Origin of the sequence: Azospirillum doebereinerae, assembly GCF_003989665.1 — a bacterium.
GTDB classification, from domain to species: Bacteria; Pseudomonadota; Alphaproteobacteria; order Azospirillales; family Azospirillaceae; genus Azospirillum; species Azospirillum doebereinerae.
This window is the reverse complement of the sequence record NZ_RZIJ01000005.1, coordinates 1-56,262: the sequence shown is the minus strand read 5'-3', so window position 1 is coordinate 56,262 and position 56,262 is coordinate 1. Positions and strand designations below refer to the sequence as shown.

The 56,262-nt window shown below is 69.7% G+C and carries 50 protein-coding genes and 1 tRNA gene (1 of these 51 only partly in view); 27 read left to right on the top strand and 24 right to left on the bottom strand.

The features are described from left to right. The 3 genes from accD to trpB form a co-directional block, all read right to left on the bottom strand. Positions 1 to 163: the start of an acetyl-CoA carboxylase, carboxyltransferase subunit beta gene (gene accD / locus EJ913_RS08265; protein WP_126996657.1), read on the bottom strand. The gene continues 773 nt to the left of window position 1, outside the view; 163 of the gene's 936 nt are visible here — the first part of the coding sequence; its start codon is at positions 161 to 163; the stop codon falls past the left edge of the window. Between the two features lie 187 nt (positions 164 to 350). Then, positions 351 to 1,220 carry a tryptophan synthase subunit alpha gene (trpA, locus tag EJ913_RS08260; RefSeq protein WP_211098912.1) on the bottom strand — a complete coding sequence of 290 codons (870 nt, stop codon included), beginning with the start codon at positions 1,218 to 1,220 and terminating at the stop codon, positions 351 to 353. After that, a complete protein-coding gene (gene trpB, locus EJ913_RS08255; RefSeq protein WP_126996655.1) occupies positions 1,217 to 2,434 on the bottom strand; it encodes a tryptophan synthase subunit beta in 1,218 nt (405 codons plus the stop codon). Before trpB ends, trpA begins: the two co-directional genes overlap by 4 nt. Positions 2,435 to 2,615: 181 nt before the next feature. Between trpB and EJ913_RS08250 the strand changes: the two genes are divergently transcribed. Then, positions 2,616 to 3,443 carry a response regulator gene (locus tag EJ913_RS08250; protein WP_126996653.1) on the top strand — a complete coding sequence of 276 codons (828 nt, stop codon included), beginning with the start codon at positions 2,616 to 2,618 and terminating at the stop codon, positions 3,441 to 3,443. A 27-nt stretch (positions 3,444 to 3,470) separates the two neighbouring features. Here the strand turns inward: EJ913_RS08250 and EJ913_RS08245 are convergent, their stop codons facing one another. Then, positions 3,471 to 3,680 carry a cold-shock protein gene (locus EJ913_RS08245; RefSeq protein WP_126996651.1) on the bottom strand — a complete coding sequence of 70 codons (210 nt, stop codon included), beginning with the start codon at positions 3,678 to 3,680 and terminating at the stop codon, positions 3,471 to 3,473. 239 nt (positions 3,681 to 3,919) lie between these two features. Beyond that, complete coding sequence (locus EJ913_RS08240) at positions 3,920 to 5,350, bottom strand: sigma-54-dependent transcriptional regulator (protein WP_126996650.1); 1,431 nt, start codon at positions 5,348 to 5,350, stop codon at positions 3,920 to 3,922. 256 nt (positions 5,351 to 5,606) lie between these two features. Here EJ913_RS08240 and coaBC point away from each other — a divergent pair, with 256 nt between their 5' ends. From coaBC to EJ913_RS08220, 4 genes are all read left to right on the top strand, one after another. After that, entirely contained in the window at positions 5,607 to 6,830 is a 1,224-nt protein-coding gene (coaBC, locus tag EJ913_RS08235; protein WP_126997092.1) for a bifunctional phosphopantothenoylcysteine decarboxylase/phosphopantothenate--cysteine ligase CoaBC, read from the top strand. 160 nt (positions 6,831 to 6,990) lie between these two features. Continuing rightward, entirely contained in the window at positions 6,991 to 7,443 is a 453-nt protein-coding gene (dut, locus tag EJ913_RS08230) for a dUTP diphosphatase (RefSeq protein WP_126996648.1), read from the top strand. Positions 7,444 to 7,528: 85 nt separating this feature from the next. Continuing rightward, positions 7,529 to 7,915 (top strand): Hpt domain-containing protein, encoded by a 387-nt coding sequence (locus EJ913_RS08225; RefSeq protein WP_244939288.1) that lies wholly within the window; start codon positions 7,529 to 7,531, stop codon positions 7,913 to 7,915. A gap of 229 nt (positions 7,916 to 8,144) precedes the next feature. Then, entirely contained in the window at positions 8,145 to 10,412 is a 2,268-nt protein-coding gene (locus EJ913_RS08220) for a PAS domain-containing sensor histidine kinase (protein WP_238521854.1), read from the top strand. An 80-nt stretch (positions 10,413 to 10,492) separates the two neighbouring features. On the opposite strand, the gene cysK is transcribed toward EJ913_RS08220, so the two are convergent. Together cysK and EJ913_RS08210 are read right to left on the bottom strand one after the other, a co-directional pair. After that, positions 10,493 to 11,452 carry a cysteine synthase A gene (cysK, locus tag EJ913_RS08215; protein WP_126996642.1) on the bottom strand — a complete coding sequence of 320 codons (960 nt, stop codon included), beginning with the start codon at positions 11,450 to 11,452 and terminating at the stop codon, positions 10,493 to 10,495. Positions 11,453 to 11,527: 75 nt separating this feature from the next. Further along, positions 11,528 to 11,983, bottom strand: coding sequence for an RrF2 family transcriptional regulator (locus EJ913_RS08210; RefSeq protein ID WP_126996640.1), 456 nt, complete (start codon positions 11,981 to 11,983; stop codon positions 11,528 to 11,530). A 267-nt stretch (positions 11,984 to 12,250) separates the two neighbouring features. Here EJ913_RS08210 and EJ913_RS08205 point away from each other — a divergent pair, with 267 nt between their 5' ends. Next, entirely contained in the window at positions 12,251 to 12,979 is a 729-nt protein-coding gene (locus tag EJ913_RS08205; RefSeq protein ID WP_126996638.1) for an SAM hydrolase/SAM-dependent halogenase family protein, read from the top strand. 12 nt (positions 12,980 to 12,991) lie between these two features. Here the strand turns inward: EJ913_RS08205 and EJ913_RS08200 are convergent, their stop codons facing one another. Then, positions 12,992 to 14,218: an adenylate/guanylate cyclase domain-containing protein gene (locus tag EJ913_RS08200; RefSeq protein WP_126996636.1), complete on the bottom strand. Its 1,227-nt coding sequence runs from the start codon at positions 14,216 to 14,218 to the stop codon at positions 12,992 to 12,994. 117 nt (positions 14,219 to 14,335) lie between these two features. Between EJ913_RS08200 and EJ913_RS08195 the strand changes: the two genes are divergently transcribed. Continuing rightward, on the top strand, positions 14,336 to 14,893 hold the full coding sequence (locus EJ913_RS08195; protein ID WP_126996634.1) for a NifU family protein: 558 nt from the start codon (positions 14,336 to 14,338) through the stop codon (positions 14,891 to 14,893). 164 nt (positions 14,894 to 15,057) lie between these two features. Here EJ913_RS08195 and EJ913_RS08190 read toward each other — a convergent pair whose 3' ends face one another. The 5 genes from EJ913_RS08190 to EJ913_RS08170 form a co-directional block, all read right to left on the bottom strand. Continuing rightward, positions 15,058 to 15,747, bottom strand: a complete 690-nt coding sequence (locus tag EJ913_RS08190) for an ABC transporter permease (RefSeq protein WP_126996632.1) — start codon at positions 15,745 to 15,747, stop codon at positions 15,058 to 15,060. Between the two features lie 4 nt (positions 15,748 to 15,751). After that, complete coding sequence (locus EJ913_RS08185) at positions 15,752 to 16,456, bottom strand: ABC transporter permease (protein ID WP_126996630.1); 705 nt, start codon at positions 16,454 to 16,456, stop codon at positions 15,752 to 15,754. Between the two features lie 268 nt (positions 16,457 to 16,724). After that, entirely contained in the window at positions 16,725 to 17,561 is an 837-nt protein-coding gene (locus EJ913_RS08180) for a transporter substrate-binding domain-containing protein (RefSeq protein WP_126996628.1), read from the bottom strand. Between the two features lie 93 nt (positions 17,562 to 17,654). Beyond that, the gene (locus EJ913_RS08175) at positions 17,655 to 18,464 is read right to left on the bottom strand and encodes an ABC transporter ATP-binding protein (RefSeq protein ID WP_126996626.1); all 810 of its coding nucleotides are present in this window, start codon (positions 18,462 to 18,464) and stop codon (positions 17,655 to 17,657) included. Positions 18,465 to 18,575: 111 nt separating this feature from the next. Next, the gene (locus EJ913_RS08170; RefSeq protein WP_211098911.1) at positions 18,576 to 20,258 is read right to left on the bottom strand and encodes a putative transporter; all 1,683 of its coding nucleotides are present in this window, start codon (positions 20,256 to 20,258) and stop codon (positions 18,576 to 18,578) included. Between the two features lie 458 nt (positions 20,259 to 20,716). Between EJ913_RS08170 and ccmA the strand changes: the two genes are divergently transcribed. Continuing rightward, positions 20,717 to 21,397, top strand: coding sequence for a heme ABC exporter ATP-binding protein CcmA (gene ccmA, locus EJ913_RS08165; protein WP_126996624.1), 681 nt, complete (start codon positions 20,717 to 20,719; stop codon positions 21,395 to 21,397). After that, the gene (gene ccmB / locus EJ913_RS08160) at positions 21,394 to 22,059 is read left to right on the top strand and encodes a heme exporter protein CcmB (protein WP_126996622.1); all 666 of its coding nucleotides are present in this window, start codon (positions 21,394 to 21,396) and stop codon (positions 22,057 to 22,059) included. The genes ccmA and ccmB overlap by 4 nt, the downstream gene beginning before the upstream one ends. 18 nt (positions 22,060 to 22,077) lie before the next feature. On the opposite strand, the gene EJ913_RS08155 is transcribed toward ccmB, so the two are convergent. Together EJ913_RS08155 and EJ913_RS08150 are read right to left on the bottom strand one after the other, a co-directional pair. Next, entirely contained in the window at positions 22,078 to 22,656 is a 579-nt protein-coding gene (locus EJ913_RS08155; RefSeq protein ID WP_404322605.1) for a glutathione peroxidase, read from the bottom strand. Positions 22,657 to 22,840: 184 nt separating this feature from the next. Further along, positions 22,841 to 22,916, bottom strand: a tRNA-Ala gene (locus EJ913_RS08150). Between the two features lie 235 nt (positions 22,917 to 23,151). Here EJ913_RS08150 and EJ913_RS08145 point away from each other — a divergent pair. From EJ913_RS08145 to modD, 5 genes are read left to right on the top strand one after another with little or no spacing between them, the layout of a single operon-like run. Further along, positions 23,152 to 23,436, top strand: a complete 285-nt coding sequence (locus EJ913_RS08145; RefSeq protein ID WP_126996620.1) for a YggT family protein — start codon at positions 23,152 to 23,154, stop codon at positions 23,434 to 23,436. Continuing rightward, a complete protein-coding gene (locus tag EJ913_RS08140) occupies positions 23,436 to 23,771 on the top strand; it encodes a DUF167 domain-containing protein (protein ID WP_126996618.1) in 336 nt (111 codons plus the stop codon). The genes EJ913_RS08145 and EJ913_RS08140 overlap by 1 nt, the downstream gene beginning before the upstream one ends. A 2-nt stretch (positions 23,772 to 23,773) precedes the next feature. Further along, entirely contained in the window at positions 23,774 to 24,679 is a 906-nt protein-coding gene (gene folD / locus EJ913_RS08135) for a bifunctional methylenetetrahydrofolate dehydrogenase/methenyltetrahydrofolate cyclohydrolase FolD (protein WP_126996616.1), read from the top strand. Continuing rightward, positions 24,676 to 25,668 (top strand): magnesium transporter CorA family protein, encoded by a 993-nt coding sequence (locus tag EJ913_RS08130; RefSeq protein WP_126996614.1) that lies wholly within the window; start codon positions 24,676 to 24,678, stop codon positions 25,666 to 25,668. The genes folD and EJ913_RS08130 overlap by 4 nt, the downstream gene beginning before the upstream one ends. A gap of 31 nt (positions 25,669 to 25,699) precedes the next feature. Next, a complete protein-coding gene (gene modD, locus EJ913_RS08125) occupies positions 25,700 to 26,527 on the top strand; it encodes a ModD protein (RefSeq protein WP_126996612.1) in 828 nt (275 codons plus the stop codon). A 356-nt stretch (positions 26,528 to 26,883) separates the two neighbouring features. Here modD and EJ913_RS08120 read toward each other — a convergent pair whose 3' ends face one another. The 4 genes from EJ913_RS08120 to EJ913_RS08105 form a co-directional block, all read right to left on the bottom strand. After that, positions 26,884 to 28,044 (bottom strand): cyclic nucleotide-binding domain-containing protein, encoded by a 1,161-nt coding sequence (locus EJ913_RS08120; protein WP_238521863.1) that lies wholly within the window; start codon positions 28,042 to 28,044, stop codon positions 26,884 to 26,886. A gap of 111 nt (positions 28,045 to 28,155) precedes the next feature. Beyond that, positions 28,156 to 28,965, bottom strand: coding sequence for an SGNH/GDSL hydrolase family protein (locus tag EJ913_RS08115; RefSeq protein ID WP_244939287.1), 810 nt, complete (start codon positions 28,963 to 28,965; stop codon positions 28,156 to 28,158). An 8-nt stretch (positions 28,966 to 28,973) separates the two neighbouring features. Continuing rightward, positions 28,974 to 29,741, bottom strand: coding sequence for an SGNH/GDSL hydrolase family protein (locus EJ913_RS08110; protein ID WP_126996608.1), 768 nt, complete (start codon positions 29,739 to 29,741; stop codon positions 28,974 to 28,976). After that, positions 29,738 to 30,928: an OpgC family protein gene (locus EJ913_RS08105; RefSeq protein WP_238521865.1), complete on the bottom strand. Its 1,191-nt coding sequence runs from the start codon at positions 30,926 to 30,928 to the stop codon at positions 29,738 to 29,740. The genes EJ913_RS08110 and EJ913_RS08105 overlap by 4 nt, the downstream gene beginning before the upstream one ends. A gap of 240 nt (positions 30,929 to 31,168) precedes the next feature. Here EJ913_RS08105 and EJ913_RS08100 point away from each other — a divergent pair, with 240 nt between their 5' ends. The 8 genes from EJ913_RS08100 (at position 31,169) to gyrB (ending at position 40,940) form a co-directional block, all read left to right on the top strand. Continuing rightward, positions 31,169 to 31,471 carry a hypothetical protein gene (locus EJ913_RS08100; RefSeq protein WP_126996606.1) on the top strand — a complete coding sequence of 101 codons (303 nt, stop codon included), beginning with the start codon at positions 31,169 to 31,171 and terminating at the stop codon, positions 31,469 to 31,471. Between the two features lie 168 nt (positions 31,472 to 31,639). Then, entirely contained in the window at positions 31,640 to 32,428 is a 789-nt protein-coding gene (locus tag EJ913_RS08095) for an AEC family transporter (RefSeq protein WP_126996604.1), read from the top strand. A 106-nt stretch (positions 32,429 to 32,534) separates the two neighbouring features. Next, positions 32,535 to 33,749 carry a LysR family transcriptional regulator gene (locus tag EJ913_RS08090; RefSeq protein WP_126996602.1) on the top strand — a complete coding sequence of 405 codons (1,215 nt, stop codon included), beginning with the start codon at positions 32,535 to 32,537 and terminating at the stop codon, positions 33,747 to 33,749. 162 nt (positions 33,750 to 33,911) lie between these two features. After that, on the top strand, positions 33,912 to 34,859 hold the full coding sequence (locus tag EJ913_RS08085) for a Gfo/Idh/MocA family oxidoreductase (RefSeq protein WP_126996600.1): 948 nt from the start codon (positions 33,912 to 33,914) through the stop codon (positions 34,857 to 34,859). Between the two features lie 77 nt (positions 34,860 to 34,936). Further along, complete coding sequence (locus EJ913_RS08080) at positions 34,937 to 35,626, top strand: HAD family hydrolase (RefSeq protein WP_126996598.1); 690 nt, start codon at positions 34,937 to 34,939, stop codon at positions 35,624 to 35,626. 201 nt (positions 35,627 to 35,827) lie between these two features. Beyond that, entirely contained in the window at positions 35,828 to 36,958 is a 1,131-nt protein-coding gene (dnaN, locus tag EJ913_RS08075) for a DNA polymerase III subunit beta (protein ID WP_126996596.1), read from the top strand. A 239-nt stretch (positions 36,959 to 37,197) separates the two neighbouring features. After that, entirely contained in the window at positions 37,198 to 38,361 is a 1,164-nt protein-coding gene (gene recF / locus EJ913_RS08070; RefSeq protein WP_126996594.1) for a DNA replication/repair protein RecF, read from the top strand. Between the two features lie 104 nt (positions 38,362 to 38,465). Further along, positions 38,466 to 40,940, top strand: coding sequence for a DNA topoisomerase (ATP-hydrolyzing) subunit B (gyrB, locus tag EJ913_RS08065; RefSeq protein WP_126996592.1), 2,475 nt, complete (start codon positions 38,466 to 38,468; stop codon positions 40,938 to 40,940). A 104-nt stretch (positions 40,941 to 41,044) separates the two neighbouring features. On the opposite strand, the gene EJ913_RS08060 is transcribed toward gyrB, so the two are convergent. Then, positions 41,045 to 41,872: a tetratricopeptide repeat protein gene (locus EJ913_RS08060; protein WP_238521136.1), complete on the bottom strand. Its 828-nt coding sequence runs from the start codon at positions 41,870 to 41,872 to the stop codon at positions 41,045 to 41,047. Positions 41,873 to 41,961: 89 nt separating this feature from the next. On the opposite strand from EJ913_RS08060, the gene EJ913_RS08055 reads away from it, so the two are divergent. Beyond that, the gene (locus EJ913_RS08055; RefSeq protein ID WP_126996588.1) at positions 41,962 to 42,843 is read left to right on the top strand and encodes an SDR family oxidoreductase; all 882 of its coding nucleotides are present in this window, start codon (positions 41,962 to 41,964) and stop codon (positions 42,841 to 42,843) included. A 159-nt stretch (positions 42,844 to 43,002) separates the two neighbouring features. Continuing rightward, complete coding sequence (locus tag EJ913_RS08050; RefSeq protein WP_126996586.1) at positions 43,003 to 44,700, top strand: hypothetical protein; 1,698 nt, start codon at positions 43,003 to 43,005, stop codon at positions 44,698 to 44,700. A 24-nt stretch (positions 44,701 to 44,724) separates the two neighbouring features. Here EJ913_RS08050 and EJ913_RS31570 read toward each other — a convergent pair whose 3' ends face one another. Then, the gene (locus EJ913_RS31570; protein WP_211098910.1) at positions 44,725 to 44,913 is read right to left on the bottom strand and encodes a hypothetical protein; all 189 of its coding nucleotides are present in this window, start codon (positions 44,911 to 44,913) and stop codon (positions 44,725 to 44,727) included. 174 nt (positions 44,914 to 45,087) lie between these two features. Between EJ913_RS31570 and EJ913_RS08045 the strand changes: the two genes are divergently transcribed. Both EJ913_RS08045 and EJ913_RS08040 read left to right on the top strand, forming a co-directional pair. Then, complete coding sequence (locus EJ913_RS08045; protein WP_126996584.1) at positions 45,088 to 45,354, top strand: hypothetical protein; 267 nt, start codon at positions 45,088 to 45,090, stop codon at positions 45,352 to 45,354. 684 nt (positions 45,355 to 46,038) lie between these two features. Further along, on the top strand, positions 46,039 to 46,620 hold the full coding sequence (locus EJ913_RS08040) for a YgjV family protein (protein WP_185909714.1): 582 nt from the start codon (positions 46,039 to 46,041) through the stop codon (positions 46,618 to 46,620). A 93-nt stretch (positions 46,621 to 46,713) separates the two neighbouring features. Here EJ913_RS08040 and EJ913_RS08035 read toward each other — a convergent pair whose 3' ends face one another. From EJ913_RS08035 to EJ913_RS08025, 3 genes are all read right to left on the bottom strand, one after another. Next, on the bottom strand, positions 46,714 to 47,457 hold the full coding sequence (locus EJ913_RS08035) for a TerC family protein (RefSeq protein WP_126996580.1): 744 nt from the start codon (positions 47,455 to 47,457) through the stop codon (positions 46,714 to 46,716). A 148-nt stretch (positions 47,458 to 47,605) separates the two neighbouring features. Further along, entirely contained in the window at positions 47,606 to 48,001 is a 396-nt protein-coding gene (locus tag EJ913_RS08030; RefSeq protein WP_126996578.1) for an RNA-binding S4 domain-containing protein, read from the bottom strand. 3 nt (positions 48,002 to 48,004) lie between these two features. Further along, positions 48,005 to 50,530, bottom strand: coding sequence for a helicase-related protein (locus EJ913_RS08025; RefSeq protein ID WP_126996576.1), 2,526 nt, complete (start codon positions 50,528 to 50,530; stop codon positions 48,005 to 48,007). Positions 50,531 to 51,049: 519 nt separating this feature from the next. On the opposite strand from EJ913_RS08025, the gene EJ913_RS08020 reads away from it, so the two are divergent. Next, a complete protein-coding gene (locus EJ913_RS08020) occupies positions 51,050 to 55,657 on the top strand; it encodes a chemotaxis protein CheB (protein WP_244939286.1) in 4,608 nt (1,535 codons plus the stop codon). Positions 55,658 to 56,262: the final 605 nt, after the last annotated feature.

Sequence of the window (56,262 nt, the reverse complement as noted above, 5' to 3'; positions counted from 1 at the left end):
TGTGGAAGCCGCAGTGCTGGCAGACGTGCAGGTTCTCTTCCAGCTCGCGGTGGAACAGCATCGCCTCGCAGCTCGGGCATTTGTGCCAGAGGTTGTCGGGGACTTCCTTGCGGGCGTAGAGCGCGCGGATCTTCGGACGGACGTAGTTGGTGAGCCAGTTCATGGAACGCCTTTCAACGGCACGGCGATGCGCGGAAGCGCGTTGGCAAGCCCCGCCGCATCCAGCATTCGGTCGGATCGGGTCGCCGTGAGCGATCGTGTTTGCGGGTGTCGTAATGCTCTTTGAGGCGCTTGTAAACCGTCCGGCCCGAATCGGCGCGCGGTTGGGGCCGGACGGTTCGCGTGTTTGCCTAGGCCCGCGCCCCGCGCACGCCCTCGGCCAGCGTGCGGACGAAGCCCAGCACGTCCTCGACCGCGCCGGGCCGCGCCTTGCCGCCTTCGTCCAGCCCATCGGCCAGACGGGTCACGATGGCCGAGCCGACCACCGCCGCGTCGGCGACGCGGGCGACGTCGGCCGCCTGTTCGGGCGTGCGGATGCCGAAGCCGACCGCGACCGGCAGGGCGGTGTGGCGCTTCAGCCGCTCCACCGCCGCGTCGATGGCGGTGTTGGCGGCGCTGGCGGTGCCGGTGATGCCGGCGATCGACACGTAGTAGATGAAGCCGGACGTGTTGGTCAGCACCGCCGGCAGGCGCCGGTCGTCGGTGGTCGGCGTCGTCAGGCGAACGAAGCTGACCCCGGCCTTCAGCGCCGGAATGCACAGCTCGTCATCCTCCTCGGGCGGCAGGTCGACGATGATCAGGCCGTCCACCCCGGCCTCCTTGCCGTCGGCCAGGAAGCGGTCCACCCCGTAGCTGTCGATGGGGTTGAAATAGCCCATCAGGATGATCGGGGTGTCGGAGTCCTTGGCGCGGAAGGTCCGCACCAGCTCCAGCGTCTTGCGCACCGTCATGCCGCCGGCCAGCGCCCGCAGGGAGGAGGCCTGGATCGCCGGGCCGTCGGCCATCGGGTCGGTGAAGGGCACGCCCAGCTCGATCAGGTCGGCGCCCGCCCCCGGCAGCCCGTCGAGCAGGGCCTGGCAGGTCGTGGCGTCGGGGTCACCGGCCGTGACGAAGGCGATCAGGCCGGCGCGGCCCTCCGCCTTCAGCGCGGCGAAGCGGCGGGCGATGCGGCCGTCGGCGATGGGATCGACCGTGCGATCGGCGATGAGGTCGGCACTCACAGGGAAACTCCCAAATGCTGGGCGACGGAGAAGATGTCCTTGTCGCCGCGGCCCGACAGGCACAGCACCATCAGGTGGTCCTTGGGCAGGGTCGGCGCGCGCTTGATGACCTCGGCCAGCCCATGCGCCGATTCCAGCGCCGGGATGATGCCCTCGGTGCGGGCGCAGAGCTGGAAGGCGTCGAGCGCCTCCTGGTCGGTGGCGGCGGAATACTCGACCCGGCCGACGTCGTGCAGCCAGCTGTGCTCCGGACCGACGCCGGGGTAGTCGAGCCCGGCGGAGATCGAGTGGCCCTCCAGGATCTGGCCGTCCTCGTCCTGCAACAGGTAGGTGCGGTTGCCGTGCAGCACGCCGGGGCGCCCGCCGTTGATCGAGGCGGCGTGGTCGAGCGGCCCCTTCTCGATGCCGCGTCCGGCGGCCTCGACCGCGACCATGCCGACGGTCGGCTCGTCGAGGAAGTCGTGGAACAGGCCGATGGCGTTCGACCCGCCGCCGACGCAGGCGACCAGCGAGTCGGGCAGCCGGCCTTCCAGCTCCTGCATCTGCGCGCGGACCTCCTTGCCGATGACCGACTGGAAGTCGCGGACCATGGCGGGGTAGGGGTGCGGGCCGGCGGCGGTGCCGATGATGTAGAAGGTGTCGGCGACGTTGGTGACCCAGTCGCGCAGCGCCTCGTTCATCGCGTCCTTCAGCGTCTTCGCGCCCGAGGTGACGGCGCGCACCTCCGCCCCCAGCAGCTTCATGCGGAAGACGTTGGGCGCCTGCCGGGCGATGTCGGTCTCGCCCATGTAGATGACGCAGGGCATGTTGTAGAGCGCGCAGACGGTCGCGGTCGCCACGCCGTGCTGGCCGGCGCCGGTCTCGGCGATGATGCGGGTCTTGCCCATGCGCCGGGCCAGCAGGATCTGGCCGACGCAGTTGTTGATCTTGTGCGCGCCGGTGTGGTTCAGCTCCTCGCGCTTGAAGTAGATCTTGGCGCCGCCGAGCAGCTCCGTCAGGCGTTCCGCGTGATAGAGCGGGTTCGGGCGGCCGACATACTGCTTGAGCTGCTGGCGCATCTCGCCCTCGAAGGCGGGATCGGCGCGGGCCTCGCGGTAGGCCTTTTCCACGTCGAGGATCAGCGGCATCAGCGTCTCGGCGACGAAGCGCCCGCCATAGATGCCGAAATGCCCGCGTTCGTCGGGACCGGAACGGTAGGTGTTGGGTCTGCTCATCGTCTGCGAACCGCCTGAAGCGAGGGTGACGCGCCGTCAAAGGCGCCACCATAACGGTGGAACGCGGCGATTTGAAGCGTCCGACCGTACGGGTCCTGGAAATGGCCCGCCGCCATTGCCGCCTTGCCCCGGCCTGCCTAGAGTGGTGCGGTCCTCGCACGTCCTCCGGGAAACCCGCCCCATGTCTTCGCCCGACCGCCCCGTGGCCCCGGAGCCGGCCCCCGAGTCGCCCCCCGAGCCGCCCGAGTCCCGCCTTGTCCTGGTGGTGGAGGACAGCCCGTTGAACCAGATGATCGTTGCCGCCGTGCTGGCCCAGGCCGGCTACCGCACCGAGACGGCGAACAACGGGCTGGAGGCGGTGATGGCGGCCCAGGCCGGCGGCTTCGACCTGATCCTGATGGACGTGTCGATGCCGGAGATGGACGGGCTGACCGCCACCCGGCTGCTGCGCGGCCTGCCGGGCGCGGCGGGGCTCGTGCCGGTGGTGGCGATGACCGCCGACACCGGCGACGACGACCGCGCCCGCTGCCTGGAGGCCGGGATGAACGACCACGTCGCCAAGCCGATCGACCGCGCCCAGCTGCTCGACACGGTGGCGCGCTGGCTGCGGCCGGCGGACGGGCCGGCGGGGGTGTCGGCCGCGTCCAGCGCGCCGGACGCGGCCGTGGTGGAGGACGGCGTCCTGGACCGCGAGGTCCTGCCCCAGTTGGAGCGGGATCTGGGCGCCGACCTGCTGGCGGAGGTGCTGCGCCAGTTCGTCGACGAAACGCTGGAGCGGGTGGCGCGGATCGCCGGTCAGGCCGACCTCGCCGCCCTGACGCGCGAGGCGCACACGCTGAAGAGCACGGCCGGCACCTTCGGCGCCCAGGCGCTGTGCGTCGCCGCCCGTGCCCTGGAAATGGCCTGCCGGGACGGCGCGGCGGCCGAGGTGGAGGCGCTGCGCGGCGACATTCCCCGCTTGGCGGGCGAGGCCATCGCCGCCTACCGCGCCGCCGGCCGCCTCGGCTGAGGGCGGGCCGGCAAAAGAACGCTTACCTCACTCGACGACGCTGATGTTGACCGCCGAATCCTTGCCGTTGTCGCCGCGCGCCACCTCGAACTCGACCCGCTGGCCTTCCGCCAGGGCGTGCAGGCCGGACCGCTGGACGGCGGTGATGTGGACGAAGATGTCCTTCGCCCCCGCCTCCGGGGCGATGAATCCGTAGCCCTTGGTGGTGTTGAACCATTTGACGGTGCCGCTGGTCATGGGCTTCTCCCCTGGATGATCGATCGCTGACCGCCGGCAAACCACGCGTCGGGCAGGCGGAACCAAGACGATGTGCGGGGAAGCTAGCCGCAGGCTGCGGTTGCGGGCAATTCCATCTCACGGCATAGGACGATCGACGACGCTTTCGTCTTAGGAAATACCCCGATCGCGACGGCGGTTCATTCGGCGGTGTTTCCGGTGATCTTCGCGCGTTTTTGCCGAAGCGCCGCGAACTCCAGTCAGAGCTTGCCTTCCGCTTGCCAGGCCAGACGCTTGCGGTAGATGGTCGAGGCGCTGATCTGCAACAGGGCGGCGGCGCGCGGGATGTTGCCGTCGCAGGCGGCGATGGCGTCCTCGATGGCGTCCTTCTCGACCTCCCACAGCGGCTTGATGGTTTCCGGGGTCAGCGGCGCCGGAAGGCGGGGCGCCGGGGCGGCCGGGACGGGGGACGGAAGCGCCGCCACCGCCGTCGGCGGCACCGGAACGGCGCCCGGCAGGCCCAGCGGCGCCGGCAGCATGTCCAGCCGGACGGTGTCGCCGTCGTGCAGCACCGCGACGATGCGCACGACGTTCTGCAACTGCCGCACGTTGCCCGGCCAATGGTAGTGGCGCAACGTCTGCTCGGCCTCGGGCGAGAACTGGGTGAAGCCCTTGTGCTCCTCCGCCGCGAACTCCGCGAGGTAGTGGCGGGCGATGTCGAGCACGTCGTCCTCGCGCTCGCGCAAGGGCGGCAGGTGGATCGGGATGACGTGCAGACGGTAATAGAGATCCTCGCGGAACCGTCCCTCCTCCACCTCGCGGAGCGGATCGCGGTTGGTGGCGCAGACGATGCGCAGGTCGACCTTCTCCAGCTTCGACCCGCCGACCGGCGTGTAGGTGCCGGTCTGGATGAAGCGCAGCAGCTTGGTCTGGAGGTCGGGTGCCAGCTCGCAGATCTCGTCCAGGAACAGGGTGCCGCCGTCGGCCCGCGCGGCGGCGCCCTCGCGGTCGGCGACGGCGCCGGTGAAGGAGCCCTTCATGTGCCCGAAGATCTCGCTCTCCATGAGATCCTTGGGGATCGCGCCGCAGTTGATCGCGACGAAGGGCTTGGCCGCGCGCTGGCTTTGCCGGTGGATGGCCTCGGCGCAGACCTCCTTGCCGGTGCCGGACTCGCCGGTGATGAAGACGGTGGCGCGCGAGGAGGCGGCGCTGTCGACGATCCGGTACACCGCCTGCATCGTCAGCGACGAGCCGATGAAGCCGTGATACCGCCCGCGTCCCAGCTCCTTGCCGAAGGTGTCGACGATCTGGGCGAGCCGCAGCCGCTCCACCGCGTTGCGCACGGTGATGACCAGCCGGTCGGCGGAGAAGGGCTTGACCAGGAAATCATAGGCGCCGTAGCGCATCGCCTCGACCGCCGCGTTCACCGACCCGTGGGCGGTGATGACGATGACCGCGCAGGGCAGCGCCTGGGCGGCGATGCGACGCAGCACCTCCATCCCGTTCATGTCGGGAAGCTGGAGGTCGAGCAGCACCACCTTGGGCGCGCCGTCCTTGAGCTGTTCCATCGCTTCGGCGCCGGTCTCCACCGCGATGACGGTGTGGGAGTCCTTCTTCAGGAACTCCGCGTAGACGCGGGCCAGCGAGGGGGTGTCTTCGATGAGAAGAACGGGGATGGAACCGACGGGCATGCTGGGTGGGGCACGCAAGAGGAAGGTGGCGGGAGCGGTGGCTGTCCCATGTCTACCAGATCCGCCCCGGAATCCCACCCCGTACAAACAGCAGTATGTCTTGAAACAGACAAAAACCCTTCGCGAAGCAAAATTGCGCGAAGGGTGCCCCCGGAACCCGCGCTTGTCGCGGCCGACGCGATGGACTATCAGCAGCCGGGCGGGTTTTCCGCTGTCCTAACCGCGCGCGAGGGAGGCGGCCTTGACCGATCACGCCATGACCGATCACGCCATTCTGTCCGGCAAGCGGGTGCTGCTCGTGATCGCGGGCGGCATCGCGGCCTACAAGAGCCTGGACCTGATCCGCCGCCTGCGCGAGCGCGGCGTGACGGTGCGCGCGGTGCTGACCAACGCTGGCGGGCGCTTCGTCACGCCGCTGTCGGTGCAGGCGCTGACCGAGCACACCGTCTACCAGGATCTGTGGTCGCTGACCGACGAATCGGAGATGGGGCACATCCAGCTGTCCCGCGCGGCGGATCTCGTCGTCGTGGCGCCGGCGACCGCCGACCTGCTGGCGCGGATGGCGGCGGGCATGGCCGACGATCTGGCCGCCACCGTGCTGCTGGCGACCGACAAGCCGGTGCTGGTGGCGCCCGCGATGAACGTGCGGATGTGGCAGCACCCGGCGACGCAGGCGAACATGGCTCTCCTGGAGCGGCGCGGCGTGCGGCGCGTCGGTCCCAACGAGGGCGTCATGGCCTGCAACGAGTACGGTCCCGGCCGGATGTCCGAGCCCATGGAGATCGTCGACGCCATCGCCGCGCATTTCGCGGACGCCGCGCACAAGCCGCTGGCCGGCCGCCGCGCGCTCGTCACCAGCGGCCCGACCCACGAGCCGATCGACCCGGTGCGCTACATCGCCAACCGCTCCTCGGGAAAACAGGGCCACGCCATCGCCGGGGCGCTGGCCCGGCTCGGCGCCGCCGTGACGCTGGTCAGCGGTCCGACCCGCCTGCCCGACCCGCCCGGCTGCGCCGTGGTGCCCATCGAGACGGCGCGCGAGATGCTGGCGGCCTGCGAGGCGGCGCTGCCCGCCGACGTGGCGGTCTGCGCGGCGGCGGTCGCCGACTGGCGCGTCGCCGGGGCGTCGGACCGCAAGCTGAAGAAGGACGGCGGCGGCCCGCCGGCCCTGGCGCTGGCCGAGAACCCGGACATCCTCGCCACCCTGTCCAAGGCCGGCGAACGCCGCCCGGCGCTGGTCGTCGGCTTCGCGGCGGAGACCGGCGACGTGGTGGCCACCGCCACCGCCAAGCGCGCCCGCAAGGGCTGCGACTGGATCGTCGCCAACGACGTGTCGCTCGGCACCACCACCTTCGGCGGCGCCGACAACACCGTCCACCTCATCCGCGAAAGCGGCGTCGAGTCCTGGCCGACCATGGGCAAGGACGCCGTCGCCGCCCGGCTGGCCGAGGCGGTCGCCGCGCATTTCCAGACGGTGTAGTCCGCGCCCGTGCCCCCTCCCCATCCCTCCCCCGCTTGTCAGCGGGAGAGGGGGCCGGACCTTTGCCGGCGTTCGGCGGAGTTCCCTCTCCCGCGCAGGCGGGGGAGGGTTAGGGAGGGGGCCATCGCACCCACAAAGACACCCACCCCAGGAGTTCCCCATGCCCACCGTCAAATTCCTGCGCCTGCCCGGCAACGACGACTTGGCCCTGCCGTCCTACGCCACCGCCGGGGCCGCCGGCTTCGACCTGCGCGCCGCCGTTCCGGCCGGCGAGACGCTGGTGCTGGCGCCGGGCAAGCGGGCGCTGGTGCCGACCGGCTTCGCCGTCGGCCTGCCGGAAGGCTGGGAGATGCAGGTCCGCCCGCGCTCCGGCCTCGCGGTGAAGAACGGGGTCACCGTGTTGAACACCCCGGGCACCGTCGATTGCGATTACCGTGGCCCGGTCGCCGTCTGCCTGGTCAACCTCGGCGAGGAGCCCTTCGCCATCGCGCGCGGCGACCGCATCGCCCAGGCGGTGATCGCCCAGGCCCCCCAGGCCGAACTGGTCGAGGTCGCGGATCTCGACGAGACCGCGCGCGGGGCCGGCGGCTTCGGATCCACCGGCGTCGCCTGAACGGCCGGCTCTGGACGCCCGTCCCACCATGCCGCTACCCTCGACGCAACCGGCCCGCCCCACGCCCACCCGCCGAGGTTCCGCCATGCCGCCGCCCGATCCGTCCTTCCCCGCTCCAGCGCCGGTGCTCGACCTCGACCACCTGCGCCTGACCTTCGGGGCGCTCGACGCCGACACCGTCGCCATGATGGATTTCTTCCTGGAGACCACCGCGCCCGCGCTGGCGCAGGCGCGGGCGGCGCTGACGGCCGGCGATGCGGACACGGCGCGGGCCGCCGCCCATTCCGCCGCCGGGGCCGCGCGCACGGCGGGGGCGCGGGCGCTGGCCGTCCATTGCGCCGCGCTGGAGACCGCGCTGGTCGCCCGCCGCCCGGCGGAAGCGGAACACCACGCCCAAGCGCTGGAACCGGCCTTCCAGGCTGTCAAAGACGCCATCGGGGACCTGAGGCGGGCAGTGGAGGCGGCGTCTTGACGCAACTTGACCGCCGGCTTCCACTCTTTGGAGGGGTAGGCCTTGGAAAACCCGCAACGGATGCGCGGCTTGCTTGTCGGTCGGGGATGCCTGGACTACTCTCCCTCGCGTGGATGCGTGTCCCAAGCCACCCCCTCCGATTCCGGCTGCGCTTGGGCGGGGGGTGTGTCTTGACCCTTTCGGCGATGGGTGATCGCCGGCATCGCTGGCGTTGGCGGGGGTGGTGAGCGTGGCCGGCTTTGGCGGATTTTTCTGGAACAAGGAAAGCCGGCGCCAAGCGGAGCGCGCGGCGGCCGACCGCGACCGGCTGGAGGCCATGCTGGCGGCCGCCCCGCATCCCTGGTGCGCCTGGGACCGGACGGGGACCGGCACCCTGTCGGCCGAGGCCCGCGCCCTGCTGGGCATCGTCACCCCCGACGAGTTCGTCGGCGCGCTGGACTCCCCCGGCCTCGCGGAATCGCTCGACCGTCTGCGCCGCGTCGGCGAGGCCTTCCGCTGCAACGCCGGGACCCGCGACGGCCGCCGCCTGATCCTGACCGGACGGCGCGGCAGCGGCCGCAGCGCCGAGCGCTGCGACGTGGTGTGGATCGAGGACGTCACCGCCACCCAGGCCGAAACCCGCGACCGCGAGGCCGCCTGCGACGCCGCCCAGGCCGGGCTCGCCGAGCTGCGCGCCGCCGCCGATGCCCTGCCGATCCCGGTCTGGCTGCGCGACCGCGACCTCGGCCTGTCCTGGTGCAACCGCGCCTACGCCCGCGCGGTGGACGCCGAGCCCGCCGCCGTGGTGTCTGGCCAGAAGGAGCTGGCGGCGGGCGTCGCCGGCCGCGCGCTGGCCGAACGGGCGCGCAGCGGCGGCTTCGCCCAGTCCGAGCGCGTTCCGGTCGTCATCGGCACCGAACGCCGCCTGCTGGAGGTGACCGAGGCCCCGGTTCCCTTCGGCGCCGAGGTCGGCACGCTGGTGGTCGGCTACGCCCTGGACCTCACCCCGCTGGACGAACTGCGCGGCGAACTGAACCGCCACCTCGCCGCCCACGCCGAGGTTCTGGAGCGGCTGGGCACCGCCATCGCCATCTTCGGGGCGGACACGCGGCTGAAATTCTTCAACCAAGCCTACGCCCGGCTGTGGGATCTCGACGAATCCTGGCTGCGCAACGAGCCGACCAACGCCGAACTGCTGGAGGAGCTGCGCGCCCGCCGCCGCCTGCCGGAATACGCCGACTACCAGACCTTCAAGCGCGAGCGGCTGACCCGCTACACCCATCTGGTGGAGCCGATGGAGGAGCTTCTGCACCTCCCCGACGGCGCCACCCTGCGCCATCTGGCGGCGCCCCACCCGCTGGGCGGGCTGATCACCATCCTGGAGGACGTGACCAACACGCTGGCGCTGGAATCCTCCTACAACACGCTGATCGCCGTGCAGCAGGAGACGCTGGACAATCTGGCGGAGGGCATCGCCGTCTTCGGCGGCGACGGTCGGCTGAAGCTGTCCAACCCGGCCTTCGCCCGCGTCTGGGATCTGGCCGACGAGGATCTCCAGGGCGAACCCCACATCGCCGACGTGATCGAGCGCATGCGCCCGCTGCTGGTCAGCGCCCCCCCCGCCGGGACGGAGACCGACGGCGCGGACGGCGTCTGGGACGCGCTGAAGGAGGAGCTGATCGGCGCCACCCTGGAACGCACCGTGCGGTCGGGCCGGGTGGAGCGCAGCGACGGCTCGGTGGTGGAGTTCTCCACCCTGCCGCTGCCCGACGGGGCGGTGCTGAACAGCTACCTCGACGTCACCGACGGCGCCCGGCTGGAGCACGCGCTGCGCGCCTCCAACGCCGCGTTGGAGGCCGCCGACCAGTTGAAGAGCGAGTTCATCGCCAACGTCTCGCACCACCTGCGCACGCCGCTGAACGGCATCATCGGCTTCGCCGAGGTGCTGGCGAACCAGTATTTCGGCGAGTTGAACGCGCGCCAAATGGAATACGTGAAGGGCACGCTGCACGCCGGCGAGCGGCTGCTGGAGCTGATCGACGACGTGGTCGACCTGACCAGCCTGGGCGCCGGGGTGACGACGCTGGAGCGCGGACCGGTCGACGTTCCGGACCTGCTCGACTCGGTCGCCGGGCTGACCCGCGAATGGGCGCGGCGCGAGGGGCTGAAGCTGGAGGTCGTGGCGCCGTCGGCGCTGGGCGAGATGGAAGGGGACGGCAAGCGGCTTAAACAGGCGCTGTTCACGCTGGTGGTCGGCGCCATCCGCAACCCGCCGGCCGACCGCCGCATCCGCCTCTACGGCGAGCGGCTGAACGGCACGGTGACCCTGTCGGTCAGCGGCGCCGCCGCGCCCGGCGACAAGGATCCGCAAGGCGCCGCCGCGCTCGGCCTGTCGCTCGCCCGCAACGTCGTGGAGCTGCACGGCGGCCGGCTGGAAATGGACGAGACCACCGGGCGCGGCGCCCACATCCGCTGCGTCATGCCGGTGCGGGCGCCGGTGAACGGCATCCAGGCCTGACGCAAAAACGCCCGGCGCAAGGCCGGGCGTTCGCGACGGGAAGGGCGCCGTGGACCGCGACGCCCCACCGGAAGTGCCGGTTACTCCAGCCCTTCGAACAGGGCGGTGGACAGGTAGCGCTCGGCGAAGGACGGCAGGATCACGACGATCTGCTTGCCCTCGTTCTCCGGGCGGGCGCCCAGCTCCAGCGCGGCGGCGAGCGCCGCGCCCGACGAGATGCCGACCGGAACGCCTTCCAGGCGGGCGACCTTGCGGGCGGTCTCGAAGGCGCGCTGGTTGGAGATGCGGATCACCTCGTCGATCAGATCCTTGCGCAGGATGTCCGGGACGAAGCCGGCGCCGATGCCCTGGATCTTGTGCGGGCCGGGCATGCCGCCCGACAGGACCGGGCTGTCCTCCGGCTCCACCGCGACGACCTTGAAGCCGGGCTTGCGCTGCTTGAGCACCTCACCGACGCCGGTCAGCGTGCCGCCGGTGCCGACACCCGAGATCAGGATGTCGGCCTGACCGGCGGTGTCGTTCCAGATTTCCTCGGCGGTGGTGACGCGGTGGACCGCCGGGTTGGCGGTGTTCTTGAACTGCTGGAGCAGATAGGCGTTCGGGTCGGCCGCCAGGATTTCCTCGGCCTTGCGGATCGCGCCCTTCATGCCCTCCGAGGCCGGGGTCAGCACCAACTCGGCGCCCAGCAGCTTCAGCATCTTGCGGCGCTCGACCGACATGCTCTCCGGCATGGTCAGGATCAGCTTGTAGCCCTTGGCGGCGGCGACGAAGGCCAGCGCGATGCCGGTGTTGCCCGAGGTCGGCTCGACCAGGGTGGTGCGGCCGGGCGCGATGGTGCCCGCCGCTTCCGCCGCCTCGATCATGGCGTTGCCGATGCGGTCCTTGACGCTGGCGAGCGGGTTGAAGAACTCCAGCTTGCCGAGGATCTGCGCCTTGACCCCGGCCTCGTCCGCCAGACGGCTCAGACGCACCAGCGGCGTGGCGCCGATGGTGTCGAGGATGCTGTCGTAGACCTTGCCGCGGAACTCGGGAGCAGCCATGATTCCACCTCTTTCCTTTGTCTTTCAGACGATTTCAACACCCTGGAGCGAATTTACCCACTCCGACAGGGGGAATCAAATCGTAAAGTCGATGCGGTCTTCCGTTTCGCTCTCCACCCCGGCGGCCCTGGCCCGCATGCACAAATCCTCGATGGTGACGGTGTCGAGCTGCTTCATGGTCTCTTCCTGAAGCTCGCCCCACAGCGGGCGCACCACCTTGTGGCCCAGGATGGAGCCGGCGGGTTCCTCGATGGGATCGGTCGCGGTTTCCATCGAGCGGACGACCTTGACGATCTCACCCAGCGTGATCCGCCGCCGCTCGCGCGCCAGCCGGTAGCCGCCGCGCGGACCGCGCACGCCGGCCAGCACGCCGTCGCGGACGAGCTGCTGGAGCACCTGTTCCAGGTAACGCTTGGGAATGCCCTGACGGCGGGTGATCTCTCCGGACTGCACCGGCTCGGTGCCCGCGTTGTAGGCGATGTCGAGAACCGCCTCGATGGCGAACATCAGCTTCTTGGAGATGCGGAGCATCACGGCCACTCCTGAGGTTCCGTTGGGTTTTCCAGGCGCGGGAGGCCCGGCTGCGGTCCGAGGGCCGGAGGATCGTTCGAGCCTCCCCCAACTCGGACTGTTGGTTGGAAAATGTTTTACATCGGCAAAGCGGTAATTCACAAGATGATTTGTCGCGCTCTGCGTAACGCGTGGGGGGGAGGCCGTGTCGTGGGATGGGGAATTGTGGGAGGGGCACCACGCTTCCGTCCCTCCCCCTCCCGGTCGCCCCGCGCTACACTCCCGCCCATGATCGTCCTCTTCACGGATTTCGGCCTGTCCGGCCCCTACACCGGACAGGTCAAGGCGGTGCTGGCGCAACAGGCGCCGGGCGTGCCGGTGATCGACCTGTTCGCCGACGCGCCGGCCTTCGATCCACAACTTTCCGCCTATCTGCTGGCCGCCTACGCGCCCGCCTTTCCGGCGGGGAGCGTGTTCGTTTGCGTGGTCGATCCCGGCGTCGGCACCGACCGCCGGCCGCTGGTCGTCGAGGCGGACGGGCGGCTGTTCATCGGCCCGGACAACGGCCTGTTCGAGATCGTCGGCCGCCGTGCCGCCGCCGCCCGCGCCTGGACCATCGAGTGGCAGCCGGAACGGCTGTCGGCCAGCTTCCACGGACGCGACCTGTTCGCCCCGGTCGCGGCGCGGCTGGCGACCGGGCAGACCGTGGTGCGTAAGGAGATTCCCGTGTCGGTCATCGCGCGTCCGGACTGGCCGGACGATCTGGCGCGGATCGTCTACGTGGACGTCTACGGCAACGCGATGACCGGCCTGCGGGCGTCGCAACTTCCGCCAGATGCGGTCCTATCCGTTGGGAATCAACAGCTTGAGCGCGGCCGGACCTTCGCGGACGCCGGGCCGGGCGGGGCGCTGTGGTACGGGAATTCGAACGGTCTGGCGGAGATCGCCGTCAACCGGGGCCGCGCCGACACCCGGCTCGGCCTGCGGGTCGGGTCGGCGGTGACGGTCGGGTCGTAAGCCTATCCTTACCTACAGACGCAGCTCGTAGACCGCGACGGTGCCGGAAAGCCCCTTGACCGGATGGTCGCCGATCGAGTCCAGCCAGTGGCGGCCCCCCGGCGCGACCAGCGTGGCGAAGTCGGCGGAGGTCAGCACCGTGCGCTCCAGCCGGCCGCACAACCCCTCGATCCGGCTGACCAGATTGACCGCCGGCCCGATGACGGTGAAGTCCAGCCGCTCGGTCGAGCCGATGTTGCCGTACATGACCTCGCCGACGTGCAGCGCGATTCCGCAGCGCAGGGTCGGCTGGCCCCAGGCGGCGCGCTCCGCGTTCTGGACCGCCATGGTCGCCAGCGCGTCGGCGGCGGCGTCCAGCGCCCGGAGCGCGGTGGCGGTTTCGTCACCCTCCTCGCCGAAGGGGAAGATCGCCAGCATGGCGTCGCCGATGAATTTCAGGATCTCGCCGCCGTGGCGCTCCACCGCGTCGCCCATCGACTCGAAATAGCCGTTCAGCAGGGCGATCAGCTCCTCGCGCGGCAGGCGGTCGGCCAGCGCGGTGAAGCCGCGCAGGTCGCAGTACCACAGCACGGCGCGGACGTTGGCCCCGGTCCCACGCCGGATGTCGCCGGACAGGATCAGCGCGCCGGTCTTGCGCCCGACATAGGTGTCCAGCACCGTCGCCGCCAGCCGGCGCAGCGCCAGCGTCTCCAGCACGGCGCCCAGCGCCGGCAGCAGGGCGTCGAGCAGCGCCAGATCCTCGGTGGAGAAGCCGCCCGCCCGCTCGGTGACGAAGCTGATGGCGTTGCGCCGCCCGCCCGCGAACAGCACGGCCATCGCGGCGTAGTCGGTGGCGCCCTCGGCGCGCAACTCGCCCAGCACCGGGTAGGGCCAGGGCGCGGCCATCCGCTCCAGCGGGTAGCGCATGCCGACCGCCCCCTCCTCGATCAGGGCGGCGAAGGGGCTGGAGAGGTAGGCGTCCGAATGCTCGGAGCCGTGGGGAGCGGTGATGGTCTCCAGCGCCTCGCCGTTCCGGCGCCAGCGGTAGACCATCGAGCGGATCTGCGGGTGCAGCAGTTGCAGCACCAGCACGCAACGCGCCAGCGGCACGCCCATCGCGTTCAGCCGGCGGCAGAAATCCTCCACCAGCGACTCGGCGTCGGGCGCGTGGCGTCCCTCGGCCAGAAGCCAGACGGAGACCGACGCGGCGTCGTGCGGCTCCGGGGTGGGCGGGGACGGGTCGTTCGGTGGCGTTGTCACGACGGAAATAGCCCCAAAGGCGTAACAGGACCGATCCGGTGCTTGATCCGGCCGGGGATTCTGCCCAAATTTCAGAAGCGCCGCCAGTCCAGTTCGGCGCCGATGGAGGATAGCACCATGTTCATTCAAACCGAGCAGACGCCCAACCCGGCGACTCTCAAGTTCCTGCCGGGGCGAGACGTGCTCGGACGCGGCGCCGCCGACTTCACCAGCCGCGAGGACGCCGTCCGCTCGCCGCTCGCCCAGCGCCTGTTCGAGATCGACGGCATCGCGGGCGTGTTCCTGGGCGGCGATTTCGTGACGATCACCAAGACCGACGCCAAGGACTGGTTCCTGCTGAAGCCGTCGATCCTGGGCGTCATCATGGAGCATTTCACGGCCGACCGCCCGGTCCTGCTGAGCGACGCCGGCGACGGCCACGCCGCTGCGGCCAGCGAGGACGACGACGAGATCGTCGAGCAGATCAAGGAGCTGCTGGACACCCGCGTCCGCCCCTCGGTGGCGCAGGACGGCGGCGACATCACCTTCCAGGGCTTCGAGAAGGGCGTGGTCTATCTGGCGATGAAGGGGGCGTGCTCGGGCTGTCCCAGCTCGACCGCGACGCTCAAGCACGGCATCGAGAACATGCTGCGCCACTACATCCCCGAAGTGGTCGAAGTCCGCGCCGTGCAGTGAGGGGATTGAGCCCTTCTCCCCTTGCGGGAGAAGGGTTGGGATGAGGGGTATTCCGCCGGAGGCGGAAAGTTTCCGCCCCCTCACCCCAACCCCTCTCCCACGAGGGGAGAGGGGCTTTCGCGAATGTTGCCTTTGGAGTTGAAAGCTTTAAGGCGGGCTTTTCTCTACGCCCGCGCCCGCAGATAGGGCGTCAGCCGCCATTCCGCGTATTTGATCAGCCGCGAGGCGACGAAGTTCAGGATCAGGTAGATCGCGCCCGCCACGATGAACAGCTCGAACACCGCGAAGGTCTGCGCGATCATCCGCCGCGCGATGCCGGTGATCTCCATCAGCGTGATGGTGCTGGCGAGCGAGCTGGCCTTGACCATCAGGATCACTTCGTTGCCGTAGGCCGGCAGCATCTGGCGGACCGCCACCGGCAGCACGATGCGGCGGAAGGCCAGCGCCCGCGACATGCCGCAGGCCCGCGCCGCCTCGATCTGCCCCTGCGGCACCGACAGGATGGCGCCGCGCAGCACCTCGCTGGTGTAGGCCCCGGTGTTCAGCGTCAGCGCCAGGATCGCGCACCACATCGGCTCGCGCAGGACAGGCCACAGGATGCTGTCGCGCACGAACTCGAACTGGCCCAGCCCGTAGTAGATCAGGAAGATCTGCACCAGCAGCGGCGTGCCGCGGAAGACGAAGACGTAGGCCCCGGCGATCCACTCCACCGGCCGGTTGCCCGACAGGCGCAGCAGCGCGACCGCGAAGGCGACCACCGCCCCCAGCGCCAGCGAGCCGCCGATCAGCTGCAGCGTCAGCCCCATGCCGCCCAGCATCCGGGGCAGGCTGTCCCACATCAATTGCCAGTTCATGGCCTCATGCCCTCCGGACGCCGCGGTTGGCGGTCTGCTCGGCGCGGTCGAACAGGATGGTCGAGACGGTGGTCAGCGCCAGATACAGCACCGCCGCCGCGCTGTAGAACAGGAAGGGCTCGCGCGTCGCGCCGGCCGCCAGATGGGTGGCGCGCATCAACTCGGCCAGCGCCGTCACCGACACCAGCGCCGTGTCCTTCAGCGTGAGCTGCCAGACGTTGCCGAGGCCGGGCAGGGCGAAGCGCATGGTCTGCGGCACCAGCACCCGGCGCAGGATCAGCCAGCGCCCCATGCCGCAGGCGCGCGCCGCCTCGATCTGGCCGAAGGGCACCGAGCGCACGGCGCCCCGGATGACCTCGGTCGAATAGGCGCCGGAGATCAGCCCGACCGCGACGACGCCGATGGTGAAGGCGTTCAGCTCCACCCGCCCGTCGTAGCCGAAGGCCGAGGCGATGGCGCTGACCACCCCGTTGCCGCCGAAGAACAGCAGGTAGATGACCAGCAGTTCGGGAATGCCGCGCACCACCGTGGTGTAGACATCGGCCAGCGCGTTGAGAATCAGGCTGTGGCTCAGCTTCGCCGAGGCGCCCAGCGATCCCATGACGATGCCGAAGGCGAAGGCCGACACGGCGACCGCGACCGTCATCGCGGTGCCCGTCAGAAGCTGCCCGCCCCAGCCGTTGGGACCGAACGAAAGAAGTTCCAGCATGGCGCCCCGGAATTGCCCAGCCCAATCGGCTTGGCTTGAATCATGCCAGCGGCTGTGAAGCCCGGCCTCCGCGTCCGTCATCCCCGCGCAGACGCATGGGCGTTCACGCAAGCCCTTCTCCCCTTGCGGGAGAAGGGTTGGGATGAGGGGTATTCCGCCGCAGGCGGAAAGCTTGCGCCCCCTCACCCCAACCCCTCTCCCGCGAGGGGAGAGGGGCTCAATGAGCGCTTGCGAAGGCTGCGCGGGGACCGGACTCTGTTCCAGCCGATCAATTCGGGGTGATGTCGTACCCGAAATGCTGGGTGCTCAACTTCTTGACGGTGCCGTCCTTCAGGGCCTCGCCGATGGCCGTGTCGAACAGTTTCTTCAGGTCCGCGTCGGCCTTGCGCAGGCCGACGCCCATGCCCTCGCCGATCACGCCGCCGATGATGTTCGGGCCGACGACGACCATCTTGCCGGGCTCGGCCTTGACGATGGCCTCGACCACCGAGCGGTCGCCCAGGATGGCGTCGACGCGGCCCGAGGCGAGGTCGATGCCGGCGTTGTCCATCTTGTCGTAGGACCGCATGGACACCTTCGACAGGTGCTTCTCCATGAAGTCGATGTGGATGGTCGAGACCTGCACGCCGACCGACTTGCCCTTCAGGGCCTCGGCCAGCTTGTCGATGACCGGCTTGGCGGCGGCCTCGTTGTTCAGGTCGCTGCGGTCAACGCCGATGTTCAGGCTCTTGGCCAGCGGCGAGGCGGCGGCCACCGCGAAGACCGACGGCTCGGTGCCGTAGGGGACCGAGAAGTCGATGACGTTCTTGCGCTCGCCCGTGATGGTCATGCCCGACATGATGGCGTCGTACTTGCCCTGCTGGAGCGCCGGGATGATGCCATCCCAGTCCTGCGCCACGAACTCGCAGGTGACCTTCATGCGCTTGCACAGGTCGTTGCCGAGGTCGACCTCGAAGCCGATCAGCTTGCCCGAGGGGTCGGTCGCGTTCCACGGGGGATAGGCGCCCTCGCTGGCGATGCGGACGGTCTTCCATTCCTTGGCCCCGGCGGTGCCGGTGACCGCGAGCAGGGCGCCCAGCGCCAGAGTCGCGACGATCGTCTTCACGGACTGCACTCCTTTGTTCGGATTTGCCCTTGTTTGAATCGGGCTGGTTCGAAGCGTCACGATTTCACACAAACTTTCAAGCGAAAGCGTATCTCAGGCGGCACCCGACAGGTGGCGCGAGAGGAATTGCCGCACCCGGTCCGAGTCGGGGTTGGTCAGCACCTTGTCCGGCGCCCCCTCCTCCTCGATGCGGCCCTGGTGCAGGAAGACGACCTTGGACGCCACCTCGCGGGCGAAGCCCATCTCGTGGGTCACCAGGATCATGGTGTTGCCCTCGTCGGCCAGTTGGCGGATGACGCGCAGCACCTCGCCGACCAGCTCGGGGTCGAGCGCGGAGGTCGGCTCGTCGAACAGCATCACCTTGGGCTGCATCGCCAGCGCCCGCGCGATGGCGGCGCGCTGCTGCTGCCCGCCGGACAGCTGGACCGGGTAGGAATCGGCCTTGGCCAGGATGCCGACTTTGTCGAGCAGCATGCGGGCGCGCTCGACCGCTTCCAGCCGGGGCACGCCCAGCACGTGGATCGGCGCCTCGATGACGTTCTGGAGGATCGTCATGTGGGTCCACAGGTTGAAGCTCTGGAACACCATGCCGAGCTTGGTGCGGATGCGCTCGACCTGCCGGGTGTCGGCGGGAACGGTGACGCGGCCGCCGCGCGCCTTCTTCAGCCCGATCGCCTCGCCGCCGATGACGATGCGGCCCTCGTCGGGGATCTCCAGCATGTTGATGCAGCGGAGCAGCGTGCTCTTGCCCGATCCCGACGAGCCGATCAGCGTGATGACGTCGCCTTCCCGCGCGGTCAGCGACACCCCCTTCAACACCTCCAGCTCGCCGAACCGCTTGTGAAGGTCCTCCACGACGACGGCGGCGGACGCGGTGTCGCTGACGGGCGGGTGTCGATGCATGCGGGGGAACCGGCTCGGTTGTGGACTTGGCGGGTGGCGACTTGACCAATGCGGCACAGGCTAGACCGGGCCGACCGGGTTCCGCAACGCGGATTTCACAATTTCAAGGGGTCACACCCACAGAAGCAGGACGATCACCTGCGGCGCCAGGATGCGCAGGCACATCGACAGCGGGTAGACGGTGGCGTAGGCCAGCGCCGGAGCCTCCGACGCGACCAGCGCGTTGGCGTAGGCCAGACCCGGCGGGTTGGTCTGCGCGCCGGCCAGCACGCCGCAGATGGTCAGGAAGTTCAGCTTCATCACGCCGCGCGCCACCAGCCCGGTGACCAGCAGCGGGACGATCGTCACCAGCACGCCCCACAGCATCCAGGGCCAGCCGGCCCCGCTCGCCAGCGTGTCGACGAAGCGGTCGCCCGACATCACCCCCAGCACCGCCAGGAACAGCACGATGCCGATCTCGCGCAGCGCGAGGTTGGCGGCCGGCGGCATGAACCAGACCAGCGGGCCGATGTGGCCGATTCGCGCCAGGATCAGCGCGACGATCAGCGGTCCGCCCGCCAGTCCCAGGCGCAGCGGCGCCGGCATGCCGGGCAGGAAGATCGGGATGGCGCCCAGCGCCGCGCCCAGCGCGATGCCGAGGAAGACCGGGATCATCTCGACCTGCTGCAACCGGCGTTCGGAGTTGCCGAAGACGCGGCCGACCGCGCGCAGGCTGTCGGGCTTGCCGATCACCGTCAGGATGTCGCCGAACTGGAGTTTGAGCGCGGCGGTCGGCACCAGCTCGATGCCGGCGCGGTTGACCCGGCTGACCACCACGTCGTGCGCGTCCTGAAGGTTCAGCGCGGCGATGGACTTGCCCAGCACGCCGTTGGCGGTCACCACGATGCGCTCCCATCGCAGGTCGGTGCCCTTGGTGGTCAGGGGGATGTCGGACACCTGGCCCAGCAGCAGGCGCGCCTGTTCCAGCTTGGGGCGCGGGCCGACGACGTGCAGCACGTCGCCCAGCCTGAGCCGCGTGTCGCCGTGCGGCACCTGGAGGCAGCCGTCGCGCAGCAGCCGCGAGGCGACCAGCCCGTGGGAATTCAGGATCTCGACCGACCCCAGCGCCACCCCGTCCAGCGCCGGGTTGCGCACCGCCAGATCGAGGGTTTCCAGCGCCGAGACCTCCGACTTGCGGCACTCCTCGAAGGCTCTGGCCTCGGCGTCGGGATCGATGCGGAACAGGATGCGGACGCTGGCCATCGCCAGCAGGTTGCCGGCGATGCCGAAGGGGTAGGTGACGGCGAAGGCCAGACCCGGCAGCGCCATGATCGCGGCGTCGGCCCCGACCTCCTTCAGCACCTGCTGGGTGGCGGCCAGCGCCGGGGCGTTGGTGACGGCGCCGGTGAAGACGCCCAGCGCCGAGCCCAGCGACAGGACGCCGCTCATCGCCAGCAGCGCGGTCAGCGCGACGCTGAGCGTCACCATCAGCAGCGCCAGGAGGTTGAGCGCCAATCCGCTGCGCCGCAGGGCGGCGAAGAAGCCGGGGCCGACCTGGATGCCGATGGTGTAGACGAACAGGATCAGGCCGAAGTCGCGGATGAAGTCCATCATCTCCGCGTTGAAGGCGACGCCGGCCTGCTTGGCGAAATGCCCGCCCGCGATGCCGGCGAACAGCACGCCGCCGATGCCCAGCCCCACGCCCCGGAACTTGATGTGGCCCAAGGCCAGCCCGGCGGCCGAGACCAGCCCCAGCATGAAGACCGCCCGCGCGATGGGGGGCATGGCGAGAAAGATGTCCGCGAGGATCGGCATGGCCTGTCTCTGTCGTCTTCATTTAAGGACCGCAGGGGCGGCGCATCGTCGGCGTCCCCCGCGCCCGTCGAGGTGCCGGGCGGGCGGGATCATGTCCCCATCGGGGGCGGCGGCCATTGATTCAAAACAACTGTTTCACGCGCGGGCGCGGCGGTCACAGGATTTGCCCATCGGGCGCGACGGCGACGGCCCTGGGGCACGATCCATCCAAATTTTGCCACTTTCTTGCTTTACCCATGGGGGCAAGCAATCGGCAGCCGCAAGTGTGCACCGGCGTTCCCCCCTGACGCCCCTGCATCGACAGGCCGCCGTTCGACCGAGCTGACACCAGCCAGACCCCGGCTGGACGCGCGGCCATCGCGGGAACCCCCTCGCGATGGCCGTTTCTTTTTTCCGGTCTTCGCGGGGGGCGCGTGTTATAGCAGCGCCTCCGCCAACACCATGTCCGATCCCTTCCCATGCCAGTCTTCGCCGGATCCGAGCTGACCTGCCTGCGCGGCGACCGGCTGGTCTTCACCGATCTGGACTTCAGCCTCGCCCCCGGCGGCGCGCTGGTCCTGCTCGGTCCCAACGGCAGCGGCAAGTCCAGCCTGCTGCGGGTGATGGCCGGGCTGTTGAAGCCGGTGCGCGGGCGGCTGAGCTGGGACGGCGCGACCGTCGCCGACGATCCCGACGCGCACCGGGCCAAGATTCAATACGTCGGGCATCTCGACGCGGTGAAGCCGGTGCTGACGGCGGCGGAGAACCTCGCCTTCTGGGCCGCGCTGGGCGGGGCCGCCGATCCGGCCGCCAACGCCGCCCGCGCGCTCGACCGGCTGGGCGTGCCGCACATCGCCGGGGTGCCGGGGCGTTATTTGTCGGCCGGACAGAAGCGGCGGCTCAACCTGGCGCGGCTGCTGGCGGCGCCGGCGGTGCTGTGGCTGCTCGACGAGCCGACCGTGGCGCTCGACCGCGCCGCCATCGCGCTGTTCGAGGGGCTGATCGCCGAGCACCGCGCCCAGGGCGGCATGGTGGTGCTGTCCACCCACACCGACATCGCGACGCCGGGCGGCGCGGAGCTGCATCTGGACGACTTCACGCCCTACGCGGACGATGAGCATCCAGACGATCATCACCACGAGGGGGAGGACGCGCCGTGAACCGTTTCCTGCGGATGGTCGGGCGCGACCTGCGGCTGGCGCTGCGCCAGGGGGGGGACGCCACCATCGCGGTGATGTTCTTCGTGCTCTGCGTCGTGCTGTTCCCCTTCGGCGTCGGGCCGGAGCCGAACATCCTCGCCCGCATCGCGGCCGGGGTGATCTGGGTCGCCGCGCTGCTGGCTTCGCTGCTGTCGCTGGAGCGGTTGTTCCAGACCGATTACGAGGACGGCTCGCTGGAGCTTCTGTCGCTCTCCTCGCTGCCGCTGGAGGCGGTGGTGGTGGCGAAGACGCTGGCCCATTGGCTGGTCACCGGGGTGCCGCTCATCGTCGCCGCGCCGCTGCTGGCGGTGCTGCTGAACATGGACGCGGCCGGCTTCGGGACGCTGGTGCTGACGCTGCTGGTCGGCACGCCGATCCTCAGCCTGATCGGCTCCATCGGGGCGGCGCTGACGCTGGGCGCGCGGCGCGGGGGCGTGCTGCTGTCGCTGCTGATCCTGCCGCTCTACATCCCGGTGCTGATCTTCGGGGCGGGCGCCATCGACGCCGCCATCCACGGGCTGACGCCGCGCCCGCATCTGCTGCTGCTGGCGGGCATCCTGGCCGGCACGCTGCCGCTCGCCCCCTGGGCCGGGGCGGCGGCGCTGCGGCAGGCGGTGGAGTAGGCGTTCAGGAACAACGGGTCAGGATTTGGGAAGCAGCGCCTCGATGGCGTCGCGGACCTTGTCCGACTCCGGGTCGGTCATGGTCGAGAACCACGACACCAGCTTGCCGTCCGGCCCGACCAGATATTTGTGGAAGTTCCAGCGCGGCTTGGCGACGAAGCCCAGCTCGTTCGCGGCCCAGCGGTAGAAGGGATGGGCGTCGTCGCCCGACACCACCGTCTTGTCGGCCAACGGGAAGTCGATTCGGTAATTGACCTCGCAGAAGTCCTTGATGACCGCCGCGTTGCCCGGCTCCTGCCCGCCGAAATCGTCGGACGGCACGCCGACCACCACCAGCCCCCGGTCGCGGTAGCGCTCCCACAGCGCCTCCAGCCCCTTGTATTGCGGGGTGAAGCCGCATTGCGAGGCGGTGTTGACCACCAGGATCGCCTTGCCGGTGAACTGCGCCAGCGGCAGCGGCTGGCCGTCGATGCCCTTGAAGGTGAAGTCGTAGGCGCTGGCGGCGAGGGCCGACAGCGGCCCCATCACGACGAGCGAGGCGGCGAGCGCGGCGGAGCGGAGGGCGTTGCGGGTCATCGGCATCATCATGGGCGTCATCGCGGGCGATCCATTCGCGACAGGGTCATCTCTGCGCATCGATACGCGGGAAACACCCGGCCGGATCAACCGGCGCGCCGGAAAGGAGTCTTTTGATGCGGATCGTTCGGGGCGGCCCGAAGCGCGGGCATGAAAAAAGCGGCCGAAGGCCGCTTCATCATCGCTTCCCCCTCGAAGGGGAAAATGGTGGAGCCGAGGAGGATCGAACTCCCGACCTACGCATTGCGAACGCGTCGCTCTCCCAGCTGAGCTACGGCCCCACACCATGCCGCCGTGCGGCGTACCGCCCGGCGTGGCGCGGATATTGTCCATGAGAGGGGTGCCTGTCAAGCGCTTGATTCAGGAAAATGCACGGATTGCAGAACGCGCCGGACACGACCATCTCCAAGGACCCGCAGCACTGGACAGCCTTCGCCGCTTGTGCTTAGGGTGCCCGGAAAAGCTGGCGCCCGGCAGGGGCAGCCGCCAAAAAACCGACTATGGAGCAGGCCCGGAATGATCGCGCTGTACATGCTCATCAACACCATACTGGACCTGTTCTTTTGGGTCCTGATCATCTCGGCGGTGCTGAGCTGGCTGGTCGCCTTCAACGTGGTCAACACGCGCAACCGCGCGGTCTACGTCATCGGCGACTTCCTGTACCGGATCACCGAGCCCGTGCTGGCTCCGATCCGCCGGGTGCTGCCCAGCATGGGCGGGCTGGACCTGTCGCCCATCGTCGTTCTGCTGCTGATCTCCTTCGTCCAGAACCTGATGGCGCAGTACTGGCCGCGCTTCTGATGGTTTCCGGCCCGCTGGAGCTGGCGGACGGCGGCCTGCGGCTGACGTTGCGGGTGACGCCCAAGGCGTCGCGCAACGCCATCGCCGGGCTGGCCGACACCGCCACGGGCGGGCGGGCGCTCAAGGTGACGGTCACGGCCGTGCCGGAAAACGGCAAGGCGAACGAGGCCGTCATCAAACTGTTGTCGAAGGCGTGGAAACTGCCCAAGACCAGCCTGACGGTCGTGGCCGGCGCCACCGACCGCAACAAGATTCTGCATGTGGCCGGCGATCCGGCGGCGCTGATGCCCCGGCTGACGGCCCTGATCGACGGCCTTGACGAGGGTGGAGAGTGAGCATGGCGGACGCAAGGATCATCGACGGCAAGGCCTACGCCGCCGGGTTGCGCGCGCGGGTGGCCGACGGCGTGGCGGCGTTGAAGGCCAGCCACGGCGTCACCCCCGGTCTGGCCGTGGTGATGGTGGGCGAGGATCCGGCGAGTCAGGTCTACGTCCGCTCCAAGGAGCGGGCGCTGGTCGAGCTGGGGATGAACAGCTTCGACCACCACGAGGCCGCCGACCTGCCCGAATCCTCCCTGCTGGCGCTGATCGACCGGCTGAACGCCGACCCGGCGGTCCACGGCATCCTCGTGCAGCTGCCGCTGCCCCGGCACATCGACACCCAGAAGGTTCTGGCCCGCATCGTCCCGGAAAAGGACGCCGACGGCTTTCACGTCGTCAACGCCGGCCTGCTCGCCACCGGCCAGCCGGGCGCCATCGTGCCCTGCACGCCGCTGGGCAGCCTGCTGCTGATCCGCGACACGCTGGGCCGCGACCTGAAGGGCAAGCGGGCGCTGGTGCTCGGCCGTTCCAACATCGTCGGCAAGCCGATGGCGCATCTGCTGCTCCAGGCCGACTGCACGGTGACCGTCGCCCATTCGCGCACCGCCGATCTGCCGGAGGAATGCCGCCGCGCCGACATCCTGGTCGCCGCCGTGGGCCGGCCGGAGATGGTGCGCGGCGACTGGATCAAGCCGGGCGCCACCGTCATCGACGTCGGCATCAACCGCGTGCCCGGTCTGGAAGCCGGCAAGACCCGGCTGGTCGGCGACGTCGCCTTCGACGAGGCGGTCAAGGTCGCGGGCGCCATCACCCCGGTGCCGGGCGGCGTCGGGCCGATGACCATCGCCTGCCTGATGCTGAACACGCTGGCGGCGGCCTGCCGCGCGGCGGGCGCCCCGGTGCCGGAAGAGGCCGGCCTTTGATCACCGTCCACGCGCGCGTCGACGGCCGCGTGGTGCGCCAGCCCCTGGGGCTGGGCGAGCCGCTGCCGGCCGACGCGGTGTGGATCGACCTGCTGCGCCCGGACGAGGCGGAGCGCGCCCATGTCGGCGCGCTGACCGGCTGCGACCTGCCGACGCGCGCGGAGATGAAGGAGATCGAGGCCTCCAGCCAGCTCTACACCGAGGGGGAGGGGATCTACATGACCTCCCCCGTCATCTCGCGCGCCACCTCGCCGCACCCGGAGCAGGGCGAGCTGACCTTCGTTCTGACGCCGCGCCACCTGATCACCCTGCGCTACACCGAGCCGCTGCCGGTCATCACCTTCGCCGCGCGCAGCGTCCGCCAGCCTGAACTGCTGGCTTCGGCCGAGGGGGCGCTGTTCGGGCTGCTCGACGCGGTGATCGATCGGGTCGCCGACGTGCTGGAACTGGTCGGCGGGCGCATCGACGAATTGTCGGCCCGCATCTTCGACGACTCGCTGGACGAAGGCGGCTTCGGCAAGGCGGCCAAGAAGCCCGACGAGTTGCAGGATGTGCTGCGCGGCATCGGCCGGGCGGGCGACCTGACCCACAAGGTGCGCGACAGCCTCGCCGGTCTCGACCGGCTGGTGGTGTTCCTCACCTCGGTCAGCGGCGGGCGGCTGAACAAGGAACAGAAATCCGCGCTGAAGACGATGACGCGCGATCTGCGCTCCCTGAACGAGCACGCCGGCTTCCTGGCACACGAGGCGAACTTCCTGCTCGACGCCACGCTGGGGCTGATCAACATCGAGCAGAACGCCATCATCAAGATCTTCTCGGTGGTGTCCGTCGCCCTGATGCCGCCGACGCTGATCGCGTCGGCCTACGGCATGAACTTCAAGCACATGCCGGAACTCGACTGGGAGTTCGGCTATCCGATGGCGATCGCGTTGATGGTGCTGTCGGCGGTGCTGCCGCTCTGGTACTTCCGCCGGCGCGGCTGGCTGTAAGAAGACCCCGTTCGCAGAAGGAAAGACGCCGATGATCGTCCTGCCCGACTCCGCCCTCGACGCGCTGCTGGCCCAGGACGTTCCCTACGGCGACCTGACCACCGACTCGCTGGGGCTCGCCGGGCGGCCCGCCACGATGCGTTTCGCCGCGCGCGCCGCCATGGTGCTGGCCGGGACCGAGGAGGCCGTTCGCCTGATCGAGAAGGCCGGGGGCCGGTTGACGCAAGTCCTCCCCAGCGGCACGGCGGTCGAGGCCGGGGCGGTGTTCCTGGAGTCGGACGGACCGGCGGACGCGCTGCACCGCGCCTGGAAGGTGGCGCAGACGCTGACCGAATACGCCTCAGGCATCGCCACCCGCGCGCGGCGCATCGTCGACGCCGTCCCCGGCGTGACGGTGGCCTGCACCCGCAAGAACTTTCCCGGCGCCAAGGATCTCAGCGTCAAGGCGGTGATGGCCGGGGGCGCGGTGATGCACCGCATGGGCCTGTCGGAAACGCTGCTGGTCTTCCCCGAGCACCGCGCCTTCCTGTCCGGCCCGCCCGAGGCGTGGATCGCCGAACTGCGGCGCAAGGCTCCGGAAAAGAAGATCGTGGTCGAGGCGGGATCCGTCGAGGAGGCCATCGCGCTGGCCGAAGCCGGGGCCGATGTGATCCAGTTGGAAAAGCTGCCCCCCGAGGCCGCCCGCGCGGTGATCGAGGCGACCCGCCATTTGACGCCCGCCCCGGTGGTCGCGCCGGCCGGCGGGGTGACCGAGGCCAACGCCGCCGCCTATGCCGCCGCCGGCTGCCGCCTGCTGGTGACCTCGGCGCCCTTCTTCGGCCAACCCGCCGACGTCAAGGTGACGCTGCAGCCGGCGTGACCGCCAAATGGCGACGCCATGGCCGCAGCCGTAAGCCGCAACATCCAATTTCTCGAATTCGACGAAAAAATAAACTTCTGAACAGCTTCCGCGCGCGGCACAGTCCAGGTGCGGACGGGATGACGGACTGGCCGTCATCCCCGCCGCTGACTGAGGAGTGGAGAGGATGAAGGAAATCCTCCAGCTCCTGATTCTAATTCTGGAAATCATCAAGCGTGTGCTTGATCTCCTGAATTAGCATCGGGCCGGCGGGCAGGGGGTGATAGCCCCTGCCCGCCTAGCCTCATATTGCTCCATTCCCGTCCGCCGTCAACCCGTGGCCGCGTGTTTTCCGGATAGGTCCACAACCCGGACGGTCAAAGCTCCTGCGGCATGATGACCGTCACGGTCGTGCCTTCGCCGGGCGTGCTGTCGATCGACAGGCGGCCGGCGAGCGGGCCGGTCACGGTGTTGAACACCACGGCCAAGCCCAGCCCCTTGTGGCCACGCCCGCGCGCGGTGGTGAAGAAGGCGTCGGTCAGCGTCGGCAGATGGTCGGGCTGGATGCCGGCGCCCTGGTCTCGGACGGTCAGGCACCAGGCGGGCTTGCCGTCGAGCGTCGCCTCCTCCACCGCCACCTCCACCGCTCCGGTCGTGCCGGGGTAGGCGTGGGCGCCGGCGTTGGCGAACAGTTGGTGCAGCACGCGCTCCAGATGCACGATGTGGCCGATCCAGGGGCAGGGCGCGCCGGGCGCCACCCGGACCGTCAGCGGAGTCGTCGGGTGCAGGATGGCGAAGAGCGCGGCGGCGTTCTCGACCGTCTCGCGCAGTTCCATCGCCTCCAGCGGCTCGGCGTGCTGGCTGGCGGCGATGGCGGTGAAGGCTTCCACCAGATCGACCGCGCGGGTCAGGTTGGATTCCAGCATCGCCGCCGGCTCGCGCAGATCCTCGGCCCCCATGGAGGCCATGTCCTGGATGTGGCTGGCCGCCGTCACGCAGATGCCGAGCGGGGTGTTCAGCTCATGCGCCAGCCCGGTCACCGCGCGGGTGATGGCGCGGTGGCGGGCCAACTCGGATTCGGCGATGCGGGTGCGGCGCTCCAGGTCCTCCTGCACCACCCGCTCCGACACCTCGCGGATCATCCGGCTCAGGTGCCGCAGCAGCTTGGCCAGCAGGTCGGGGGAGGGGGAGATCAGCGCCAGGAAGAGGTCGCGTTCCAGCTCGAACACGATCACCGGGGTGGCGGCGACGACCGAGGCCGAGCGGGTGCCGCCGTCGACCAGGGCCATCTCGCCGAAGCATTCGCCGGCCCGCCGGAAGCCGACCTCGACCTGGGTGCCGTCCGGATCGCCGCGGAAGACGCGGACGGTGCCGTCGATCAGGACGTAGAGCGACTTGGCCTCTTCCCCCTCGTGCATCAGGATCGTGCCGGGCGGAGCCTTGAACACCCGGCCACGTTTTTCCACCGCCGCGCGTTCCTCCGGCGTGAAGGACTCGAACAAGGCGATCCCGTTGAGGATACCGGTCAAGGTGGGCATGGCGGTCAGGGACTCCGGGGGCTTATACCCTTCGAGCATAAACCATCGGTGCCCCCCACGGCGAGACGCGATTGATCCCGCACGGGGTTCGGATCGGACTCGAAGGCCCGGTCAACGGGCCGGCGCCGCTCCCCGCGCGTCGGCGTTGGCGGGGCGGAGCGCGTCCTCGATGCCGCCCGCCAGCGTACGCGCGACGCAGTCGTAGCCGGCGTCGGTCTGATGGACCCCGTCGGGTCCGATCAGGTCGGCGACCCCCATGCGCTGGGTCTGCACCAGATCGCGCATCACGGCGAAGCGGCGGAACAACCCGACATGCTCCTCGTTGGCGAGGTGGGAGATCTGCGTGAGCATGTCGCCCGCGCGGGTCTTCTCCAGCATCTTCGGCGCGTATTGCAGGTCCATCAGCACCACGTCGAGCCCGGCCGCGCGCGCCTGCTCCACGCCCCGGCGGACGGACGCCTCGCTGACCGCGAAGTCACCCTCGCGGAGCACGGTGTTGGCGCCGACCTGCCAGATGAGGAGGTCGGCCTTCTGGGCCAGCACGTCGGTGCCGATGCGCTCCACCGTCTGGTCGTCGGTCTCGCCGTTGATTCCCTTGTTCAGAACGGTGAGGGCGACGCCGGGCATCCGCTGGCCCAGGTAATGGGCGAGGCGGGCCGGGTAGGCGCGGTCCGGCGCGCTGGCCCCGGCCCCGGCGGTGGAGGACGAGCCGAGCGCGACGATCCGCAGCGGCAGGCCGGCCGCGATGCGCTCCGCCACGCGCGGCAGCGTGGAGGACAGGCTGGTGATGGTGCGCGGAACCAGGCATTCGGGGGCGGGGGCGGGGGCGGGGACAGGGACAGGTTCCGCCGCCGGGGACGGGACGGGGCCGGACACCGTCAACAGCAGGGTCAGGGCCGAAAGAAAAGCGCGAGGGATCAAGCCAGAGATCAAGGGGGTGCTCCGTGCATCGTGTCGATCATGGCCGCGATGCTCTCGGCCAGAAGCTGCCCGATGCAGCGGTGGACGAACTCGTAGGCGTCCTGCTTGGCCTGCGGGGACTCGTCTGCGAAATCGACGCGACCCTCCTCCACCCAGTGGCGCATGATCGCGTAGCGCGGGAAATGGAAGACCCCGTCGTTCCGCGACATCCAGGCGACGTAATTGACGTAGGGGGCGAAATCGATCACCTGCGCCGTGTGCGGGCTGTACTGCATGTCCATCACCACGAGGTCGGCGCCCATCCGCTGGACGGCGGCGATCCCGTTCTCCAGCGCGGTGCCGAAACTCTCCGGATCGAGGCTGCGCATGGCGTCCACGGTCCCGGTCTGCCAGACGACCAGCGCCGTCTGCTGCTGGCTGACGGCGTCGAGCAGGGGCGCGACCATGCCCGGTGCCATTTCGCCCGGAAGGCTCAGCACCAGGACATCGACTTGGCGGCCGGGCAGCCGGGCCTTCAACTCCTTGGCCAGCCGCACCGGGTAGCCGACGGTCGCCGGACGGGGGGCCGGCTTGACCGAATTGACGACCAGGATCGACAGCGGGAGTCCCGCGTTCAGCCTCTCGGCCACGCGGGGCAGGGCGGTGTCGACCGTCAGCACCGAGTCGGGCACGGCGCAGGCCGCGTCGACCGGCGGGCCGCTCCACGCCTCGGCGGAGAGCCCCATCAGGAGGGCAGCGGTGACGGTCGCCAGCAGGCGACGCGCGGCTGTCCTCATGCGCCCGAGTTCCGGGTGGTCGCGGTCTGCAGGCGCCGCGCCCGTTCGGCCGACTGGTACCAGATCAGAAGGCGTGCGAGCAGCACCATCGCGGCTATCCCAAGAACGGTGACGAGGAATTGCGCCGAAAGCGAGCCACTGATGTGCACCAGAACGGTCTGCGCGGCAAAGGACAAAAGTACGCCCAGGCAGAAGACGTGCAGCGACTGGCGTCCGCAGGCCACGACCGGCGCCGCCAGCGGGCTCCGCAGCCACGCGGCGCCGGGCGGGACCACCTGCACGACGATGTAGGACAGCGCGAAGAAATGCGCGAGGCGCAACGGGTCGAGGTCGGTCTTGCTGACCGGGTAGAGGATCTCGGTCAGCCAGGGCGGCAGCAGGGCGTGCAGGAAGGCGAACTGCCAGGACAGCACCAGGAACAGGCTCAGCGCCAGGAACACCACGGCCGCCACGGCCACCGGCCGGCGGAAGCGGAGCAGGCCGGCGCGCAGATCCGGCAGATGCTGGAGCGTCGCGCCGACGACGAACAGGAACTGCCAGGCGAAGGGGTTGAAGTACCAGACGCCGCCGTCCGGGTGGGTCGGCAGGTTCCAGCCGAACAGGCGGGCCGCGAGGTACAGCGCGCCGGACCCGGCCAGCACCGCCAGCGGCCGGCGGCGCAGGGCGGGAAGCACGAGCGGAAAGGCCAGCAGAAGCACGATGTAGAGCGGCAGCACGTCGAGGTTGGCCGGCCGGAACTTCAGCAGCAGGGCCTGGGTCAGCGCTGTCACCGGGTCCTGGAAATAGCTGGCGATGCCCATTTCCTCGGTGAACAGCGGGCTGTCGAACACCCGCGCCAGATAGGCGATCTGCGCGGTGAAGGCGAAGAACAGGATGATGTAGGTGGCGTAGAGCGTCCAGCAGCGGTGCAGCACCTGGGCCGCCGCCATGGGCAGGCCGGATTGCCGCAGCGTCTGCCCGTAGACCATGGCCGCCGTGTAGCCGGAGATGAAGACGAAGATCTCCGTCGCGTCGCTCAGCCCGAAATTCCGGGGCGTCAGCCAGGAAATCTGGTTGGCCGGGATATGGTTGACGAAGATGAACCACAACGCCAGACCGCGAAAGAAATCGAGCCGCAGGTCACGGTCGCCGGAGACCCGCGTCCGGCTCTCCCGCATCCCGCTCTCGCCCGCCTGTCGGTTGTTCATGATCGTCCCGCCCGCTGAGTGCCTGCCATCGCCCGAGTCAACAGGTGACGCCCGGCAATGGCCAACCACCTCCCGCGTTTAAAACCACGCTTTCCGCGCGGCCGGACATTAGCGCATCGGTCCATCTCCCGAGAACCCGTCCAATGGGAATGCTGCGTTTCCATGCCCTGCATTGCTTCTCCCCGATTCCGCCGGCTAGGGGGACTTGCAACGCCACAGCTTCAGGCTCATATTTTATGGATGCAGGTCAACCCCGCCATCCCGTCGCTTCCGACGCTCAAGCCACCCTCGGCGATCACGCCGGCGGTGCAGATGGCGTTGTCCCCGGCGGTCCAGGCGGCCCAGCAGACCACCCCGACGGTGCGGACGCAGACGGTGGCGGCCCCGCAGGCGACCGGCAAGGCCGAGCAGCCGCGCGCCACCCAGTCGAGCACCCAGGGCGGGCCGACGCTCGACACCAACGCGGCGGTGCTGTCGGCGCAGGTCAACGGGCAGGGCTACCGGGCGATGCCGCGCGGTTCGTTGCTCGACGTTTCGGTCTGACCGGAAACCTTCGGCAACGCTCGCTTGGGCTGAACCTTGCGGGTGTGTCCAGTTTTGCCTCCACGCTCCGGCACAGCGTGACCCACGCGCATTCCACAGGGCCGCGTCTCGCCGCCGCGCGCGCCCGAACGGTTCTCCCGTCGCCGGAACTTTCCTATAAGCCCCGGCATGCAGGACATCCTTCCGGTCACCGCCCCCATCTTCCTCACCATCGCCATCGGCTACCTGACCGTCCGCCTCGGAGGACTGACAAAGGCCGACGTCGCCGGGCTGGGGAAGTTCGTCATCAATCTGTCCCTGCCTGCTCTGCTGTTCCGAGCGCTGTCGCAGAACCCGTTGGCCGAGATCCTGAACGGTGCTTATTTGGCGGCCTACGCGCTGGGCTCGCTGACGATGCTGCTGCTCGGCACCGCCTTCGCCCGTTTCGTCCGCAAGCAGAGCCTCCAGGCCAGCGCCCTCACCGGCATGGGGATGTCCAGTTCCAACAGCGGCTTCATCGGCTACCCCATCGTGCTTCAGGTGTTGGGGCCGACGGCCGGGATCGGGCTCGCTTTGGCGATGGTGGTCGAGAACCTGCTGGTTCTGCCGGTGTTCCTCGTCCTGGCCGAGAGTAGGGCGGCAGGCGGCGGATCGGTCCGTCACGCGCTGGTGGGCTTGCGGATTCGCGGCCTGCTGGCCGACGTGACGCGGATCGTCGGCGCCAAGCTGCTGCTGCACCCGCTGGCGGTCTTCGCCGCGCTGTCGCTGCTGTCGCCCATCGACCCGAAGCTGCGCATCGCCGCCGTCCTGTTCGCGTCGTCGCCGATGCTGACCGTCTACCCAATCTTCGGCCAGAAATACGGCCGCGAGGACGTCTGCGCGGCGGCCCTGATGACCGCGACCGCGCTGTCCTTCGCCAGCGTCAGCGCCGTGCTTTGGCTGATGGACCGGGGCGGCTGGCTGGCCGTGCTGCGCTGATACAAAAGGACGCAGGGGACTCCCAGCCTCTCCGCCGGGGAGCCGCCGGGGGTATAAGCTCCGGCTATAGCCGCATGCGGAGCGGCTAAAGCCCCGTGGCGGATCGATGAGCGACATCCCCAACATCCGCCACCTGCGCGCCTTCCGGGAGGTCGCGCGGCGGCGCAGCATCAGTCAGGCGGCCGAACAGGTCCACCTGTCGCAACCGGCCATCACCCAGGCCATCGCCAAGCTGGAGGGCCAGCTTGGCACCCCCCTGTTCGAGCGCCGTTTCGACGGCATGCCGACCACCGCCGCCGGCGCCCTGTTCCTCGACCGGGTGGAGCGCATGCTGGAGGGCCTGCGCGTCGGCGCGCGCGAGGCCGCGCGGCTCGGCGACCGCAAGGCGGCGCGCGGCTTCCCCGACTTCGACCAGCTTCTGACCGCCGCCCAGCTTCGCGCGCTGGTCGCCATCGCCAACGCCGGGAACTTCAGCCTCGCCGCCCGCGCGGTGAACATCGCCCAGCCCTCCATCCACCGCGCCGCGCGCGACTTGGAACGGCTGGCGGGGCTGACTCTGTTCACCCGCTCGGCCACCGGCATCGTCCTGACCGGCGCCGCCCGGGTGCTGGTGCAGCACGTGAAGCTGGCGCTGGCCGAGCTGGACCAGGGCTTCGCCGAGCTGGCGGTGCATCTGGGCGTCGACCAGAGCCGCATCGTCGTCGGCAGCATGCCGCTGGCCCGCACGTACATCCTGCCGGCCGCCATCAACGCGCTGACCGCCGAACGGCCCGAGGTGCGGCTCCAGGTGATCGACGGCCCCTACGGCGACCTGCTGCACGGGCTGCGCCACGGCGAGATCGACGTGCTGATCGGCGCGCTCCGCGACCCGGTCCCCATCGAGGACGTGGTGCAGGAGACCCTGTTCACCGACCCGCTGGCCGTCGTCGCCCGCGCCTTCCACCCCTTGAGCCGCCGGCCGACGGTGACGCCCGCCGATCTGGCGGCCTGCCGCTGGGTGGTGCCGCGCCCCGGCACGCCGACCCGCGACCGTTTCGACGCGCTGTTCGCGGAGCACGGCCTGCCCGCCCCCACCGGGCTGATCGAGGCCAGCTCGCTGCAACTGATCCGCGGCCTGCTGCTGGACAGCGACACGCTGACGCTGATCTCGCTGCACCAGATCCGGCACGAGCGCGACCTCGGCCTGCTGGTGCCGCTGCCGGTCGCCCTGCCCGGCGGCGAGCGCCCCATCGGCCTGACCCTGCGGCGCGGCTGGCGTCCGACGGCGACGCAGGAACGCTTCCTCGCCTGCCTGCGCGAGGCCGGGCAGGGTGCCCGCTGACGGGGCTTGCGCAGGCGCACGGCGGCCGGGCGTCGAACACGAAATGAATAGCCCCTCCCGTCATTCAATTTCTGCGGCAGCGGATTGTTTGCTACCCGGTGTGTCCACGGACAAGGGCCGCCGCAAGACCGGCGTCCGGCCAATTCTCCTGGGAGTGGAAGCATGAAAATCTGCGTGGCCGGCGCCGCCGGCGCCTTCGGCGTCAAGCATCTCGACGCCATCGCCGCGATTGACGGGATCGAGGTGGTCTCCGTCGTCGGCGGCGGGCCGGACGACATCGAAGGCTTCGCCCGCCAGCGTGGGATTCCCCACGCGACCAAGGATCTGGCTGAGAGCCTCGCCCGGCCCGACGTCGAGGCGGTGATCCTGGCGACGCCGACGCCGGTCCACGCCTCCCAGGCGATCCAATGCCTGCGGGCCGGCAAGCATGTGATGGTCGAAATCCCGATGGCCGACAGCCTCGCCGACGCCGAGCGGCTGGTCCAGGTCCAGAAGGAGACGGGTCTGGTGGCGATGGCCGGGCACACCCGCCGCTTCAACCCCAGCCATCAGTGGATCCACAACCGCATCCAGGCGGGCGAGCTGAAAATCCAGCAGATGGACGTGCAGACCTATTTCTTCCGCCGCACCAACATGAACGCGCTGGGCCAGCCGCGCAGTTGGACCGACCATCTGCTGTGGCACCACGCCTGCCACACGGTGGATCTGTTCCAGTACCAGACCGGCGAGGTCGCAAGCCGCGTCCAGGCGCTCCAGGGGCCGCCGCACCCCGAACTCGGCATCGCCATGGACATGAGCATCGGCCTGAAGACGCCGTCGGGCGCGCTGTGCACCCTGTCGCTGTCCTTCAACAACAAGGGGCCGCTGGGGACCTTCTTCCGCTACATCTGCGACAACGGCACCTACATCGCCCGCTACGACGACCTCTACGACGGCAACGAGGCCCAGATCGACCTCAGCGGCGTCACCGTGTCAAACAACGGCATCGAACTGATCGACCGCGCGTTCTTCGCCGCCATCCGCGAGGGGCGCGAGCCCAACGCCAGCGTCGCCCAATGCCTGCCGGCCATGCGCACGCTCGACCGGCTGGAGCGCGCCCTGGCCGATTGACGGCCCGCGATCCGGGGCTGGCCGGCGGGCGTCGCGGGTGTAGAGTGGCCGGCCCGGTCCCTTCACAAGGTTTCCCGATGCCCGCCGCCGCTCCCTATTCCCTCTCGGCCGTGATCTTCGATTTCGACGGGGTCATCCTCGACTCCGCCACGATGAAGACCGACGTCTTCGTCGAACTCTACGGCCAGACGGGCGGTCCCTTCGAGGCGGCGATCCGCGAGACGATCTGGCGCAACGGCGGCCTCACCCGCACCGGCATGGTCGCCGTGCTGGACCGCGCCATCCTCGGCCGCGAGGCGACGCCGGAGCGCATCGCCGACATGGCCGGCCGCTACGCCGGGATCGTCGACAAGGCCATCTACGACTGCCCGCTGATCGACGGCGCCCGCGAGCTGCTCGACGCGTTGCGCGGCACGCCCTGCCATCTGGTGTCGGGCACGCCGCACCACGTCCTGCTTGGCATCGTCGCGGCCAAGGGGCTGGACGGTGTCTTCGCCACCCTCACCGGGGCGCCCGACGACGGCACGCCCAACGACAAGTCGGCGATCTTCGCGGGTATCGTCGCGGCCAACGCCCTCGACGCGGCGCGCACCCTGGTGGTCGGGGATTCGATGACCGAGCTGGTCGGCGCCCGGCACATCGGCGCGCCGTTTGCCGGGGTGGTGGCGCCGGGCATCGACGACCCCTTCCCGCCCGGCACCGCCACCGTGCACGACCTGCACGGGCTGGCCGCGCTGATCGGCATCGAGGGAACCGCCAACCTGTGACCCGGCACCAACGAACGGGCCCAAGGGGACCGGATCGTCCCCCAGGTCATACGGCAATGGTCGGCTCCGCACGAATTTGGTTCGACACAACCGCCGTTATGGTATGATGCGCGCCCGCTCTGGGCGGTTCCGGCGGTTTTTCGCCGGGAATCGCGCAGGGCAAGCGCCCGAAACGCCCTTCCGCCCCGAGACGACGACAGCATGAACATCACCATCGAACGCGCCGCCCTTCTTCGTTCCCTGGGTCACGTGCAGAGTGTGGTCGAGCGGCGGAACACCATTCCCATCCTGTCGAACGTCCTGCTGCGCGCGAGCGACGGCGAGCTGTCGCTGGCCGCCACCGACATGGATCTGGAGATCGTCGAGACGGTGCCCGCCACGGTCGGCCGCCCCGGCGGCACCACGGCCCCGGCCCACACCCTTTACGACATCGTCCGCAAGCTGCCCGACGGCAGCCAGGTGGAACTGGACATCCCCGCCGACGGCACCGTGCTGACGCTGCGCGCCGGGCGTTCGCAGTTCAAGCTGTCCTGCCTGCCGGTGGAGGATTTCCCGCAGCTGTCCGGCGGCGAGCTGAAGCACAATTTCGCGGTGAGCGCCGCCGATTTGCGCGGGCTGGTCGACCGCACCCGCTTCGCGATCTCCACCGAGGAGACGCGCTACTACCTGAACGGCATCTACCTGCACGCCGCCAAGTCCAAGACCAACGGCGCGGACCTGCCGGTGCTGCGCGCGGTCGCCACCGACGGCCACCGTCTGGCGCGGGTCGAGATGCCGCTGCCCGAGGGCGCCGAGGGCATCCCCGGCGTCATCGTGCCGCGCAAGACGGTCAACGAGATCCGCAAGCTGATCGACGAGGCCGCCGACCGCATCGAGCTGTCGATGTCGGACAACAAGATCCGCTTCGGCTTCGATTCCGTGACGGTGACCTCCAAGCTGATCGACGGCACCTTCCCCGATTACGAGCGGGTCATCCCGGTCGGCAACGACAAAGTGATGGAGGTGGACGCCAAGCTGTTCGCCGCCGCCGTCGACCGCGTCGCCACCATCTCGACCGAGAAGAGCCGGGCGGTGAAGCTGGCGCTGGTGCGTGGATCCCTGACCCTGTCGGCGACCAGCCCGGAAGCCGGCAGCGCCACCGAGGAACTGGAGGTCAATTACCAGGAAGGCCCCCTGGAAATCGGCTTCAACTCGCGCTACCTGCTCGACATCACGCAGCAGATCGAGGGCGAGGGCGCCCGCTTCACGCTGGCCGACGCCGCTTCGCCGACGATCATCCGCGACGTGGCCGACCAGACCGCGCTCTACGTCCTGATGCCGATGCGCGTGTGACGGGGGCGGGGCTTCCGCTCCGCCCCGAAACAGGATTGTGCAAGTTCCGCCGCGATTGCCCCCTCCCTAACCCTCCCCCGCTTCGCGGGAGAGGGAACTGCCGCTGAACACCGACAAGGGTCCAGCCCCCTCTCTCGCCGAAGGCGGGGGAGGGATGGGGAGGGGGCACGCAGGCCGCACCCACACAACTCTGCACAGCGGAACGGTTTATCCTTGCCCATCCCCTCCCTGCCCTCCCGATGACACCCATCACCCCCGTCCTGGCGGTCCGCCGCCTGACGCTGACGCGCTTTCGCGGCTACGACTCCGCGCGGCTGGAGCCCGACCGCCGCCCGGTCGCGCTGATCGGCCCGAACGGCGCCGGCAAGACCAACCTGCTGGAGGCCGTCAGCTTCCTCGCGCCCGGCCGTGGCCTGCGCGGCGCCAAGCTGGCGGAGATCGAGCGCATCGGCTCGCGCCCCGGCGCCGGCTGGGCGGTCGCCGCGACGCTGGACACGCCGGGCGGCCCGGTGGAGATCGGCACCGGCCGCGAGCCCCATGATGGGATGGTCCCGCGCAAACCCACCGACCGCGACCGCCGCCTCGTCCGCATCGACGGCCACGCCGCCAAGGGCCAGACCGCGCTGGCCGAGCACGTCGCGGTGGTCTGGCTGACCCCGCAGATGGACCGCCTGTTCCTGGAGGGCTCCACCGGACGCCGCCGTTTCCTCGACCGTCTGGTCTTCGGCTTCGACCCGTCCCACGCCGGCCGGCTGTCGCGCTACGAGCACAGCCTGCGCGAACGCGCCCGCCTGCTGCGCGACGGCTGCTTCGACGAGGGCTGGCTCGGCGGGCTGGAGGACCAGATGGCGACCACCGGCGTCGCCGTCGCCGCCGCGCGGCGCGAGGTGGTGCAGCGCCTGCGCGCCGCCTGCGCGCGCGCCGTCGGCCCGTTTCCCGGCGCCGACCTCGCCGTCACCGGCGCGGTGGAGGACTGGCTCGACCAGGGGCCGGCGCTGGCCGCCGAGGACGCGCTGCGCCAATCGTTGCGCGACAGCCGCCGCCCCGACAGCGCCGGCGGCGGGGCCGCGACCGGCCCGCACAAGAGCGACCTGTCGGTCCGCCACACCGCCAAGGACATGCCGGCCGCGCTCTGCTCCACCGGCGAGCAGAAGGCGCTGCTGATCGCCATCGTCCTGGCCAACGCCCGGCTGCTGGCGGCCGAGCGCGGGGCCGCGCCCATCCTGCTGCTGGACGAGGTCGCGGCCCATCTCGACGCCGAGCGGCGGGAGGCCTTGTTCGGCGAAATCCTGGCGCTGGGCGCCCAAGCCTGGATGACCGGCACCGACGAGAGCGTCTTCGCGCCGCTGGGCGACGCCGCCCTGCGCTTCCACATCGAGGAGGCCCGCGTCCGGCTGGGATAGGCGTCCCGGACAGCCGTGTCGGAAGGGCGCAAAAAGCCCAAAAAAATCCAGCCCGGCGCACGCGAAAACGCCGCTTTTTCAACCCGATCTGTTATACTCCGCGCATGGCACAGGAAGCATTGAAGAACGACCTCCCGCAGCAGGACTATGGGGCCGAGTCGATCACCGTTTTGCGCGGGCTCGACGCCGTGCGCAAACGTCCGGGCATGTACATCGGCGACACCGACGACGGGTCGGGGCTGCACCACATGGTGTACGAGGTCGTCGACAACGCCATCGACGAGGCGCTGGCCGGCTACTGCGACAAGGTCGAGGTGCAGCTGAACGCCGACGGGTCGGTAACGGTCCGCGACAACGGCCGCGGCATCCCCACCGACATCCACTCCGAAGAGGGCGTGTCGGCGGCGGAGGTCGTGATGACCCAGCTCCACGCCGGCGGCAAGTTCAACCAGAACAGCTACAAGGTGTCGGGCGGCCTGCACGGCGTCGGCGTCTCGGTGGTCAACGCGCTGTCGGAAACGCTGGATCTGCGCATCTGGCGCAACGGCCGCACCCATCTGATGCGCTTCCGCCACGGCGTCGCCGAGGCGCCGCTGGCCGACATCGGCCCGGCCCCGGCGGTGGACGGCGCCGGCAAGCTCCTGAGCGGCACCGAGGTCACCTTCCTCGCCTCGAAGGAGACCTTCACCAACACCGAATTCGACTACGCGACGCTGGAGCACCGGCTGCGCGAGCTGGCCTTCCTCAACTCCGGTGTCCGGCTGGTCCTGACCGACGCGCGCGGCGTCGAGCCGAAGGTGCAGGACCTGCACTACGAGGGCGGGTTGGAGGCCTTCGTCGGCTATCTCGACCGCTCGAAGGTGCCGCTGCACAAGCCGACGATCACGCTGAAGGCGGAGCGCCCGACCGAGCATGGCGGCACCGTCACGGTGGAATGCGCGTTGCAGTGGAACGACAGCTACCACGAGACGACGCTCTGCTTCACCAACAACATCCCGCAGAAGGACGGCGGCACCCACCTCGCCGGCTTCCGCGCGGCGCTGACCCGCGCGATCAACAACTACGCCAACGAATCCGGCATCGCGAAGCGGGAAAAGGTCAACCTGTCGGGCGACGACGCCCGTGAAGGGCTGACCTGCGTCCTCTCGGTGAAGGTTCCGGATCCGAAATTCTCCAGCCAGACCAAGGACAAGCTGGTCTCGTCGGAGGTCCGCCCGGTGGTCGAGACCATCGTTGGCGAGGCGCTGGCCCAGTATTTCGAGGAACACCCGGCCGACGCCAAGCGCGTCGTCATGAAGGTGGTCGAGGCCGCCGCCGCCCGCGAAGCCGCCCGCAAGGCGCGCGAGCTGACCCGGCGCAAGGGCGCGCTGGACATGGCCTCGCTGCCCGGCAAGCTGGCGGATTGCCAGGAGCGCGACCCGGCCGGCTCCGAGCTGTTCATCGTCGAGGGCGACTCGGCGGGCGGTTCGGCCAAGCAGGGGCGGTCGCGCCAGTTCCAGGCCATTCTGCCGCTGCGCGGCAAGATCCTGAACGTGGAGCGGGCGCGCTTCGACAAGATGCTGTCCTCGGCGGAGATCGGCACGCTGATCGCGGCGCTCGGCACCGGCATCGGCCGCGACGAGTTCAACGTCGAGAAGACGCGCTACCACAAGGTCATCATCATGACCGACGCGGACGTGGACGGCAGCCACATCCGCACCCTGCTGCTGACCTTCTTCTTCCGCCAGATGCCGGAGCTGATCGAGCGCGGCTATCTCTACATCGCCCAGCCGCCGCTCTACCGGATCAAGCGTGGCAACGCCAAGGAACGGTATTTGAAGGACGACCGGGCGCTGGAGGAGTATCTGGTCGAGGCCGCGCTCGGCGACCTGTCGGTCCAGCTGTCCGACGGCACGCTGCTGATCGGCGACCAGCTCTCCGGTCTGGTCGAGCAGGCCCGCGTCGCCCGTCCGGCCATCGACACGCTGTCCCGCAAGGTCGGCAACGCGACGGTGGTGGAGCAGGCGGCGGTGGCCGGCGCCCTGTCGCCCGCGCTCGCCAACGACGCGGAGGCGGCCCTGGCCGCCGCCCAGGCGGTGGCGGAGCGCATGAACGGGCTCGCCGCGGAGGGCGGCTGGCGCGGCGAGGTGCTGCCGCACGGCGGCTACACCGTGCTGCGCACGCGGCGCGGCGTGACCCACCGGCACATGTTCGACACCGACCTGCTGAAGAGCGTCGAGGCCCGCCGCCTGGACGCGCTGGCGCCCGACCTGAAGCGCGTCTTCGGCACCGTCGGCCGCGCCTTCGAGAAGCAGAAGGAAACCCGTGCCCTGACCGGCCCGGTCGCCCTGTTCGACACGGTGATGGAGCTGGGCCGGCGCGGCGTGACGATCCAGCGCTACAAGGGCCTGGGTGAAATGAACCCGGACCAGCTGTGGGAGACCACGCTGGACCCGACCAAGCGCTCGCTGCTGCAGGTCCGCGTCAACCACGCCGACCAGGCGGAGGAGGTCTTCTCCACCCTGATGGGCGACATCGTGGAACCGCGCCGGGAGTTCATCCAGGACAACGCGCTGAAGGTGTCCAACCTGGACGTCTGATCGGTTCGACGGCTTGGTTCGTTTTTGGAACGCATGAAAAACCGGACGGCGCCGCAGGGCTCCGTCCGGTTTTTCATGCGTTCCGGCTCAACCCCGTTCAGCCCTTACGGGGCCTTCGGCTTGGCCGCGTTCGGCGCCTCGGGCGCCTTCTCGACGCCGGTCATCTTCTCCACCCGCTCCAGGTTGACCGCCGCCGCGCGGCCGGACTCGCTGTCGGGGGACAGACGTTTCACCAACGCCCAATCCTCCTTGGCGCCGCCGACGCTGCCGCTCAACGCCTTGACGTTGCCGCGCAGCAGGATCGCCTCCGGGTCGCCGGGCTTCAGCTCCAGCGCGTGGCCGATGTCGGCCAGGGCCTGCCGGTGGTTCGACAGCGCCTTCTGCGCGGTGGCGCGGTAGAGATAGGCGTCGGCCCGCTTGGGATCCCTGGTCAGCGCCTGGTCCAGGTCGGCGATGGCGTCCCAGAAGCGTTCGGCCTCGGCCCTGGCGAAGGCGCGGTCGATCAGCAGGTCGACGTCGCCCGGCTGCTTGGCCAGCGCGGCGGTGTAGAGCTTTTCCGCCCGCGCCTGGTCGCCGGCCCGCAGCCATGCCCAGCCGCCGCGCGCCAGGATCGATGCCGCCGCCTTGGGATCGTCGCGCCCCAGCACGCCCGCCAACTCCTCCAGCCGGCCGCCGGCCGCCTTGAAGTCGCCCTTGTGAAACAGAGCCAAGGCCTGGCAGAGCCGGGCGAAGTCGCCGCCGCCCTGGTCCTGCCAGCGCGCCGCGCTTTCGAAGGCGGCGTCGGGGGCGGTCTCGGCGCGGGTCGCGCACTCCTTCAGTTCCCGGTTGCGGTCCAGGGAGGACGCCGGGGAGGAGGCCGTGGCGGCGGTGGCCGGTGCCGCGCTCAGCAGCGACAGGACGGCCAGCGTGAGGTAAGCGTTGCGTCGGATCATGGTCGCCTTACACTCCGCCATCGATTGGTTCGGCGCAAGCCCCGCCATGCCGGAACGGTCGATGCGACGCAAAGCCTAAGGATGCCGCGATGTCTTCTCCCCGCCTGTTCGTGTTCGGCCTCGGCTACACCGCCCGCGTCTTCGCCGAGCGGGCGCGGGCGGACGGCTGGCGGGTCGCCGCCACCTGCCGCAGCGAGGAGAAGCGCGCCGCGCTGGAGGCCCAGGGGATCGAGGCCTTCCTGTTCGACCGGGGCCGCCCGCTGGCCGACGCCGGCGCGGCGCTGGACGGCACCACCCATCTGCTGGTCAGCGTGCCCCCCGACCAGAAGGGCGATCCCGTGCTGGACCACCACGCCCGGCATCTGGCCGACCTGCGCACGCTGGACTGGGGCGGCTATCTGTCCACCACCGGTGTCTACGGCGACACCAAGGGCGAATGGGTCGGCGAGGCGGCGTGGCTGCGTCCCACCGGCGACCGCCAGAAGCGCCGGGTCGAGGCGGAACGCGGCTGGCTCGGCCTGTACCGGCAATACGGCGTGCCGATGCACCTGTTCCGGCTGGCCGGAATCTACGGTCCCGGCCGCAGCGCGCTCGATTCGGTGCGCGACGGCACCGCCAAGCGGGTGGACAAGCCCGGACAGGTCTTCTGCCGCATCCATGTGGACGACATCGCGACGACCCTGCTGGCCTCGGTGGCGAAGCCGACGCTGGGCGCCGTCTACAACGTGGCGGACGACCTGCCCGGCCCCTCCCACGAGGTGGTCGATTACGCCTGCCGCCTGCTGGGGGTCGAGCCGCCGCCGCTGGTGCCCTTCGAGCAGGCCGACCTGTCGCCGATGGCCGCCAGCTTCTACGCCGATTCCCGGCGGGTGAAGAACGACCGCATCAAGCGGCAGCTCGGCGTGACGCTGGCCTATCCCGACTACCGGGCCGGGCTGGACGCCCAGTTCGCGGCCGAATCCGCGCGTTGAGCGGACAAGCAAAACTCTTCGATCCTGAAGGGAAACGCGGGTACATTCCGGTCGAAAAAAGCTGCGCGACAAAATGACCGCACAACCGGCAAAGATTGCTTAATACTCTGCCCCGATCATGACCGCATTCGCGACGATCATCCTGCGGGGTTGTGGGGCATGACCAGCACGTCACCGGCCGTCCCGTCTGAAGGCGCCCCGCCCGCTGCTGGGGGGGCCGACACCGGCGCTTTCCGCCGGCAGATGGACGAGGTCGTCTCGCGCATCCCAATGCACGCCATCCGCTCCGTGCTGGACGCGGTGGAGGGCGAGGCGCCGGCCAACGGTCCGCGCGCCCGGCACCTGCGCGACGCCCTGGTGGACCATTTCAACCGGCTGCGGCCGATGAAGGCGCGACGCCTGTTCACCGGCCTGTTCGAGCCCTTCCTGGTCGACGACCAGATCCTCTACCGCGCGCCCGAGGCGGTGCCGGCCCTGATCCAGCGCGTCGACATGGGCGGCATCTGGGCCGCGTTGACGCAATTCGCCTTTCCGGGCCTGGCCGCCGAGGTGCAGAGCCGGCTCGACGCGATGGCGCGCGAGGCGATGCTGGACGTCGTGCTCGCCAGCCCGCAGGCGATGGAGCTGCGCGAGGCGATGCGCAAGGAAGCGCTGGAGTTCCTGGTCCGCTTGACCGCCGACCGCAAGGCGATGGACCGTTTCCTGGCGCTGGCCAACGAGGAGGCGCTGCACGACGCCCGCCTGCGCACCCAGTATCTCGGCCGCAAGTCGCCGATCGACGGCGACCTGCTGGGCTTTGTCCGCGCCCTGCTGGAGCACAACGCGCTGCTTGTCCCGCTGACCGAACGCATGCGCCGCGACATCGAGGAGATCCGGGTTGGCGCCGAGTCACACCCCGCCGAGGTCGACGGGCAGTCGGCGCTGATGGTCGGCTTCGTGCGGCGGGTGCGGGACCTGGGCGTGCCGTTCCGCGACGAGGCGCGGGTGCTGGCGTGGTTCGCCCCGCTCTACGGGCTGAACGTGAAGCGGCGCTACGACGTGTTTCTGCGTCATGTCCGTGAGCATGGCGGCCCGGCCGTACGCGAGTCGCACCCGCTGCTGCGCGCCCTGCTGTGCCATTTCCACGCCGCCGGGGCGACCGTGACCGACGTGGTGGAGGGCATGTTCGGCGACATCGACATCCGCGACGGCGGCGTGCTGTCGATCGGCACCGCCACCCGCGAACTGCTCGACGGCGCGGTGGAGCGGTTCGACCGCGCGGCGACCGCGCTGGCTGGAACCGGCTTCCTGGCCAACCGCTCCACCGGCCCGGCGATCCGGGCGCAGTTGGCGGCGGTCGCCCAAGCGCTGACCGGCACCGTCATGCCGGCGCTGGCCGCGCGCCTCCAGGCGGCGATGACCGCCCGCCAGACTCCGGTGCCCGACCAGGGGGACATCGTCTGGCTGCTGGAGCTGGTGTGCCGCTGGGGCCGCTACCTCGGCAACGCCGGCTACGCCAACCCGGAGCTGAAGTCGCTGCGCCTCTACGCGGTGGAGACCGGCCGGGTCGCCTTCGTCCAGGCCATGAAGGCGGAGGAGCACGAGAAGCCGGCCCACCGCATGGCGCATCTGCTGCGCATCCGCCGGCTGATGCGGGCGATGGGCGAGAACGCGGACCCGTGGATCAGCCCGGTCAGCCAGGGACTGCACCGCGTCGTCCACGCCTATCTCGATCAGGTCGAGACCATCGCGGAAGACGAATGGCAGGTCATCGACGCCTTCGTCGCGTCGATCCGCTCGGAGCTGGCCCGCTCCCGCAACTGGCAGAGCGCCGAGTACGTGGCGGTGCTGCGCCTGCACGAGGCGCGGACCCGGTAGGGGCGGCGGTTCCGTATCCCGGCGTCAGCGCGGCTTGCGCTTGGCCGGTTTTCTCGGTTTGGACGGCGGCTTGGGCGGCGTGGTCAGCGCCTTCAGGAAGGCGGACTGGTTGCGCTTGGCCGCGTTGGCGAAGGCGCCGGCCCAAACGCCAGCGGCTTGGTTGGTCATGCGGTTGGCCATGGAAAGCCAGAGACTGCGTGGGCTGCCCCTCATCGTCGGTCCTCCGTGTTCGGGTCGGGCGCAAAGCCCTTCGCTGTTGCAACAGCCCGGCGGCCCGAAGGGTCCAATCCTTTCGCGCTTGCGAGAACCCCGGTTGCGCGGTTGCCCGTCCGGCCCGTCCTTCTAACCTGACGGTTCGGCTTCCAACGACCGCGAGGGGACCCCGCCATGCCGCCCACCGAACGCGCCCGCCGGTTGAGCCGTGCCTTGCAAGCGCGCTTCCGCATTGACCTGTTTTCCGCCCTGGTGGAGCGGGACTTCGAGCGGCAGTTGGCCGAGGTGATCCTCGCCGCCGAACGCGAAGCCTTCCGGCGCGGCCAGGACGCGGCGCTCGGCCGCAGCCCGGCGCCGTCCCGCGTTGCTGCCGACGCTCTCCCCGTTACTCCGCCATGGCCGACGGCATCCGCTGACGCTGCCAACTCAACGACAGCGTGACCCCGGCCCGTTCCGCGCAGCCGTAATGCCAAGCGCGATTCTCGGCGTCGCCGGCCCAATGCGGCTCACCGGCGCGGACCGGCTGCCCGCAGGCGCAACAGACCGGTGAGTCGGTTGCCGTGCGCTTCGCAAGAGTGCTTGATCGCGTGCGTGTCGCTGCGTGAGTCATGATTGTTCATCCCCCTGTGCCGCCGTCCCCCGGCGATGACGGGGCGGAGAATGACGCTGCGATGCAATAAATCCTACGGCACGAAGGGACAGGAAAACACCGCCTCCCGTACCGTGGGGGTATGCCGCAAGGGGTGCCACCTTCCGGAAAGGCGAAGGATTCCATAGTTGTCACCGCCGATAACCAAGATTTGCTTGGTCAACGGTGTTTCGCTCTGTCACTGGAAAGCAACAACGCCGCGCCGGTGCCGCACCATGCCGGTACGGACTCGCCCAACATCAGGGAAACCGGCGCGCCACTGCGCTTTCCACAGGGGCGGCAACGCGGCAATCCGGCCACAGACGGGTGTCGCGGATCGCTCCCGGCCTCTCCCATCGGTGGGTAAGGTCACAAGAAGCGGCGCATTTCGGCCCGGACTTGGTCACGTCCCGCTTCAGAACCGGTTAACCACCTCCGCCTAGGGTCCGACGCCTTTGCTGCATTGCGGCATGACTGTAAGGCGAAGGCGATCCATCATGGTGTTCCTGCTTCATCAGCTGACCTTCCTGTCCGACCTGCTCCAGGCGCTGTCGCTGGTCACGGTGACCGGCTTGGCCGGTCTGGCGTTCGGCACCCTGTCGACCCTGCTCGCCGACCGGCGGGCGATCCTGTCGGCGCAGGCGGCCGCATCCTCCCTGTTCGTGCTCCATTTCCTGTGCCTGGGCGCGCGGACGGGCATGCTGATGTGTCTGCTGGGGCTGGTGCAGATGGCCGCCTCCTACCCCCGCCGGCGGACGTGGCGGCTGAACGCGCTGTTCGCGGCGACCGTCCCGGCGGCGCTGGCGGTGGCGGCGGTGACGTGGCAGGGGCCGATGTCGGGGCTGTCGGCCACCGGCTTCATTCTGGCGACGCTGGGGCGCTGGCAGACCGACGTGGCGCGGATGCGGCTGTTCTTCGTGGTGGCGACCCTGGTCGGGGCCGGTCACAACACGCTGGCCGGGTCGGTGTTCGGGCTGTGCTCGGATGCGATGGGGCTGAGCGGCCATGGCTGGCGGCTGTGGCGCGCCCATGCGGACCGCCGGGTTGTGGCGGAACACCCGGCGTTGGTGGCGGCGTGAAGGGGAATGGCCCTGTTTGCCCCCTCCCCATCCCTCCCCCGCGTTGCGCGGGAGAGGGGCAGGGAGGGAGCAGGCGGGGGTCTTAAGACCGGCTCAATGCCCCGCCGTGCCGGCGGCCTGGGCCGCCCTCTTGCGGCGGCCGGCGGCCATCAGGTTGAGGGCCTCGACCAACGCCGAGAAGGCGATGGCGAAGTACAGGTAGCCCTTGGGAATGTGGAAGCCGAGGCCGTCGGCGATCAGCGCCACGCCGACCAGCAGCAGGAAGGACAGCGCCAGCATCTTCACGGTCGTGTGGCGGTTGACGAAATCGCCGACCGGGCCGGAGGCGAACAGCATCACCGCCATGGCAATGACGACCGCCGCGACCATCACCGGCAGATGGTCGGACATGCCGACCGCCGTGATGACGCTGTCCAGCGAGAACACGATGTCCAGGAACATGATCTGGATGACGACCGAACGGAAGGTCGCGACCTTCGGCGCCGCGCCGCCGTCCTCGTGGCCCTCGACCGTGTGGTGGATCTCCAGCGTGCCCTTGGCGAGCAGGAACAGGCCGCCGCCGATCAGGATCAGGTCGCGTCCCGACACCGGCCAGCCCATCACACTGAACAGCGGTTGCGTCAACTGCGCGATCCAGGCGATGGAAGCCAGCAGGGCCAGCCGGCTCAGCAGCGCCAGCGCCAGACCGACCTGACGGGCCTTCTTCTGCTGGTGCACCGGCAGCTTCGACGCCATGATCGAGATGAAGATGATGTTGTCGATGCCCAGCACGATTTCGAGCGCGGTCAACGTCAAAAGGCTGGCCCAGACGTTCGGATCAGCGAAAAGTTCGAGCATGAAGGGCGTGGCTCCAGGAATTCGGGGCGGCGGGCCGGAAAGCCGGCTCACCGTGACCGCGACCACATGATGCCACGCCCGAGGTCCCACAAGAGGGGGGCCGCCCTTTTTCCGCCCCGGTCTTTCGTTTTACGCCGTGCCCCGTAGGCTATTCGCCCTCGCCGTGCAGCGCGTCGATCGCCCGGCGGTCGCGCTTGGTCGGGCGTCCGGCGCCCGGCGGGCGGTAGGGATCCTCCAGCCGCTCCTCCGGCACCGGGGGGGCGAGATCCTCGTAGAGCGCCTGGGCTTCCGGGGCCGGACCGCGCCGGCTGCCCAGCGCCAGCACCTTCACCACCCGGATGTGGCGCCCCTGCGCGAAGGTCAGCACGTCGCCCGGCCGCACCGCCGCGTGCGCCTTGGTGACCACCGCCCCGGACAACCGGACCCCGCCGTCGTTGCACAGCTTGGCGGCGAGGCTGCGCGTCTTGAAGAAGCGCGCGAACCACAGCCACTTGTCGATGCGCAGGCGGCCGGGGACGGTGTCTTCGGTTTCGGACAGGGTCATTCCTCACATCCCCGGCAGTTGACGCAACTTGGCGAAGGGGTGGTCGGCGTTGGCCGGCGCCTCGCGCCGAGGCCTCGGCGCGGGCGGGCGTCGCCCCCGCCGCCATGTCACCGTCCCGTCCTCCGCCACCGAGCGGGCGTAGCCGAGCCCGGTCAGCACCGCGCCCAGCTCCTCCGCCGACACGCCGATTTTCTGGCCGAGCGCCACCTCGCGGACCACGGCACCCGCCTTGCCGCCCGCCCTGGCGAGCGTCAGCAGCTCCGTCTCCAGCCGGTCGAGCATGTCGACCCGCAGCGCCCGTCCGCCGGCCGGCGGGTAGCCGATGGCCTCCCAGAAGGCCGGCGGCGCGCCCGCGGCCTCGACCGAGACGCGACCCGGCGGCGGCACCGGAACCGGCAGCGGGTGCCCCTTGGCGACCGCCCACAGCAGCCCGCGCAGCGCCACCGCCCCCGGCTTCGCCAGCGCCGTCAAATAGAGATGCGACACGCCGAGCCGGACGCCCAGCGCCCCCAGCGCCTTGCGGTCCTCGCGCTCCAGCCCCTCGACCAGCGGGGCGACCGGCGGGCGCGGCAACACCCCCAGACCCTCCACCAGTTGAAAGGCGAGGCCGCGCGCCGTGCCCGACAGCCCCTTCGCCTCGGCCAGCGCGAACAGCGGCTTCAGCCGCGCGGCGACGTGGTCCTTCAGCCAGCGGTCGAGCCGGGCGCGCACCCGCTCGCGCTGGGCCTGGTCCAGCATGCCCTCGTCGAAGGGCACCACCAGCGGGGCCAGCACCGACGGCCCAGCGGCGAGCTTGGCCACCGGCACCGCGTTGGCGCTCAGCACCCCGTCGGGGGCGAGCGCGAAGGCGCCGTCGGGCTCCTGCTCGAACACACGCAGCCGCTTCACCAGCTCGTCGCGCAGCGCGCGGCGGGCAGCGGTCGCCAGGGCGCGCGCCTCCTCGGAGCGCTCGGGCGCGTCGGGGACGAAGCGGAACCCCTCCAGCCGGCCGACGACGTGTCCCTCCACCACCACCTCGCCGTCGGCGCGCACGCCGCCGATCAGGGCGCGCCCGTCCTTCAGCGTGCGCGACAGCGTGGCGGAGCGGCGGTCGATGAAGCGTTGCGTCAACCGTTCGTGCAGGGCGTCGGACAGCCGGTCCTCGATGGCGCGGGTGCGCTCCTGCCAGTGCAACGGGTCGGCCAGCCAGCTCGGCCGGTTGGAGATGTAGGTCCAGGTGCGGACATGGGCGATGCGGGCGACCAGCGCGTCGATGTCGCCCTCGGTCCGGTCGAGCCGGGCGATCTGCTTGCCGACCCAGTCGGTGTCCAGTCGGCCGAGCCCCGTCCGCAGGGAGCGGTAGACCTGCCCCAGCAGCCGCGTGTGGGCGTCGGACAGCACCTTGCGGAAGTCGGGGACCTGGCAGACCTCCCACAGCAGCCGCACGGCGTCGCGGCCCTTGGCCAGATCCATGACCTCCTGGTCGCGGACCAGCGCCTGGAGCGCCAGATGGTCGTCGGCGTCGCGGGTGCGGCTCAGCTCCGGGATCGGCGCCCGTTCCTCCAGCGATTTCAGCAGGAAGCCCGGCGTGTCGAAGCGCAGCGCGCTGTTGCGCCACGTCAGGGTCTTCAGCGTCTCGAACTCGTGGTTCTCGACGCGGCTGATCAGGTCGGCGTCGAGTTCGCCGACCTCGTCGGTGGTGCCGAAGGTGCCGTCGCGCATGTGGCGCCCGGCCCGCCCGGCGATCTGCGCCACCTCGGCCGGGCGCAGCCGGCGCGGGGCGAAGCCGTCGAACTTGACGATGCGGGCGAAGGCGACATGGTCGACGTCCATGTTCAGCCCCATGCCGATGGCGTCGGTCGCCACCAGATAATCGACCTCGCCGGCCTGATACAGCGCCACCTGGGCGTTGCGGGTGCGGGGGCTCAGCGCCCCCAGCACCACCGCCGTGCCACCGCGCTGGCGCCGGATCAGCTCGGCCATCGCGTAGACGTCGGTCGCCGAGAAGGCCACCACGGCCGAGCGCGGCGGCAGGCGCGTCAGCTTGCGGTGCCCGGCGTAGGTCAACTGCGAGAAGCGCGGCCGGTTGATGAACTCGACGCGCGGCACCAGCTTGCGGATCAACGGCTGCATGGAATCGGAGCCGAGGAACATCGTTTCCACCAGACCGCGCGCGTTCAGCAGCCGGTCGGTGAAGATGTGGCCGCGCTCGGGATCGGCGCAGAGCTGGATCTCGTCCACCGCCAGAAAATCGACGGCGCGGTCGAGCGGCATCGATTCGACGGTGCAGACCCACCAGGACGGGTTGGGGGGCAGGATCTTCTCCTCCCCCGTCACCAGCGCGACGGCGTTCTTTCCCTTGATGGAGACGATGCGGTCGTAGTTCTCCCGCGCGAGCAGGCGCAGGGGAAAACCGATCATGCCGGACCTGTGGCCGAGCATCCGCTCGATGGCCAGATAGGTCTTGCCGGTGTTGGTCGGCCCCAGCACGGCGACCACGCGGCCCCCGAGCCCGAAGCCGCCGCCCGCCGAAGCGTGGGAGGACATCATGAGGCTAAGCTTTGGGGTGCCGCAGGGCGCAATGCAAGCGTCGCCTTGGCGGCTGCGGGCGATCCGCCCGCGCCCCGCCGGAAGAAGCAGCCCCGGAAACGACGGAGGCCGCCCGAAGAAGCCCTTGCGGCCGTGTTTTCCATCGTTTCGAACGATCGAAGCCACGAATTTGGAAATCGAGGGCGGTTGAAGCGGCAATTCCGGTTCGATTCGTCGGTGTCTCGTGCACCACCGGCTTTCGGCCGGCCATCCCGGCAAGAAAGAGGATCGCCACCCGGAGTGACTATGAAATCATCCGGCCGAAATCCCCCTCGGGCTTCTTCGCCTGCTTTTCCCAACAAAGACGATGTCTCGACAGGGTTTTGGAGGATCCATGGTTTTTCCCGCATGGATAAGGTATCCTGCGCCAAGGCTAAAAATTCAGCGCATAAGTGCACGCTCGGAACTTCCAGTCATTTTCAGTGTCGAGCGAACCGGAGAGCGGGACGATCTCCCAAATCGCGCAGGGGGATCGCCATCGTGGACCGCCAGCTTGACGAAGAGCGGATCGACAAGGAGAACGCCGGGCCGGAGCCCTTGGCGATCGTCGCCGTCGGCGCCTCGGCTGGCGGGCTCAAGGCCATCACGGCCCTGCTCGGCGCCGTGCCGGTGGACAGCCGCCTCGCCTTCGTCGTCATCCAGCACCGGACGCCCGACAACGAAGGGCTGCTCATCGGGCTTCTGGCCAGGATCACGCCGCTGCCCGTCCACGCGGCGGCGGACGGCCTCGCGCTGGAAGCGAACCACGTCTACGTCGCCTCGGCCGGCCAGCTGACGTCCCTGGAGGAGGGGCGCCTGCGCGTCCGCGCGCCGCAGTTGCCGGACAACGCGGCGCTGCCCATCGACCTCTTCTTCCGCACGCTGGCGACCGACCAGCGGGAGAAGGCCATCGTCGTCGTGCTGTCGGGCACCGGGGCGGACGGGACCTACGGGCTGCGGGCGGTCAAGGAGTATGGCGGGCTGGTCGTCGTGCAGGATCCCGCGACCGCCGCCTTCGACGGCATGCCGTGCAGCGCCATCGCCACCGGCATGGCCGACTACGTGCTGGCGCCGTCGTCGATCCCGGCCGCCCTGGTCGATTTCGTCCGCCAACCCTATCTCGGCCCCGCGATGGGGCAGAAGGACGTGGAGGGTGGCGACGCGGTCGACGACCCGGCCTTTCATCGCATCCTCGCCCTTCTCGCCGCGCAGACCAAGCGCGACCATCGCGCCTACAAGGCCAAGACCCTCGTCCGCCGGATCGAACGGCGGATGGGCATCCACCAGATCGCCGACATGGCGGAGTATCTCGTCTTCCTGGGCACCCATCCCGCCGAGATCGAACAGCTGTCGCGCGACGTGCTGATCAGCGTGACCCGTTTCTTCCGCGACGCTCCGGCGTTCGCGGCGCTGGCCACGGATCTCGTCGGCCCGCTGGTCGCCGAGCGTGCGGCCGGGCATCCGGTGCGCGTCTGGGTCCCGGCCTGCGCCACCGGCGAGGAGGCCTATTCCATCGCCATCCTGCTGATGGAAGCCTGTGCCAAGTCCGGAAAACCGCTCGACGTCAAGGTGTTCGGCAGCGACGTCGACAGCCGGGCGCTGACCGTCGCCCGCGCCGGTCTGTACCCCGAGACCATCGCCGCCGACGTGTCGGCCGAGCGGCTGGCCCAATTCTTCACGCCGGTCAAGGACGGCTACCGGGTCGCCAAGGCGCTGCGCGACATGGTCACCTTCGCCCAGCACAACCTGCTCAACGATCCGCCCTTCTCCAACCTCGACCTGATCAGTTGCCGCAACGCCCTGATCTACATCGAGCCGGCCGTGCAGAAGGTCATCTTCGGGATGTTCCATTTCGGTCTGGCGGCGGAAGGGGTGCTTTTCCTCGGCTCGGCGGAAACCGTGAACGGGCGGTCCGACCTGTTCGGCCCGCTCTCCCAGAAATGGCGGCTCTACCGCAAGCTCGGGACGGCGCGGGGAACCGCGTTGGCGCTGCCGGCGTCGGTCAGGCTGCCGGCGGCGGTGACGGCGCTTCCGAACATTCCGACGCGCGGCAACAGCCCGGCCGAGGTCACCCGGCAGGCCCTGCTGCTCGAATACGCCCCGGCGGCGGTCCTGATCGATCCGCAGCACCGTGTCCAGTACCTCTTCGGCCCGACCGGGGATTTCCTCGACCTGCCGATGGGGGAACCGCCCTGGGACCTGACGGCGATGACGCGCGGGGAACTGCGCCTGAAGCTGCGCGAGGTCATCGCCCAGGCCGCCGCCACGCGCAGCCGTGTCCGGATCGCCGGCATCCGTCACAAGCACCATGGCGCCTCCCGGATGGTGGCGGTCACGGTGATCCCGGTCCGCTTTCCCAAGGACAAGAGCGACCTGCTGGTGGTGACCTTTGCCGACGCCGCCGACGTCCCGGTCCAGGCCGCGCCGCCCGACGAGGCGCCGGCCCCGCCCTTCGAGAGCGACCAGTTCCAACAGCTCGAATACGAGCTGCGCGTCACCCAGGAGGAGCTGAACGTCAAGGTCGAGGAACTCGGCGCCGCCCACGAGGCCCTGCGGATCGCCGGCGAGGAGATGCTGTCGATCGGCGAGGAGTACCAATCGACCAACGAGGAGCTGGAAACCTCCAAGGAGGAGCTGCAGTCCCTCAACGAGGAACTCAGCACCCTGAACGCCCAGCTTCACGAGAAGGTCGAGGAACTGGAGACGACCACCAACGATCTGACCAACCTGCTGAGCAGCTCCGACATCGCCACGGTCTTCCTGGCGACCGACCTGCGGATCAAGCGCTTCACGCCGACGGCGACGCGGCTGTTTTCCCTGCTGCCACAGGACGCCGGGCGGCCGATCACCGACATCACCCGTCATTTCGCCGACCCGCATCTGGTTGAGGACGTTCACGCCACCCTGGCCTCGCTGGCCCCTCTGGAGCGCGAGGTGGCGGCGGACGGGGACGCCACCTTCCTGCGCCGCATCCAGCCCTACCGCACCCAGAGCGGCCGGATCGAGGGCGCCGTCATCACCTTCAGCGATGTGACGGCGTTGAAGCGCACCAGCTTGGCCCTGGCCCTGCGCGCCCGGCAGCACCAGCTGATCGCTGATCTCGGTCGCATGGATCCGGTCGGACAGAACGATCCGGACACGCTGACGGAAGCCGCGCGGATGATCGCCGAGGCGCTGGAGGTGGACGGGGTCGCGATCCTCGGCCCCAGCGCCTCATCCGGCGCTGCGGCGGAAGGGATGGAGAACCTGGTTCTGCTCGGCGCCGCTGGGTTGTCCGTGACGCCGGAGGAAAGGGTGGGGCTGTCGCCGAACCGGGCCACGCTGGCGGGTCGGGTGTTCCGTTCGCGTCAACCGCTGATCGTCGCGGATTTCACCGGTGGTTCCCCGGTCCGGTCGCTGTGCGAGCGGCCGGATCGCCGGATGGCCGACCCCATGGCGGCCGGATCGGAGATGACCAGCGGGCTGGGCGTCGCGTTCGGCGACCGGGGACGTACGCCCTTCGTTCTCGCGCTGGGCAGTCGGGAGGCCGGCCATTTCTCCGAGAACGACATCGAATTCGCGCAGACCATCGCCAGCGTGCTGGGCGCCGTCCTGGAGCGGGCCCGGATCCTCGACGAGACGCGCGCCGACCGCGATTTTGCCGAAGCCATCGTCAACACGGTGCGCGAACCCCTTCTGGTGCTCGACGACGCGCTGCGGGTGGTGGGCGCCAGCGCCGCCTTCCATCGGACCTTCGGAAGCGTCCCGGCCGACACCATCGGCTATCCCTTGTGGACCGTCGTGGCCGGCGGCCTTGCCGAACCGGCGCTGCGGGAGGCTCTGGAGCGGATCATCCCCGACGATGCCGTGGTCGACGCGCTGGAGATCGCCGTCGATCCCGGAAACGACGAGCGGCGCCTGCTGCTGAACGCGCGCCGCATGAGCCGGGGCAACCTGATCCTTCTCGCCATGGAGGACATCACCGAGCGGGCGCGTGTCCGCCAAGCCCTGGCCGACGCCAAGATGGCCGCGGAACAGGCCAGCGCCAGCAAGACCCGCTTCCTCGCCGCCGCCAGCCACGACCTGCGCCAGCCGGCGCAGGCACTGACGATGTTCCAGCATCTGCTGAACCTGCAACCGATGACCGAGCCTGCCGCCAAGCTGCTGTCGAACATGGGCAGCAGCTTGGGCGCCCTGACCTCCATGCTGGACGACATCCTGGACGTGTCGCGTCTGGACGCTGGCATCATCGAGGTGTCGCCCCGTCCCCATCCGCTCCACGCGACGCTCGCGTCCCTCTACGCCGAAACCGCGCCGCTGGCCGACGTGGCGGGGCTGACCCTGCGTTACGTTCCCACCAGCCTGGTGGTGCGGAGCGACCCGGCGCTGCTGATGCGCATCCTCCGGAACTTCCTCGCAAACGCGATCAAATACACCGACGAGGGGTGCATTCTGATGGGGTGCCGGCGTTCCGGCGACCACCTGCGCGTTCAGGTCTGGGACACCGGGCAAGGCATCCCCCAGGACCAGCTCTCCGCCATCTTCGAGGAGTTCCATCAGGTTGGCAACGTGGAGCGCGACCGCCGGCAAGGACTGGGGCTTGGGCTGGCCATCGTCGAGCGCCTCGCGGGTCTGCTCGGCCACCCGATCCAGGTCCGGTCGAGGCTGGGCGCGGGATCGGTCTTCGAGGTCCTCGTTCCCTTGGCCGATCCGAACGATCCAATGCCGGGGGACGACGAGGCGATGCAGCGCGAGGCCAGCAACGGCGAGCGGGTGCTTGTGATCGACGACGACACGGCCGTTCTCAACGGGATCGAGGCTTTTCTCAAGGACGAAGGCTACGACGTGGTCGCGACCCCGGACGGCGCCACGGCCTTGGAGCGGCTCCGGGGGAACCCGCCGGATCTGGTCATCGCCGATTTTCGGCTGAAAGGTCCGGAGAATGGAGCGGAGACCATCCGCCGCCTGGAACAGCGTCTGGGAACCCGTCTGCCGGGCATTCTCCTGACCGGCGACACCTCGCCCCTGCGCATTCGGGAAGCGATCAACAGCGGCTTCCTCCTCCTGCACAAGCCGCTCAGCCCGGACGACCTGCTGAGAGCCATCCAACGCGCGCTGGATCGGTCCTGATCGGTGTGGAGGGCGTATGTCCCCGCAAAATCAACTTTAAGGACGATCATGGTAAACCCGAAAACGACGAAGGCCGCCCGGAGGCGGCCTTGTCGTCGTCTTGCGTGTGCTTGGAAAGGATGGCGCGCCCGAAGAGATTCGAACTCCTGACCCTCAGATTCGTAGTCCTTGACGGGCATGCACCGCAATTCCCCTCATGCCCTCCCTCATGGGCGCATCTCCGGACAGGTGTGTTTGCTGTATGCCTGTCGCATGACCTCCATGCGCCTGCAATCTCCCTTGCTCCCCCTCATCACGCTTGAGGGGTGACGGAAGGGGAGAGCGTGGGAAGGTGGATGGAGGAGGCATGCTCACAGACCTGAACAAGGGGTCACCAGAGCGGCCGACCGACAGCGATCCTCGTGGACGAGTAACGACCTAAAGGAAAGTCCAGGGGGAGCAAGGAAGAAGAGCGAAGCTTCCCGCCGGCCAACAACGCGCCTCGTGGACGGACAAGGACCTGACGCGAAGTCCAAGGGGAGCAAGGAGGAAGAGCGAAGCTTCCCGCCGGCCAACAACGCACCTCGTGGACGGACAAGGACCTGACGCGAAGTCCAAGGGGAGCA

What these genes read in the sequence shown, in the direction of transcription:
- trpB (WP_126996655.1), bottom strand. Translation starts at nt 2,434, where the DNA reads ATGAGCAGACCCAACACCTACCGTTCCGGTCCCGACGAACGCGGGCAT.
- EJ913_RS08250 (WP_126996653.1), top strand. Translation starts at nt 2,616, where the DNA reads ATGTCTTCGCCCGACCGCCCCGTGGCCCCGGAGCCGGCCCCCGAGTCG.
- EJ913_RS08245 (WP_126996651.1), bottom strand. Translation starts at nt 3,680, where the DNA reads ATGACCAGCGGCACCGTCAAATGGTTCAACACCACCAAGGGCTACGGA.
- EJ913_RS08240 (WP_126996650.1), bottom strand. Translation starts at nt 5,350, where the DNA reads ATGCCCGTCGGTTCCATCCCCGTTCTTCTCATCGAAGACACCCCCTCG.
- coaBC (WP_126997092.1), top strand. Translation starts at nt 5,607, where the DNA reads ATGACCGATCACGCCATTCTGTCCGGCAAGCGGGTGCTGCTCGTGATC.
- dut (WP_126996648.1), top strand. Translation starts at nt 6,991, where the DNA reads ATGCCCACCGTCAAATTCCTGCGCCTGCCCGGCAACGACGACTTGGCC.
- EJ913_RS08225 (WP_244939288.1), top strand. Translation starts at nt 7,529, where the DNA reads ATGCCGCCGCCCGATCCGTCCTTCCCCGCTCCAGCGCCGGTGCTCGAC.
- cysK (WP_126996642.1), bottom strand. Translation starts at nt 11,452, where the DNA reads ATGGCTGCTCCCGAGTTCCGCGGCAAGGTCTACGACAGCATCCTCGAC.
- EJ913_RS08210 (WP_126996640.1), bottom strand. Translation starts at nt 11,983, where the DNA reads ATGCTCCGCATCTCCAAGAAGCTGATGTTCGCCATCGAGGCGGTTCTC.
- EJ913_RS08205 (WP_126996638.1), top strand. Translation starts at nt 12,251, where the DNA reads ATGATCGTCCTCTTCACGGATTTCGGCCTGTCCGGCCCCTACACCGGA.
- EJ913_RS08195 (WP_126996634.1), top strand. Translation starts at nt 14,336, where the DNA reads ATGTTCATTCAAACCGAGCAGACGCCCAACCCGGCGACTCTCAAGTTC.
- EJ913_RS08190 (WP_126996632.1), bottom strand. Translation starts at nt 15,747, where the DNA reads ATGAACTGGCAATTGATGTGGGACAGCCTGCCCCGGATGCTGGGCGGC.
- EJ913_RS08185 (WP_126996630.1), bottom strand. Translation starts at nt 16,456, where the DNA reads ATGCTGGAACTTCTTTCGTTCGGTCCCAACGGCTGGGGCGGGCAGCTT.
- EJ913_RS08175 (WP_126996626.1), bottom strand. Translation starts at nt 18,464, where the DNA reads ATGCATCGACACCCGCCCGTCAGCGACACCGCGTCCGCCGCCGTCGTC.
- EJ913_RS08170 (WP_211098911.1), bottom strand. Translation starts at nt 20,258, where the DNA reads ATGCCGATCCTCGCGGACATCTTTCTCGCCATGCCCCCCATCGCGCGG.
- ccmA (WP_126996624.1), top strand. Translation starts at nt 20,717, where the DNA reads ATGCCAGTCTTCGCCGGATCCGAGCTGACCTGCCTGCGCGGCGACCGG.
- EJ913_RS08155 (WP_404322605.1), bottom strand. Translation starts at nt 22,656, where the DNA reads ATGACGCCCATGATGATGCCGATGACCCGCAACGCCCTCCGCTCCGCC.
- EJ913_RS08145 (WP_126996620.1), top strand. Translation starts at nt 23,152, where the DNA reads ATGATCGCGCTGTACATGCTCATCAACACCATACTGGACCTGTTCTTT.
- EJ913_RS08140 (WP_126996618.1), top strand. Translation starts at nt 23,436, where the DNA reads ATGGTTTCCGGCCCGCTGGAGCTGGCGGACGGCGGCCTGCGGCTGACG.
- folD (WP_126996616.1), top strand. Translation starts at nt 23,774, where the DNA reads ATGGCGGACGCAAGGATCATCGACGGCAAGGCCTACGCCGCCGGGTTG.
- modD (WP_126996612.1), top strand. Translation starts at nt 25,700, where the DNA reads ATGATCGTCCTGCCCGACTCCGCCCTCGACGCGCTGCTGGCCCAGGAC.
- EJ913_RS08120 (WP_238521863.1), bottom strand. Translation starts at nt 28,044, where the DNA reads ATGCCCACCTTGACCGGTATCCTCAACGGGATCGCCTTGTTCGAGTCC.
- EJ913_RS08110 (WP_126996608.1), bottom strand. Translation starts at nt 29,741, where the DNA reads ATGAGGACAGCCGCGCGTCGCCTGCTGGCGACCGTCACCGCTGCCCTC.
- EJ913_RS08105 (WP_238521865.1), bottom strand. Translation starts at nt 30,928, where the DNA reads ATGAACAACCGACAGGCGGGCGAGAGCGGGATGCGGGAGAGCCGGACG.
- EJ913_RS08100 (WP_126996606.1), top strand. Translation starts at nt 31,169, where the DNA reads ATGCAGGTCAACCCCGCCATCCCGTCGCTTCCGACGCTCAAGCCACCC.
- EJ913_RS08095 (WP_126996604.1), top strand. Translation starts at nt 31,640, where the DNA reads ATGCAGGACATCCTTCCGGTCACCGCCCCCATCTTCCTCACCATCGCC.
- EJ913_RS08090 (WP_126996602.1), top strand. Translation starts at nt 32,535, where the DNA reads ATGAGCGACATCCCCAACATCCGCCACCTGCGCGCCTTCCGGGAGGTC.
- EJ913_RS08085 (WP_126996600.1), top strand. Translation starts at nt 33,912, where the DNA reads ATGAAAATCTGCGTGGCCGGCGCCGCCGGCGCCTTCGGCGTCAAGCAT.
- EJ913_RS08080 (WP_126996598.1), top strand. Translation starts at nt 34,937, where the DNA reads ATGCCCGCCGCCGCTCCCTATTCCCTCTCGGCCGTGATCTTCGATTTC.
- dnaN (WP_126996596.1), top strand. Translation starts at nt 35,828, where the DNA reads ATGAACATCACCATCGAACGCGCCGCCCTTCTTCGTTCCCTGGGTCAC.
- recF (WP_126996594.1), top strand. Translation starts at nt 37,198, where the DNA reads ATGACACCCATCACCCCCGTCCTGGCGGTCCGCCGCCTGACGCTGACG.
- gyrB (WP_126996592.1), top strand. Translation starts at nt 38,466, where the DNA reads ATGGCACAGGAAGCATTGAAGAACGACCTCCCGCAGCAGGACTATGGG.
- EJ913_RS08060 (WP_238521136.1), bottom strand. Translation starts at nt 41,872, where the DNA reads ATGATCCGACGCAACGCTTACCTCACGCTGGCCGTCCTGTCGCTGCTG.
- EJ913_RS08055 (WP_126996588.1), top strand. Translation starts at nt 41,962, where the DNA reads ATGTCTTCTCCCCGCCTGTTCGTGTTCGGCCTCGGCTACACCGCCCGC.
- EJ913_RS08050 (WP_126996586.1), top strand. Translation starts at nt 43,003, where the DNA reads ATGACCAGCACGTCACCGGCCGTCCCGTCTGAAGGCGCCCCGCCCGCT.
- EJ913_RS31570 (WP_211098910.1), bottom strand. Translation starts at nt 44,913, where the DNA reads ATGAGGGGCAGCCCACGCAGTCTCTGGCTTTCCATGGCCAACCGCATG.
- EJ913_RS08045 (WP_126996584.1), top strand. Translation starts at nt 45,088, where the DNA reads ATGCCGCCCACCGAACGCGCCCGCCGGTTGAGCCGTGCCTTGCAAGCG.
- EJ913_RS08040 (WP_185909714.1), top strand. Translation starts at nt 46,039, where the DNA reads ATGGTGTTCCTGCTTCATCAGCTGACCTTCCTGTCCGACCTGCTCCAG.
- EJ913_RS08035 (WP_126996580.1), bottom strand. Translation starts at nt 47,457, where the DNA reads ATGCTCGAACTTTTCGCTGATCCGAACGTCTGGGCCAGCCTTTTGACG.
- EJ913_RS08030 (WP_126996578.1), bottom strand. Translation starts at nt 48,001, where the DNA reads ATGACCCTGTCCGAAACCGAAGACACCGTCCCCGGCCGCCTGCGCATC.
- EJ913_RS08025 (WP_126996576.1), bottom strand. Translation starts at nt 50,530, where the DNA reads ATGATGTCCTCCCACGCTTCGGCGGGCGGCGGCTTCGGGCTCGGGGGC.